Raw genomic sequence first — 54,989 nt, 5'->3', positions numbered from 1 at the left:
CGAGGTCGCGCCGATGCTGGCCGCGGCGGGCTGCAGGGTCATCGTGCCCTACCTGCGCGGCTACGGCGCCACGCGCTTCCTGAGCGATTCCACACCCCGTTCGGGCGAACAGGCGGCCCTGGGCGCCGACCTTCTCGCGCTGCTCGATGCGCTGGCGATCCCGCGTGCCGTGCTGGCGGGCTACGACTGGGGTGGGCGCGCGGCCTGCGTGGTGGCGGCGCTGTGGCCCGAGCGCTGCGCCGGGCTGGTCTCGTTCAACAGCTACAACATCCAGGACATCGCACAGGCGATGCGGCCCGAAGTCGCAGAGAACGAGCATCGGCTCTGGTACCAGTACTACTTCCACAGCGAACGCGGACACGCCGGGCTGGCGGCCGACCGGCGCGGCATCGCGCGCTTGCTGTGGCGGCTCTGGTCGCCGACCTGGACCTTCGATGACGCGACCTTCGAGCGCAGCGCCGCCGCCTTCGACCACCCCGACTTCGTCGAGGTGGTGATCCACTCGTACCGCCACCGCTTCGGGCTGGTGCCGGGCGATCCGGGCTGTGCGACCATCGAGGCCCGGCTGGCCGCGCAACCGCCGATCCGCGTGCCGTCCATCACTTTCGACGGCGCCGACGACGGCGTGCGTCCCGCGAGCGATGCATCGGCGCATGCCCACCGCTTCACCGGCCCCCGCTCGCACCGCATCGTGCCCGGCGTGGGCCACAACATGCCGCAGGAGGCGCCGCGCGTGTTCGCCGATGCGGTGCTCGAACTCATCCCCCCATCGAAGACATGACAGACAGCCCCAAGGTCCTTTCCGAACACCGCTGCTTCGGCGGCACACAACGCTTCCTCGAACACGACTCGCGCGAGATCGGGCTGCCGATGCGCTTCTCGGTCTTCCTGCCGCCGCGAGCAGCGCGCGGGCCGGTGCCGGCGGTGCTGTACCTCGCCGGCCTGACCTGCAACGAAGAGACCTTCATGGTCAAGGCCGGCGCCCAGCGGCTGGCGGCCGAACTCGGCCTGGCGCTGATCGCACCCGACACCAGTCCGCGCGGGCCCGGCGCCGAGGACCTCGAGGGTGCGACCGCGAGTTGGGATTTCGGCATCGGCGCCGGCTTCTACCTCGACGCCACCGAGGCGCCCTGGGCAGCGCACTGGCGCATGGAAAGCTGGCTGATCCGCGAGCTGCTGCCGCTGGTCGCGAGAAGCCAGCCGGTGGACGGCGAGCGCCTCGGCGTCTTCGGCCATTCGATGGGCGGCCATGGCGCGCTGACGCTCGCGCTGCGCCATCCGGGCCGCTTCAAGTCGCTCTCGGCCCTGGCGCCGATTTGCGCGCCGACGCAGTGTCCCTGGGGCGAGAAGGCGTTCAACGGCTACCTCGGCGCCGATCGCAGCCGGTGGCTGGCGCACGACGCCAGCGCCCTGATGCAATCGCAATCCGTGGCACCCTTCCCCGAAGGCATCCTGGTCGACCAGGGCCTGGCCGACAAATTCCTCGCCGAGCAGCTCCACCCGCATCTGTTCGAGGCCGCCTGCGCGAGCGCCGGCCAGCCGCTCACGCTGCGCCGCCACGAAGGCTACGACCACGGCTACTACTTCATCCAGAGCGTCGTTGCGGACCACCTGGCGCATCACGGCAGAAGCCTGCTGCAGGCTTGAAGACGCCATAACAGCCCAACAGACCTTTCGAATGAACGACAAGCTCCCCCCGATCCCCGAACGTGAACAGATCGCCCTGCTCGAGCCTTTCGAGGGCCTGGGCCTGGGGGACATCCGCGTGGTCGCCACAGCGCAGGACGCGGAGGCCGCCACGGCGGCGCTGCTGGCCAGCCGCGTGGTCGGCTTCGACACCGAGTCCAAGCCGACCTTCGCCAAGTTCGAAGTCTCGGGCGGACCGCATGTGGTCCAGTTCGCGACCCGCGACCAGGCCTGGCTGTTCCAGCTGCATCGCACCGAGTTCCACGGCGCGCTGGCCGCGCTGCTGGGCTCGGCCGAACTGATCAAGGCCGGCTTCGGCCTGTCGACCGACCTGAGCCTGATCCGGCAGCGCTTCGGCGTCGAGCCGCAGGCCGTGCTCGACCTCGACACCGAGTTCCGCCGCCGCGGCTACCGCAAGTCGGTCGGCGTGAAGACCGCCGTGGCGCTGGTGTTCGACCGCCGCTTCGTCAAGTCGCGCAAGGCCACGACCTCGAACTGGGCCAACCGGCAGCTGACCGACGCGCAGCTGCGTTATGCGGCCAACGACGCATATGCAGCGATCCGGGTCTTCGACGCGCTGGGGTTAAGCACTCCCCCAGGTTGACTCACTTCGTGTAGTCGCCCACCCCCTTCCGGGGGCGGCCCGGCAAAGCCGGTTCCGCGGTATCCCTGACGAATGCCGGGAAGCATCGGACGCATTCACCCTCACAGCAACGCTCGCACGCGCGCCACCAGCTCGGGCATCGGCGCCGTGGCGTCCACCTCCAGCACGCCGGGTTCGCCGACCGGGGATTCCAGCGTCGCGAACTGGTTGGCGACCAGGCTGGCCGGAAACATGTGCGCGCCGGCGCGCGCCGCCACGCGACGCTCGGCCTCCTCGCGCGTCAGCGCCATGAAGACGAAGCGCAGGCCCGGAACAGCGGAGCGCAATCGCTCGCGGTAGTCGCGCTTGAGGGCCGAACAGGTCAGCACCGCCCCACCCCGGTGACGCGCCATTTCAAGGCCCAGCGCGGTGAGCCAGCCTGCACGGTCGGCGTCGGTGAGCGCAATTCCGGCTCGCATCTTGGCAACGCTTTCGGGCGAATGGAAGTCATCGCCTTCGATCAGCGGCAGTTCCATGTCCCGCGCCAACGCGGCCCCGAGGCTGGACTTGCCGCAACCGGAAACCCCCATCACCACCCACCAGGGCGTCGTCGCTGGGGGGGGAACGCAATTTTTTGCCATTCACTGCATTGTGTAACCAAGTCGACCCATCCCGCTAGAACAGACTGCCCTGCCCCGCCGCGCCAGGTGGCCGGAACGCGCCGAGGTCGAGCGCGATGCGCTCGCGGTTGAAGCCGATGCGCCGGGTCGCCTTCTCGAAACGCTGGCGGATCAGGTCGGCCCACAGCCCGCTGCCCTTCATGCGGGTCGCGAAGTCGGCATCGTAGTCCTTGCCGCCGCGCATCTCGCGGATGCGCGCCATGATGCGGTCCGCGCGCTGCGGGTAGTGCAGCTCGAGCCATTGCTTGAACAGCGGCGCCACCTCCCACGGGAGCCGGATGACCGTATAGAAAGCGCAACGCGCTCCCGCCTCCCAGGCGGCCTCCAGCACCTGTTCCATGTCCTCGGTGACGAAGGGAATCTGCGGCGCCACGCTGACGCCGACCGGCACGCCCGCATCGGCCAGCGTGCGCAGGGTGCGCAGCCGCCGGTGCGGCGCGGCGGCGCGCGGCTCGAGCTTGCGCGCCAGCTCGCCGTCGAGCGTGGTGATCGTGACGTAGACCGCCGCCAACCGGTCGGCCGCCATCGGCGCGATCAGGTCGAGGTCGCGCTCGACCGCGCTCGATTTGGTGACCAGGCCGAAGGGATGGCGGGTTTCCTTCAGCAGTTCGATGACCGAACGCGTGAGCCGCAGCTCGCGCTCGATCGGCTGGTAGCAGTCGGTGGCGGTGCCGATCGCGATCTGGCTGGGACGATAGCCCCTGCGGCCGAGTTCGCTGCGGAGCACCTCGGCGATGTTGCGCTTGGCGATGAGCTTGGTCTCGAAATCGAGGCCGGGCGAGAGATTGAGGTAGCTGTGCGTGGGCCGCGCGAAGCAGTAGATGCAGCCGTGCTCGCAGCCGCGGTAGGGATTGAGCGATCGATCGAAGGGGATGTCGGGCGAATCGTTGTCGCTCAGCACCGACTTCACGTCCTCGAAGCGGACCTCGGTCGCCAGCGGCGGCAGGCCCTCGGACTCGGCCTCGCCTTCTTCCAGCGTGCCCCAGCCGTCGTCGAAGGCATCGCGAACGTCGCGCTCGAAGCGGTGCGGCAGGCGCGTGGCCGCGCCGCGGCCCTTGAGGGCATGCACGGGGATGAAGGTGTCGGCCATGGGGCGATCCGCATACTGTATGAAATCACAGTATTTCACCTTTTTACTCGAGATGCGGCAACCGGTTGTTAAGTTTCCGGCGCGGTGCAGCGCTAAGCTTGTCACTCTCATCGAGCCGCTCATGCCCCGCCGTCCCGAAAACCTCTACCCGCAGTACCACGCCCACATCTATTTCGGTCCCGGCACGGTCGCCCAGGCGCGCAAGATCGCCGAGGACGCGGGGCACGAACTGCTGGTCGTGGTCGGCCGGGTGCACGAGCGCCTGGTCGGCCCGCACCCGCACTGGAGCTGCCAGATCGCCTTCGATGCCGCCGAGTTCGACGAGGTCGTCGCGTGGCTGGACGGCCACCGCGGAGGCCTGGACGTGTTCGTGCACGGCGTCACCGGCAACGACTACCTGGACCACACCGCGCACGCCATGTGGCTCGGCAACGAGTCGCCGCTCGACCTGCGCATGTTCAGCCGCCCGGGCGGCTGAACCCCGCAGCGATCGGGCCTCAGAACTCGGCGTCGAGCTCGTCGATCTCGTCGGGCTCCTGCTTCGCCGCCTTGATCCATTCCTGCATCGCCGGCAGTTCCATGATGCGCTTGCAATAGCCGGCGCAGGCGGCGTCCAGCGTGACGTCGTAGGTGATGAAGCGCGTCACCACCGGCGCGTACATCGCGTCCGCCATGCACGGCTGCTTGCCGAACAGGTAGGGGCCGCCATGGGCCTGGAGGCATTCGCGCCAGATCGCGACCACGCGGTCGATGTCGGTCTGGGCGCGCGACCAGATCTTGAAGTTCGGGAACCGGGCCTTGATGTTCATCGGCAGCGAACTGCGCAACGAGCTGAAGCCGGAATGCATCTCGCCGCAGATCGCCCGGCAGATCGCCCGGGCCTCGGCATCGGCGGGCAGCAGCCCGGCCTTGGGCTTGATCTCGTGGAGGTACTCGCCGATCGCGAGCGTGTCCCAGACCTTGATGCGGCCGTGCTGCAGCGAGGGCACCAGCATCGAGGCCGACAGCAGCAGCATCTCGGCCTTCATGGCCGGATCGTCCGGCGGGATCACCTTCTCGCTGAAATCCAGCCCCGCAAGCCGGCACATCAACCAGCCGCGCAGCGACCACGCACCGTAGTTCTTGCTGCTGATGGTGAGGACGGGTTTGGCCATGGGGACGCTCCTGGGCTGCCGGATCGGCTCTGCGGGTGTGCAAGCCCCATGCCAGAACAGTGCACCGCGGCGGCTTGGCCCGCAACTTGCCTGCACTCCAGGCATGCTGTACCGGGCCTACCAAACACACACCGACCTGCTCTCGCCGTCCCGGCTCGCAGCCCAGTACCTCGGCAGCGGCGCGTGGCAGGCCCCTTCGGACCGCGGCGCCCGCCGCCGGATCGCGGCGGCCATGGAGGTCTATGCCCACATGCGGCTGACCCACACGCGGCCGGACTACGGCATCCAGAGCGTGGTGTGCGAGGGCGAGGAAGTCCCGGTGCACGAAGAGGTGGCGCTGGTCGCGCCCTTCGGCACGCTGCTGCACTTCCGCAAGAACACCAAGGCGGTGCAGCCCAAGGTGCTGCTGGCCGCACCACTGTCGGGCCATTTCGCGACACTGCTGCGCGAAACGGTGCGCACCCTGCTGCGCGACCACGACGTGTACCTGACCGACTGGCACAACGCGCGCGACGTGCCGCTGTGGAACGGCGGCTTCGGCCTGGACGACTACACGCTGCAGATCGTGAGTTTTCTCGAGGCGATCGGCCCCGGCGCCCACATGGTGGCGGTCTGCCAACCTTGCGTGGCGGCCCTGGCGGCCACCGCGCTGATGGCGGAAGACGGCCACCCGGCCTCGCCGCTGAGCCTGACCCTGATGGCCGGACCGGTCGACTGCCGCATCAACCCGACGGCCGTGAACAAGCTGGCGACCGACCGCCCGATCGGCTGGTTCGAACGCAACCTGATCAGCCGCGTGCCCTGGCCGCACGCCGGTGTGATGCGGCGCGTCTATCCGGGCTTCCTGCAGCTCAGCGCCTTCATGAGCATGAATCCGGACCGCCACAAGGAACAGTTCAGGAAGCTCTATCACCACCTGGTCGAAGGCGAACTCGAGCAGGCGGCCACGATCCGCGATTTCTACGACGAGTACCTGGCGGTCAACGACCTGCCGGCCGAGTTCTACCTGGAGACGGTGGCGCGCGTGTTCCAGACCTACGACCTGCCGCGCGGCGAGCTGACCGTCGGCGAGCGCAAGGTCGATCCGTCGGCGATCCGCCGCACCGCCTTGATGACCGTGGAAGGCGAACGCGACGACATCTGCGCGGTCGGCCAGACCGTGGCGGCCCAGGACCTCTGCCCGAGCATCCGCCCCTACCTCAAGACCCATCACCTGCAGGCCGGCGTCGGCCACTACGGCGTCTTCAGCGGCAGCAAGTGGAACGCCCAGATCTACCCCCGCGTGCGCGAGATGATCCACACGGCGCAAGAGCTGCACTAGGCCGGCGTCACCAGGGCGTGCCGCAGATGCGCGATCAGCGCCTGCGACACCACGTTGCGCATCGGCCCGGGCAGGTAGACCAGCACCACGCGGCGCTCGATGTGCGGCTTCACGAGCGGGAGCACCACCAGTTCATCGTCGCGAAGCGACGAGGTGTAGAGCTTCGGCATCAGGCCGAGCGCCAGCCCGCCGCGCACCAGGGCGTAGAGCGTTTCCGAATAGCTCACGCGATAGGGCTCCGAACCCTGCGCGAACTGGGCGCGGGCCGGGTCGCCGAGCGCCGGCATGCTGCCGCTCTCGAACAGCACCAGGCGCTCGCCGCCGATGGCCTCCCAGTCAGCCTCGCCAAGCGCGGCCAGCGGATGGTCGCGCCGCACCACCAGCACCAGCGGATCGCGGAACAGGTCCACGCAGTCCAGCCCGCCCGGCGGCTCGGTGATGGCCGCCACGGCCAGGTCGAGCCGGCCGCTGCGCACTTCGGCCAGCAGGGTGTTCGACGGCGCGTCGCGCCAGGCGAACTCGATGCCGGGCGGTGCATCACCGCCGATGAACCCGGCCACCGCCGTCGCGACGCGGGCGCTGGCCGAAGGGATCACGCCGATGCGCACGAAAGCGCGTCCGCGCTGCACCGTGCTCTCGATATCGCGCAACGCGACCTCGAAAGTATTGACCAGGTAGTCGGTGCGCGCCAGCACCTCGGCGCCGACCGGCGTGAGCTCGAGCCGGTGCGTCGAACGGGTCAGCAGCTCGGCACCGAGGAGCTTCTCCATCTGCTTGATGGCGTTGCTCAGGGCCGGCTGGGTGATCGCCAGCCTGCGCGCGGCGCGGCCGAACTGGCCCTCCTGCACCAGCACCGAGAAGCACTGGAGCTGGCGAAGCGTCAATGCACGCAGGGGCAAGGAACTCATCGCTTGGTTATCAATTGAATGAATGAAATTATAGGAATTCAAAATTTTCCTTATTTCATCACCCTCCCTAGACTGGCCTGCATGAGCACTGCCGTCGCAACGCCTGGCGCCCTGGAGCCCTTCCTGCGAGCGATCCCGAAGGTCGAATTGCACTGCCATCTGTTCGGCACGGTCCGGCACGGCACCTTCGCGGACCTCAACCGCCGGGCCGGTTCGCCGCTGGCCGACGACGAGATCGAGGGCTTCTACACCCGGGGCGAGAAGCCGGTCGGCGTGCTGCGGGTGCTGCGCGCGCTCGATGCCCAGCTGGTGCGCAGCGCCGACGACCTGCATCGGCTCACCTTCGAATACCTGCAGGACGCGGCGTCGCACAACGTCCGCTACAGCGAGTTCTTCTGGAACCCGACGGGCACCGTGCACGCATCGGGCATCGGCTACCGGAAAGCGCAGGATGCGATCGTCAACGCCATCCATGACGCGCAACGAGAGTTCGGCATCGTCGGCCGGCTGATCGCGGCGATCGATCGCGAAGCCAGTCCCGAGGCGGCCGTCGAGATGGTGCGATGGGTCACGCAGAGCCGGTGCGAGGAAGTGATCGGCATCGGCATCGACTACCGCGAGGTCGATCGGCCGCCCGAGCTCTTTCTCGAGGCCTACCGCGACGCCCGGCGCGCCGGCCTCAAGACCACCGCGCACGCCGGCGAGTTCGGCATGCCCTGGACCAACGTGCGCACCGCCCTCGATCTGCTGCAGGTCGACCGCATCGACCACGGCTACACCGTGGTCGACCAGCCCGGGTTCGCGCGCGAATGCGCCGAGCGCGGCGTGCTGTTCACCGTGGTGCCGACCAACTCCTACTACCTGCGCACCCTGCCGCCGGAACGCTGGGCGCTCGACCACCCGATCCGCCGCATGCCGGGGCTGGGCCTGCGGATCCACCCGAACACCGACGACCCGACCCTGCACAAGGTCACGCCCACCGGGGCGTGGCTGATGATGGTGCGCGACTTCGGTTTCGGCCTGGACGACCTGCGCGGCTTCATGCACAACGGACTCGACGGCGCCTGGATCGATGATTCCTTGCGCCGCCACTGGCGCAGCCAATGGAGCGCCGAGTTCGATGCGCTGCGGGCCCTCCTTCCACAAGAACCCACCACGCTGAACCCATGAACACCCCGATCCCGAAACCCTTGCTGCTGGCCTCGATGCTGATCGCGGCCCTGCCCGGCGCCGCCTTCGCACAGCCCTCCGCCTGGCCCGGCGCCAAGCCGATCACGCTGATCGTTCCCTATTCGGCGGGCGGCAGCGTGGACTTCAACGCACGGCTGGTCGCAACCAGGCTCGGCGAACGCCTCAAGCAGTCGGTCGTGATCGAGAACGTGACCGGCGCGGGCGGCGCCATCGGGGTCGCCAAGGCGGTGAATGCGGCGCCGGACGGCTACACCCTGGTCGCAGGCCCGGACAGCGCGATCGCGATCGGAAAGTTGATCAACCCCGCTGCCTTCAAGTTCGACCCGCTGAAGGACCTGGCGCCGGTGGGCATGCTGAACACCGCGCCCATGGTGCTGGTCGCCCGGCCGGGCCTGCCGGTGAAGGACTTCGCCGACTTCGTCAAGCTCGCGAAGGCCGCGCCCGGCAAGTACAACTACGCCACCTCGGGCGTCGGCACCGTGCTGCAGCTGGCGATGGAACTGCTGAAGGAGCGCACCGGCATCTTCGTCACCCACGTGCCCTACCGCGGCGGTGCCCAGATCGCGACCGACGTGATCGGCAACCAGGTCGACCTCGCGATGCTGGTCAGCACCAGCGCCATCCCGCATGTGAGCGGCAACCGGCTGAAGGCGCTCGGCGTGACGGGCGGCCAGCGGCTCGACGCGCTGCCGCAGGTGTCCACCTTCAACGAGATGCCGGGCCTGAAGGGCTACTCGATGGTGAGCTGGACCGGCATCTTCGCGCCGGCCGGAACGCCGGCGCCGATCGTGAGCCGCCTCAACCAGGAACTCAACGCCGTGCTCAAGGACCCCGAAGTGCGCGCCAAGCTGCAGGAGCAAGGCGCCATCCCCGGCAGCGGCTCGCCCGAGGAGCTCGCCCAGTTCGTCAAATCGGAATACGCCCGCAACCAAAAAATCGTGCAAGCCGCCAACATCAAGGAGTAGGCAGCAGGCCCCCGGCCGGCGCAGCCAGGCCCGTTGGTGAAACACCGCGGAACCGGCTCCGCCGGGCCGCTGGTGTTGCCCCCGGTAGGGGGTGGGCGCCCGGACACGAAGTGCCGGGCAACCTGGGGGGGAGCTACTCTGTTTCGGGCCAGTCGCGAATGTAGGCCTTGAGCATCTTGTTCTCGAAGTTCTGGCTGTCGACCACCGCCTTGGCGACGTCGTAGAAGCTGATCACGCCCATCAGCATGCGCTTGTCCATCACGGGCATGTAGCGCGCGTGGCGCTCGAGCATGATGCGGCGGATCTCGTCGAGGTCGGTTTCGAGGGTGCAGGTCACGGGATGGTCGTCCATCGCCTTGCGCACCAGGGTTCCGCCGACCTGGCCGCCGTTGGCGACGATGGCGACGATCACTTCGCGGAAGGTGAGCATGCCGACCAGGTCGCCGTGCTCCATGACCACCAGCGAGCCGATGTCCTTGTCGGCCATGACGTCGACCGCGCTAGCCAGGGGCTCGTCGGGCGTGACCGTGAAGAGCGTGTTGCCCTTCACTCGCAGGATGTCGCTGACTTTCATGTAATTGCTCCTCACTTGCTCGGCGGCGTGCCGATTTGAATATAGCCCACAATGGCCGCCCGTCCACCGACCCCGCGATTTCGCCGTGCAGGATGCACGCGTAACGGGGCATTGCAGAAACGATCTCGAAAGGCGCTCATGTCCGGCTACTCCGACCCCGGCTTCGACACGCTGGCATTGCATGCCGGCGCCGCACCCGACCCCGCCACCGGCGCGCGGGCGGTGCCGATCCATCTCACCACCTCCTTCGTCTTCGAATCCAGCGACCATGCCGCGGCGCTGTTCAACCTCGAGCGCGCCGGCCACGTCTACTCGCGCATCAGCAACCCGACCAACGCCGTGCTCGAGCAGCGCGTGGCGGCGCTTGAAGGCGGCATCGGCGCGATCGCCACCGCCAGCGGCCAGGCGGCACTGCACCTGTCGATCGCGACGCTGATGGGTGCCGGCTCGCACATCGTCGCCAGCACCGCGCTGTACGGCGGCTCGCAGAACCTGCTGCACTACACGATGCGCCGCTTCGGCATCGACACCACCTTCGTGAAGCCGGGCGACCTCGACGGCTGGCGCGCCGCGATCCGGCCCGAGACCAAGCTGCTGTTCGGCGAGACCGTGGGCAACCCGGGACTCGACGTGCTCGACATTCCCGCGGTCAGCGAGATCGCGCACGCGGCCAAGGTGCCGCTTCTGGTCGATTCCACGCTGACCTCGCCCTACCTGATCAAGCCCTTCGACTGGGGCGCCGACCTGGTCTATCACTCGGCTACCAAGTTCCTCTCGGGCCACGGCACCGTGATCGGCGGCGTGGTGGTCGACGGCGGCAGCTTCGACTGGGAACGCTCGGGCAAGTTTGCCGAACTGACCCAGGCCTACGACGGCTTCCACAACATGGTCTTCAGCGAGGAGAGCACGGTCGGCGCCTTCCTGCTGCGCGCACGCCGCGAGGGCCTGCGCGACTTCGGCGCCTCGATGAGCCCGCACACGGCCTGGCTGATCCTGCAGGGCATCGAGACGCTGCCGCTGCGCATGGAGCGCCACATCGACAACACGCAGAAGGTGGTGGAGTTCCTGGCTTCGCATCCCTTCGTGTCGCACGTGGGGCATCCGCTGCTCGAATCGCACCCCAGCCATGCGCTGGCCAACAAGCTGCTGCGCCATGGCGCCAAGGGCGCCGGTGCGGTGTTCAGCTTCGACCTCAAGGGCAACCGCGAGCAGGGCAAGAAGTTCATCGAGGCGCTCAAGCTGTTCAGCCACCTGGCCAACGTGGGCGATTGCCGCAGCCTGGTGATCCATCCCGCGAGCACCACGCATTTCCGCATGAGCGACGAGGCGCTGGCGGGTGCCGGGATCTCGCAGGGCACCATCAGGCTGTCGATCGGGCTCGAAGACCCGGCCGACCTGATCGACGACCTCAAGCGCGCGCTGAAGAGCGCGGAAAAGGCAGGTGCGTGACATGAACCCCCACGCTCATCATTTCATGTATTCACTGCCCCCCGAGGGGGCGCACGCCGCCCTTGGGGCGGCCCGGCGGGAGGCGTGATGGAGTTTCTCGTCAACGGCCACGCCACCTACTGCTACACCGGCGGCAAGCTGCTCGACCCCGCCAAGCCGACCGTGGTCTTCATCCACGGCGTGCTCAACGACCACAGCGTCTGGATCCTGCAGAGCCGCTGGTTCGCCAACCACGGCTGGAACGTGCTTGCGGTCGACCTACCGGGCCACTGCCGCAGCGAGGGCCCGCCGCCCGCCACGGTCGAGGACGCCGCGGCCTTCGTGGTCGAGCTGCTCGATGCGGCCGGCGTCGCCAAGGCGGCGCTGGTCGGCCACAGCTTCGGCTCGCTGATCGCACTCGAGACCGCCGCCCGCGCGCCGGAACGCGTCTCGCACCTGGCGCTGGTCGGCACCGCCTATCCGATGACCGTGTCGCCGGCGCTGCTGGACGGCGCGCTCAACGATCCGCAGCGCGCGATCGCGATGGTCAACACCTTCTCGCATTCGATGCTGGCGCCGCCGCTCGGTCCGGGCGCCTGGCTCTACGGCAGTTCGCGGGCCCTGATGCGCCGCGTGCTGGCGAGCAACCCGGACGCCAATGTGTTCCACATCGGCTTCAAGGCCTGCAACGACTACGCCAACGGCGAACAGGCGCTGGCGAAGCTGAAGTGCCCGGTGCTGTTCCTGCTCGGCGAGGCCGACCAGATGACGCCGCCGCGTGCGGCCCGCACGCTCGCCCAAAAGGCGCCGGGCGCCAAGGTCGTCACCGTCAAGGCCGGTCACGCGCTGATGGGCGAGGCGCCCGACGAGGTGCTGTTCGCGCTGCGCGATTTCCTGGTCTGAGCGGCGTCAGCGCAGCGCGTTGATGTCGGTCATCTCGACCAGCGGGCTCGGCGCGCCGCGCTTGGCGGCGAGCAGCATGGCGCGCCCGACCTGCTCGCTGGTCGTGACCCGATTCGGCGCCCAGAGGCGAACCAAGCCGAACAACGGGTTCGCGATCACATAGGCCCATCGGTACAGCGCGGTCTTGGAACGCACGCCGTGCATCGGCTGGATCATGCCCGGGCGGAACATGTAGGCGGCCTTGAACGGCAGCCGCATCAGCGCGTTCTCGGTCGCGCCCTTGACGCGGGCCCACATGCGAGGCCCGCGCTCCGTGCTGTCGGTGCCGGCGCCTGTCACGTAGACGAAGGTCATCTGCGGATTGAGCCGGGCAAGGGTGCGCGCCGCCCCGAGCGTCAGGTCGTAAGTCACTCGCTTATAGTCGTCTTCGCTCATCCCGACCGAGGAAACGCCGAGGCAGAAGAAGCAGGCATCGAAGCCGGACAGCTCGGCTTCCACCGACGAAAGCTGGCCCGGATCGGGCACCACCAGGTCGCGCAGCTTGGGGTGCGTCTCGCCGCTCGGGCGTCGGCCGACGCACACGACGTCGGTCACGTCGCGGTCCAGCAGGCATTCGCGCAGCACGCCCTGCCCGACCATGCCGGTTGCGCCGAAGAGAAGGACTTTCATCGGCGGCCCGGGCTCAGGCGGTCAGGCGACCGAAAAGGTCCGCGGCTCGCGCTGGAGCGCGCCGAGCAGGGTCGCCACCTCGGGCGCCGATGCCTGGGCCGGCTGCAGCGCATCGAGCAGGCGCGCCAGGGTTTCGGCGTGGGGCAGCAAGGGCCCGATGAAGCGGGTTCCGGCATCGCTGGCGATCAGAAGCGTCGGAAAGGTCTCGACGTCGAAATCGTCCGCGATGTCCGCGTGGTCCTCGATGTCGACCCAGGCGAAGCGGAACTGCGGATGGGCGCGCGCCACTTGTTCGAACAGCGGACGGTACTCGCGGCAGGCACCGCACCATTCGGCGCACAGGCAGACGACCCAGAGACGGTCGTCGACAGCGGAGACGGAAAAGTCGGTCACGGCAGGGTCGGGAAATGGAGGGGTGGCGGAGAATCCGGCGCCATTATCGATTCGCCAGCAGATCCTGCAGCCGCAGGCTGTCCAATGGGCCTTGGTGCCACAGGCTGCGCAGCGGCGGCGCCTGCGGCATCAGCAGCTCCCGCAGCAGCGGCTCGAGCGAGTCGGCGGGGTCGGCCAGCAGCACGAAGCGCGGGTCGTCGTTGTCGCGCTCCTCGGCCAGCGGCGCAATCCAGTCGAGCGCCACCAGGGTCTCGAGCACCGGCGCGAGCTGCAGCGCATCGACCCTCATGCGGGCCACCAGTTCGGCCGCGCCCAGGCCGCTGGCGGGCGTGGACTTGGCGGCGTGGAGGTACTGCAGCACCTCGGCCGCGAGCTGCAGCGGCCAGCCGGCGGCGCCTCCGCGCCGCGCCACCCCGGTCAGCAGGCTGGGCAGGTAGGCCGCGATCACGGCGCCGAACAACACGATGACCCAGGCCACGTAGATCCACACCAGCAGGATCGGCACGGTCGCGAAGGCCCCGTACAGCACCGAATAGGTCGGCACCAGGCTCAGGTAGTAGGCCAGCACGCGCTTCGCGGCCTCGATCGCGACTGCGACGAAAACGCCCCCGGCCCAGGCGTGCGACCACCTGACGTGGGTGTTCGGCACAAAGCGGTAGAGCGCCGCCATGCCGCCGGCCAGCAGCACGAATTCGAAGGTGTCGAACAGCAGCTTGACGATCGCGCCGCCCACCACCTCGCGCGAGGCCGAGAAAAAGGCCGCCGTGGTGCTCAGGCTCAGCGCCAGCACCGGTGGCCCGAGCGTGATCACAGCCCAGTAGATCAGCACCCGCTGGGCCAGCGGCCTCGGCTTGCGCACCCGCCAGATGTTGTTGAGCGTCTTGTCCATCGTGAGGATCAGCGCCACCGCGGTCACCAGCAGCACCACCAGCCCGGCCACGCCCAGGCCGCTGGCCTTGCTCGCGAACTGGTTCAGGTAGCCCAGCACCTGGCGCGCGATGTTGTCCGGGATCAGGCTGTCGATCAGCCAGCGCTGGACCCGGCCCTGCATCGTGCTGAACATCGGGAACACCGTGAACAGCGCCGCCGCCACGGTGAAGAAGGGCACCAACGCGATGGTGGTGGTGAAGGTCAGGCTGCTGGCCGTCAGGCCCAGGCGGTCTTCGCGAAAACGCTCGCCCAGCACGGCGGCGGTGTTGCCCCAGGGAAAGCGCGAAAGATCCCTCCAGAGTTGCCGGCGATTCATGGCCGGTATCATGCCACCGGGTCCTCCGCCGCTCCGGCGCAACCCGTTCGAACTGACCTGCCGTGACCGCGTCCCACCTCCCTCCCGCCTCCGTTTCCGCCACCCGCTGGCTCGCCGTCGGCAGCCTCGTCGGGCTGATCGTGCTCGGACTCGCCTGGGAGCTATGGCTGGCACCGCTGCGCCCGGGGGGATCCTGGCTGGCGCTCAAGGTGCTGCCGCTGGTGGTGCCGCTGGCTGGCCTGCTCAAGAACCGCATGTATACCTATCGCTGGGTCAGCCTGATGGTCTGGCTCTATTTCACCGAAGGCGTGGTGCGCGCCTGGAGCGACACCAACGGTGTCGGCCAGGTGCTGGCGCTGATCCAGGTCCTGTTGTGCCTGGCGCTTTTCACGGCCTGCGCCTGGCATGTGCGGCTGCGGCTGCGCAACGCCGCCCAGGCACGCAAACTCGAAGGGGCGACGCCATGAGCGTTTTGCTGGACAGGCTTCGCTCGATCGTCGGCGCGGCGAATGTGCTGACCGAAGGCGACCTCAGCGCCTGGGAGCAGGACTGGCGCAAGCGCTCGCGCGGCAAGGCGCTGGCGGTGGTGCGCCCGGGCAACACCCTGCAGGTGGCCGAGGTGGTCAAGGCCTGCGCCGCGGCCGGCACCACGCTGGTCCCACAGGGCGGCAACACCGGCCTCGCGGTCGGCTCGATTCCGGACGAGAGCGGCACCCAGGTGCTGTTGAGCCTGCAGCGTCTGAACCAGATCCGCAACATCGACGCCGCCAACCTCACGATGACGGTCGAAGCCGGCTGCGTGCTGCAGACCTTGCAGGAAGCGGCGCGCAACGCCGGCTTCCTGTTCCCCCTGAGCCTGGCGGCCGAAGGCAGCTGCACGATCGGCGGCAACCTGGCGACCAACGCCGGCGGCACCCAGGTCGTGCGCTACGGCAACACGCGCGACCTCTGCCTCGGGCTCGAGGTCGTGACGCCGCAAGGTGCGGTCTGGGAAGGCACCAGCGGCCTGCGCAAGGACAACACCGGCTACGACCTGCGCGACCTGATGATCGGCAGCGAGGGCACGCTGGGCATCATCACTGCCGCGACCATGAAGCTGTATCCGCTGCCGGCCGCCCAGCTCACGGCCTGGGCGGCAGTGCCTTCGCTCGACCATGCGGTCAGGCTGCTCGGCCTGGCGCACCAGCGGCTCGGCCCCGGCCTGACCGGTTTCGAAGTGATGGGCCGTTTCGCGCTGAGCCTGGTCGCCAAGCACTTCCCCGCCCTGCGCGTGCCGTTCATCGACGATGCGGCCGTGCCCTATTGCGTGCTGCTCGAGAACTCCGACAGCGAGTCCGAGGACCATGCCCGCGCGCGCTTCGAGGCGCTGCTCGAAACGGCATTCGAGGACGGCTGCGTGACCGACGCGGTGGTCGCCGAAAACCTCACACAGGCACACCAGCTCTGGCACATCCGCGAGAGCATCCCGCTGGCGCAGGCCGAGGAAGGCCTGAACATCAAGCACGACATCTCGATCGCGGTGTCGCGCATCCCGGCCTTCGTGGCCGAGACCGACGCGCTGCTGGCGCGCGAGATCCCGGGCGTGCGGCTGGTGAACTTCGGCCATCTCGGCGACGGCAACCTGCACTACAACGTGCAGGCGCCGGAGGGCGGCGACAACAAGGCCTTCCTGCGCGACCACGAGGACCGCATCAACACCCTGGTCTACGACGCGGTCGAGGCCTTCGAAGGCTCGTTCTCGGCCGAGCATGGCGTCGGCTCGCTCAAGGTCGACAAGCTCGAGAAGCACAAGTCGCCGGTGGCGCTCGAGATGATGCGCGCCATCAAGCGCGGGCTCGATCCGCAGAACATCCTGAATCCGGGCCGGGTGATCCGGCTGGAGACCCCTCAACAATGAACCGCCCCATCCGCTCCCAATACGAAGACTTCATGCGCCGCGTCGACAGCACCGGCGTGCAAAAGGGCGACCGCACCGGCACCGGCACCAAGAGCGTGTTCGGCTACCAGATGCGCTTCGACCTGAACGAAGGCTTCCCGCTGGTCACCACCAAGAAGGTGCACCTGAAGTCCATCATCCAGGAACTGCTGTGGTTCCTGACCGGTTCCAGCAACAACAACTGGCTCAAGGAGCGCGGCGTCACGATCTGGGACGAATGGGCGCGCGAGGATGGCGACCTCGGCCCGGTCTATGGCGTGCAATGGCGCAGCTGGCCGACACCTGACGGCGGCCACGTCGACCAGATCCAGCAGGTGATCGACACGCTGCGCAGCAACCCCGATTCGCGCCGCATCATCGTCAGCGCCTGGAACGTGGCCGAACTGTCGAAGATGGCGCTGATGCCCTGCCATGCCTTCTTCCAGTTCTACGTCGCGCCGCCGCAGGCGCCGGGCGAGCGTGGCAAGCTGAGCTGCCAGCTCTACCAGCGCAGCGCCGACATCTTCCTCGGCGTGCCCTTCAACATCGCGAGCTATGCGCTGCTCACGCACATGGTGGCGCAGCAATGCGACCTGGACGTCGGCGACTTCATCTGGACCGGCGGCGACTGCCACATCTACAGCAACCACGCCGAGCAGGTGGCGCTGCAGCTGAGCCGCCAGCCGCTGCCCTACCCGACGCTCCAGATCAAGCGCAGGCCGGCCTCGATCTTCGACTACCAGTACGAGGACTTCGAAGTGGTCGGCTACGAGCACCATCCCGCCATCAAGGCGCCCGTGGCGGTCTGAACGCGATGCGCATCAACCTGATCCTCGCGCGCGCCGCCAACGGCGTGATCGGACTCGACGGTGTCATGCCCTGGCACCTGCCCGAAGACATGGCGCATTTCAAGCGCCAGACCGCGGGCGCGCCCGTGATCATGGGCCGCAAGACCTGGGACTCGATCCCGCCGCGCTTCCGGCCGCTCGCCGGCCGCCGCAACATCGTGGTCACGCGCAATGCCGAGTGGCAGGCCGAAGGCGCAGAGCGGGCGGGCAGCCTCGAGGAGGCGATCGCCCTGTGCGAGCGCGGGCAGGCCACCGAGGCCTGGGTGATGGGCGGCGCGCAGATCTATGCCGAGGCCGAGCCGCTGGCCCAGCGCGTGGTGCTGACCGAGATCGACCGCGACTACGAGGGCGACGCCTGGGCGCCTGAATTCGGCGCCGGCTGGCAGCAGACGGCGCGCGAATCGCATGTCGCGGCCAACGGGTTGCCGTTCAGCTTCGTGACGCTCGAGCGAGGCTGAATCGCCTCTGTGGACGGGCAGACGGCCCAGACGGCCGATTCTGCTCGACGTTCGACGGCTTCTGCCGCTGCACTTACGGTACATCGTAGGGTAGGACAGACCCACCGCTCGACGACCCTGCCGCCGGTCCCGCGCATCACGCCTCGCACCGAGGCGGTCTGACAGCGTCGGCGCGGCGCACGCGCTCGCCACGGGCGGCCTCGTCGTGCACACCTCCCGCCCCCTTGCGCCCGGTCCTGGCCGACCTGCGCCCCATGCTCCAAAACCCTGATTGATTTAATTATTGATGTTATTACGATAACCGCCTCGATCCACGCTTCCTCCTCCATGTCCTCCGCCCCCACCATCGCCGACATCGCCCGCTCCGCCGGTGTGGGTACGGCCACGGTCGACCGGGTGCTCAACCGCCGTCCGGGCGTCAATGCCGAGACCGTCCAGCGGGTGATGCAGGTGGTCGAGGAACTGGGGGCCCCGCAGCAGCCGGGCCGGCCTCGCCGAGGCGCGAACGCGCGCTTCGCCTTTGTGCTTCCCGCCGATGCCTCGCCCTTCCTCGACCTGGTCGAGCGGCAGATCGCGCAGGCCGCCGGCGATTTCCGGCACGCCCACATCACCGAGATCACGCACCGCCTGGACGCCACCGACCCGGCGCGCTTCGCCGAGGAGCTCGCGCAGGTGAGCGACTGCGAAGGCATCGCCTTGCTGGCGCCCGACCTGCCGCCGATCAAGCGCGCCATCAACGAACTGGTGCGCACGGGAGTCCACGTCGTGACCCTGTTCTCCGACGTCGCGGGCTCCATGCGCGAGATCTGCATCGGCGCCGACAACCGCGCCGCCGGCCGCACCGCCGGCCTGCTGCTGGGACGGATGGCCAACGACAGCCGGCGCGACATCCTGCTGCTGTCGTCGCAGGCGACGCGGCTGTCGGCCGAGATCGAGCGCCGCATCGGCTTCGCCCACGTCATCGAGGAGCGCTTCCCCCGATTGCGCATGGTGCGCACGCCGGACCTGCCGGCCGATGACGACGGCGCCTGCCGCGCACTGCTCGATGCACTGAAGAACGGCATCGACCCGGCGCGCGTGGCCGGCATCTACAACGTGGGCTCGGGCAGCGCCGGCGTGGCGCGCGCACTGGCCGAGTCCGGGCTGGCACCCCACGCCGGCGTGGCGGCGCACGACTTCACCGACGAGAACGCCTCGCTGCTGAGCGCCAATGCCCTCTCCTACGTCCTGCACCAGGACATCCATTACTGCGTGTTGACGGCGGCGCGTGTCCTGCGCGCGCTGTGCGAGAACGTCCGCGGCGCACTCAACGTGGTGCAGCCGCGCATCGAGATCCTGACGGCCGAGAACCTTCACTGAGCGGACGCCGGGTATGTGCCCCTGATCCCAAACCTTTTGGAGACAGCTCATGAAATCGATGTCGAAGATGCTCCCGGGGGTGATCGCCCTCGCCGCAGCCACCGTGCTCAGCCTGACCAGCGCCGACGTGCGCGCGCAGGACAAGACCATCACCCTGTGCTGGGCTGCCTGGGACCCGGCCAACGCGCTGGTCGAACTCTCGAAGGACTTCACCACCAAGACCGGCATCAAGATGAAGTTCGAGTTCGTGCCGTGGACCAGCTTTGCCGACCGCATGCTCAACGAGCTCAACTCCAAGGGCAAGCTGTGCGACCTGATCATCGGCGACAGCCAGTGGATCGGCGGCGCGGCCGAGCAGGGCCAGTACGTCAAGCTCAACGAGTTCTTCAGCAAGGAAGGCATCAAGATGACGGACTTCGCGCCCGCCACCGTGGTGGGCTACGCCGAGTGGCCGAAGAACACGCCCAACTATTGGGCCCTGCCGGCGATGGCCGACGCGGTCGGCTGGACCTACCGCAAGGACTGGTTCGCGAAGCCCGAATTGCAGGCCGAATTCAAGAGCAAGTACAACCGCGACCTGGCGCCGCCGAAGACCTGGGCCCAATTCAAGGAGGTGGCCGAGTTCTTCCAGGGCCGCATGATCGACGGCAAGAAGGTCTACGGCGCCTACCTGTTCACCGAGCGCGGCTCCGAAGGCATCACGATGGGCGTGACCAACGTGCTCTATCCGATGGGCTTCAAGTACGAGGACCCGAAGAAGCCGTATGCCATGGACGGCTTCGTGAACTCGCCCGACGCGGTGCGCGGCCTCGAGTTCTACAAGGCGCTCTACAAGGGCAGCACGCCGCCCGGCCTGACCAATGCCTACATGACCGAAGGGCTCGATGCCTTCAAGTCGGGCCAGGTCGCGATGATGATGAACTGGTTCGCCTTCTTCCCGGGCCTCTACAAGGACCCGAACGTCGGCGGCGACAAGATCGGCTTCTTCGTCAATCCGTCGGACAAGGCCAAGGGCGTGCAACTCGGCGGCCAGGGCATCTCGGTGGTCTCCTATTCGCCGAACCGCAACGAGGCGCTGCAATACATCAAGTGGTTCGCCAACCCCGAGGTGCAGAAGAAGTGGCAGGCCATCGGCGGCTCGTCGGCCGCCAAGGCGGTGCTGAACGACCCGGCCTACCCGAAGAGCTCGCCCTTCGCGCAGCCCTTCCTCGACTCGATGGACATGGTGGTCGACTTCTGGGCCGAGCCTTCGTATGCTCAACTGCTGTTGTCGATGCAAAAGCGCGTGCATGATTACGTGGTCGCAGACAAGGGCACCGCGAAGGAGGCACTCGATGCGCTGGTGGTCGACTGGAAGAAGGTCTTCAAGGACGACGGCAAGTCGAAGTAGGCGCCCTCCTTCGGCACCCACCCCACGTTCGCCGATGCAAAACCCGGCCGTCATCGTCGTCCGCGCCGCACAGGCCACGCCACCCGGCGTGGCGGTGCGGATGCGCGGCCTCTCCGACCGCGCGATCGCCTGGCTGTTCGTCGGCCCGACGATGCTGCTGCTGCTGGCGATCAACATCTTCCCGCTGATCTGGACGATCAAGCTGTCGTTCACCAACTACCGCGCCAACCGGCCGAACGCGGCGGTGGTCGACGTCGGCATCGACAACTACGTGTCGGTGCTGACCGACCCCGACATCTGGCTGGCGATGCAGGCCACCGCCCACTTCCTGTTCTGGACCATCTTCCTGCAGGTGCTGATCGGCTTCTCGCTGGCCTACCTGATCGACCGCAAGTTCCGCGGCCACGGCTTCTGGACCACGATGATCCTGATCCCGATGATGCTGTCGCCCGCGGTGGTCGGCAACTTCTGGGCCTTCCTCTACCAGCCGCAGACCGGCCTGTTCAACTACGCCGTGTCGTACCTCTCGGGCGTTCCGGCGTCGTCGTTCGAGATGATCGGCTCGGTCAAGCTCGCGCCCTGGGCGATCATCATCGTCGACACCTGGATGTGGACGCCCTACGTGATGCTGATCTGCCTCGCGGGGCTGCGGTCGATCCCCGACTACATCTACGAGGCGGCCGAAGTCGACCGGGCCTCGAAGTGGCGCCAGTTCTGGTCGATCACGCTGCCGATGGTGCTGCCCTTCATCATGCTGGCGGTGCTGTTCCGGGGCATCGAGAACTTCAAGATGTTCGACATGGTCAACCTGCTGACTTCGGGCGGTCCCGGCTCGGCCACCGAGCTGGCGTCGATCACCCTCAAGCGCGAGGCCTTCGAGAAATGGCGCACCGGCTATTCGTCGGCGTTCGCGATCATCCTTTTCGTGGCGGTGTTCGGCCTGGCGAACATCTACGTCAAGGCGCTCAACCACGTGAAGAACCGCTGAAGGCATCACCATGAGCACCGGCATCAGCACCGCGCACTCCGTCGTCGAACCGAGTTCACGCACCCGGGCCTTCGCGGGCGGCATCGTGGTCCTGTACGCCCTGGTCACGATGATTCCGCTGGCCTGGATCATCCTGACCGGCTTCAAGACGCCGCCCGATTCGATCAGCTATCCGCCGAAGGTGCTGTTCACGCCCTCGCCGCAGGGCTACTGCAACCTCTTCACCACGCGCTCGCGCCAGACGCCCGAATACATCGCCGCGCTGCCGCCGCCGAGCGACATCTGCGACAAGGTGGCGCGCGGCGACAACATGGTGGTGGCCGGCCGGTCGAACTACATCCCGCGCTTCGTCAACTCGCTGATCATCGCCTTCGGCTCCACCGTGCTGTCGGTCGGCATCGGCGTGATGGCGGCCTACGCCTTCTCGCGCTTCGACGTGCCGCTGAAGGACGACCTGCTGTTCTTCATCCTGTCGACGCGGATGATGCCGCCGATCGCGGTGGCGATCCCGATCTACCTGATGTATCGCGAGCTCGGGCTGTCGGACACGCGCCTGGGCATGATCCTTCTCTACAGCGCGGTCAACGTGTCGCTCGCGGTGTGGCTGCTCAAGGGCTTCATCGACGAGATCCCGCGCGAGTACGAAGAGGCGGCGATGGTCGACGGCTACACGCGGCTGCAGGCCTTTCGCAAAGTGGTGCTGCCGCAGGCCACCACCGGCATCGTCGCCACCTCGATCTTCTGCCTGATCTTCGCCTGGAACGAATACGCCTTCGCGGTGCTGCTGACCTCGGGCACGGCGCAGACCGCACCGCCCTTCATTCCGATCATCATCGGCGAAGGCGGGCAGGACTGGCCCGCGGTCGCGGCCGGCACCACGCTGTTCCTGATTCCGATCCTGGTGTTCACGATCCTGCTGCGCCGGCACCTGCTGCGCGGCATCACCTTCGGCGCCGTGCGCAAGTAGGAGTGCCAGCCATGCCGACCGCCCCGCCCCCGACCGCACCGCGCCGCTGGCCGCGCTGGCTGCGCCGCGGACCGATGGAGATCGTCGCCTGCATCGTGATCACCGCGGGCCTGGTGATGATGCTGCAGCCGCTCGCGATGAGCCTGTTCACCTGGTCGTTCCTGACCACCCTGGTCGGCACCGCGCTGTTCATGGTGGTCTCCAAGTTCCCCGTCTGAGCCATGGCCGAGATCCGCGTCCACCAGCTGCACAAGGCCTTCGCCGACTTCACCGCGGTGAAGAGCTCGAGCTTCACCGTGCGCGACGGCGAGTTCTTCTGCCTGCTCGGTCCTTCGGGCTGCGGCAAGACCACCACGCTGCGGATGATCGCCGGACTCGAGCTGCCGACCTCGGGCCAGATCTTCCTCGGCGACGAGGACGTCAGCTTCAAGCGCGCGTCGGCACGCGACATCGCCTTCGTGTTCCAGATGTTCGCGCTCTATCCGCACATGAACGTGCGGCGCAACATCGGCTTCCCGCTGGTCTCGCAGGGCATGGCGCGCGCCGAGATCGGCCGCCAGGTCGAGCAGGCGGCGCGCACGTTGCGCATCACGCACCTGCTCGACAAGCCGGTCTCTCAGCTGTCGAGCGGCGACCGGCAGCGCGTCGCGCTCGGCCGCGCCATCGTGCGCCAGCCGCTGGCCTTCCTGATGGACGAGCCGCTCGGCGCACTCGACGCCGAGTTCCGCGAAGTGATGTGCCAGGAGCTGCGCGCGCTGCACGACCGGCTGCGCGCCACCACCGTCTACGTGACGCACGACCAGATGGAGGCGATGGCGATGGCCGACGTGATCGCGATCATGAACGACGGCGTGATCGAGCAGCTCGGCGCGCCGCTCGAGGTCTACGAGCGACCGGCCAGCGTCTTCGTGGCCGACTTCATCGGCGCGCCGTCGATGAACTTCCTGCCCTTCGAGGCGGGCCTCGCGAACGGCGAGAAGGCGATCCGGATCGGTGCCGCGCCGGTCGACGTGCCGGCCTTGCGCGAAGACCTCGCGCCACGGGCCCTGCTGTGCGGCGTGCGGCCCGAGCACGTGCGCTTCGACGCGGCATCCGCGTTGCGCGCCGAAGTGCTCGCCACGGAATACCTGGGCACCAGCACGGTCGTGACGCTGGCCACCGCACAGGGCGCGACGGTGCGCGCCAAGGTCGACGTCGCGCTGCCGGTGGCGCGCGGCGACCACGTCGGGCTGGCCTTCGATGCCTCGGCGATCTCGCTGTTCGATGCGGCATCGGGCCGTGCGCTGCGCACCGCCCGCGACGAGGCCCCGCAGCGAGCCCGGCAGGGAGCGCGCCATGGCTGAGCTTCGACTCGCGAATGTAGGCAAGCGCTTCGGCGCGGTGCAGGCGGTCGACGGCCTGAGCCTGGACATGCCGAGCGGCGAATTCTTCGTGCTGCTGGGCCCGAGCGGCGCCGGCAAGACCACCACGCTGCGCCTGGTGGCCGGCCTCGAACGGCCGGACGCCGGCCGCGTATCGATCGGCGGGCGCGACGTGACGGCCCTCGCGCCGGCGCTGCGCGACGTGGCCTTCGTGTTCCAGCAGTATTCGCTCTATCCGCACCTGAGCGTGTACGACAACCTGGCCTTCCCGCTTCGCTCGCCGCTGCGGCCGGTGCCGGAGACCGAGGTGCGGCGAAAGGTCGAGGACGTGGCGCGCATGCTGCGCATCCACGACAAGCTCAAGAACCCGGCGACCCGGCTCTCGGGCGGCCAGATGCAGCGCGTGGCGATCGGCCGCGCGCTGGTGCGCAGCCCCTCGCTCTACCTGATGGACGAACCGCTGTCCTCGCTCGATGCCAAGCTGCGCAACGACCTGCGGCTCGAACTCAAGCGCATCCAGCAGGACCTCGGCGCCACCCTGCTGTACGTGACGCACGACCAGATCGAGGCCATGACGATGGCCACCCGCATCGGCGTGCTCGACGCCGGCGCGCTGGTGCAGGTCGGCACGCCGCAGCAGATCTACGAGAACCCGAGCAGCGCCCACGTGGCCTCGCGGCTCGGCTCGCCGCGCATCAACCTCTTTGCGCGCGCGCTGGTTCCGGCGCTCGCCGCGCCGCCGGAAGCGATGACGGTCGGCGTGCGGGCCGAGCACCTGCGGCTGCATCGCCAGCCGGCCGATACGGCACACCGCACCGCCAGGGTCCGGCGCATCGAGCGTCTGAGCGACCTGCACCTGGTGCACGTCGGGCTCGACGACAGCGAGCAGGAGCTGATCGTCTCGGCTCCGGCGAACGAGAGCTTCGAGCCGAACGACGCGGTGCAGGTCGAACTGACGCGCCCGCTCTGGTTCGATGCCGAAGGCCGGCGCATCGGCGCCTGAACACACCACACATCACGGGAGCACACATGGCCGACATCGAACTGATCCGGAACGCAACGCAGACGCTGATCGACCACGTCGATGAGCTGACCGCGCTCGACCAGGCGATCGGCGACGGCGACCACGGCCTCAACATGCGGCGCGGCGCGCTGGCCATCCAGGCCAAGTTCGACGAACTGGGCGGCCAGTCGCTCAACGAGGCGCTGCGCACGATGGGCATGACCTGCATGTCGACCATCGGCGGTTCCTCGGGTCCGGTGTTCGGCACGCTGATGGTCACGCTCGGCAAGGAACTGCCCGATCCGCCCACGGCGAGCAGCCTGGCCAGCGCGCTGGACGCGGGCATCAAGGCACTGACCCGGCTGGGCAAGGCCGAGGTCGGCCAGAAGACCTTGCTCGACGTGCTCGACCCGGTGCGCAGGGTGCTCGCCGAAGGCGGCGGCGACCTGGCCGGCCGGGTCCGCGCATGCGCCTTCACGAGCGCCGACGCCACCGCCGCGATGGATGCCATCAAGGGCCGCGCGTCCTTCCTCGGCGAACGCGCGCTGGGCCACGTCGACCCGGGCTCGCGCTCGGTGGCACTGATCATCGGCGCGATCTGCGACAGCCTGCAATCGCCCGCCCGACCGACTTCCCTTTCCGCCTGAAAGCGCACCATGAAGAAGCTCATCAACGAGGTCGATTCCCTGCTGTCCGAATCCCTGGACGGCTTCGCGGCCGCGCACGCCGATATCGTGACCCTCGGCGAGGGCGGCCAGTTCGTGCGCCGGCGCACGCCCAAGCCCGGCAAGGTCGCGCTGATCTCGGGCGGCGGCTCGGGGCACGAGCCGCTGCACACCGGCTTCGTCGGCCACGGCATGCTCGATGCAGCCTGTCCGGGCCAGGTGTTCACTTCGCCCACGCCCGACCAGATGCTGGCCGCGGCGCAGGCCGTGGACACCGGCGCCGGCGTGCTGTTCATCGTCAAGAACTATTCCGGCGACATGATGAATTTCCAGATGGCCGCCGAGATGGTCGACTGCGACAACGAGACGGTCATCGTCAACGACGACGTCGCCGTCGAGAACTCGACCTACACGACCGGCCGCCGCGGCGTCGCCGGCACCCTGATCGTCGAGAAGATCGTCGGCGCCGCGGCCGAACGCGGCGACGGTCTGGCGGCGCTCAAGGCGCTCGGGGATTCGGTCAACAAGGCGACGGCCTCGATGGGTGTCGCGCTCAGCTCGTGCACCGTGCCGGCGGCCGGCAAGCCAACCTTCCAGATCGGTCCGGAAGAGATGGAGATGGGCGTCGGCATCCACGGCGAGCCCGGCCGGCGCCGGGTCAAGCTGGCGTCGGCCGACGACATCGCGGCCGAGCTGAGCGGCGCGATCCTCAAGGATCTGTCGCTCAAGCCCGGCCAGGAGGTGCTGCTGCTCGTCAACGGCTTCGGCGGCACGCCGCTGATGGAGCTTTACCTGATGGTGCATGCGGTGCGCAGGGTGCTCGACGGCCACCGGCTGAAGGTCGCGCGCCATCTGACGGGCTCCTACGTCACTTCGCTCGAAATGGCGGGCTGCTCGGTCACGGTGAGCGCGATGGATGCCGCGACCCTGGCGCTGTGGGACGCGCCGGTGCATACGGCGGCGCTGCGCTGGGGGATGTAATCGGGGCTTCCGGCGGCTAAAGTCCTAGGAAATCATCCTGGACTTTCCCCTTCATGAAAATCGCCACCTGGAACGTCAACTCCCTCACCGCCCGCCTCCAGCACGTGCTGGACTGGCTGATCGCCAACCCGGTCGACGTCCTGTGCCTACAGGAACTCAAGCTGACCGACGACAAGTTCCCTCTGGAGGTTCTCAAGTCGGCCGGCTACGATGCAGCGGTGTTCGGACAGAAAACCTACAACGGGGTCGCGATCCTGAGCCTGGCGCCGGTACGCGACGTGCTGAAGAACATCGGCGGCTTCGCCGACGAGCATTCGCGCGTGATCAGCGGCACGGTCGACACCCCGTCCGGCGAACTGCGCATCGTCAACGGCTACTTCGTCAACGGACAGGCGCCCGACAGCGACAAGTTCGCCTACAAGATGAAGTGGCTCGAAGGCCTGCACGACTGGCTCGAACAGGAACTGGCCGCCCATCCGAACCTCGTGCTGCTCGGCGATTTCAACGTCGCGCCCGAAGACCGCGACAGCTACGACCCGGTCGGGCTCGCCGAGACCATCCACCATACGACCCAGGAACGGGAGCACTTCAAGGCGCTGCTCGCGCTCGGCCTGACCGACAGCTTCCGCCTGTTCGAGCAGCCGGCTAAAAGCTACTCGTGGTGGGACTACCGGATGCTCGGCTACCAGAAGAACCGAGGCCTGCGCATCGACCACATCCTGGTGAGCGAGCCGCTGGTGCCGCGCGTCAAGGGCTGCGTGATCGACCGCGTGCCGCGCAAGTGGGAGAAGCCCAGTGACCATGCGCCCGTGATCCTGGAGCTCGAACCATGAAAACCACCGCACTGCTGCTTGGCCTGGCCGCGGCGCTCGCGCTCGGCGGCTGCGGAGTACTGAAGCCGGACGCCAGGCGGGACGCCGCGTCCGGGGCTGGGCCTAGCAGCGGCGCAGGGCCGTCGGTCGGGGCGTCTGCCGAGCGCCAGATCACGGTCCAGACGCCGGCGGTCCGTGCCTACCGCAAGGTGGGTGCCGCCGCCATCTACAAGAAGTATCCGCAACGCATCTACAAGGGCAAGATTCCGCCGCTGGTGTACGCCGTGGTCGTCACCGAGACCGACGTCGATGCCGACGGCCGCGTCACCGCCGTGCACTTCAGCCGGACGCCCAGCCATGCGCCGGAGGTCAGCGGCATGATCGCCGAGCTGATCCAGGGCGCGTCGCCGCTGCCGAGCCCGGGCAAGCTCGGCGCCCACACCTATGTCGACACCTGGCTGTGGGACAAGAGCGGCCAGTTCCAGCTCGACACGCTGACCCTCGGTCAGCGAAATCGCTAGGATAAGAAATCGCCCCCGAAGCGCCTGCGGCGCTGCCCCCTCGAGGGGGCGATACCGGCGGCCCGGCAAAGCCGGTTCCGCGGTATCCCTGGTATCGGACTGCGCCGGTTTGATGCGCGTCACACGAAGCGAGGAGCGCGGAGACCACGCCCAGGCTGGCGCCGGGCCGCCCCAAGGCGGCCTGCGGCCCCCTCGGGGGGCAGCGACACACGAAGTGAGGAGCGTGGGGGCCAATCACTCCAGCCCGAGTTCCTGGATCTTGCGCGTGATGGTATTGCGGCCGATGCCGAGCTTCTGAGCCGCCTCGATGCGGCGGCCGCGCGTGCTGGCCAGCGCCGTCAGGATCAGGCGCGACTCGAAGCGACGCGACAGCGCGTCCCAGACGTCGGTGCGACCCGCGGCCAACATGCTTTGCGCCTCGAGTTCCAGGCCACCCTCCCACGCCAATGCAGAAGCTGCGGCGGCAGAAGGCGTCGCAACGGCCGGTGATCCGGCCATCGGCGCGGCGGCCTCGCCCTCGGTCGTCACCGCGACCGGCGCGGCGGCAGCCGCCTGCGGCTGCGCGAGCGCCGTCGCCATCACCTCGGGCGGCAGGTCCTTGGCCTCGATCAGCTGCGCCGGCGCCATCACGGTCAGCCAGTGACAGATGTTCTCGAGCTGGCGCACGTTGCCGGGAAAGCCGAAGGTCGCCAGCTGCGCCAGCGCCGCATCGGAAATACGCTTGGGCTCGACGCCCAGCTGCTTGGCGCTTTGCTGCAGGAAGTGCCGCGTGAGCGCCGGCACGTCCTCGCCGCGTTCGCGCAGGGCGGGCAATCGCAGACGGATCACGTTGAGCCGATGGAACAGGTCTTCGCGGAAGCCGCCGAGCTTCACGCGCTGCTCCAGATCCTGGTGGGTCGCCGCAATCACGCGCACGTTGGCCTTGACCGAGTTGTGGCCGCCGACGCGGTAGAAATGGCCGTCGCTGAGCACGCGCAGCAGACGCGTCTGAAGGTCGAAGGGCATGTCGCCGATTTCATCGAGAAACAGCGTTCCGCCCTCCGCCTGCTCGAAGCGACCGCGCCGCATCGTCTGCGCGCCGGTGAAGGCGCCGCGCTCATGGCCGAACAGCTCGCTCTCGAGCAGGTCCTTCGGAATCGCCGCGGTGTTGATCGCGACAAAGGGGCCGGTCGCGCGCGGCGAATGCTTGTGCAGGGCGCGCGCCACCAGTTCCTTGCCGGAGCCCGATTCGCCGGTGATCAGCACCGTGACATTGCTTTGCGACAACCGTCCGATGGCGCGGAACACATCCTGCATCGCCGGCGCCTGTCCCAGCATCTCGGGCGCCGCAGCCATGCGCTCCTCGGCCACTTCCTCGCGCTGGCTCTCGTCGACCGCGCGCCGGATCAGTTCGACCGCGCGCGGCAGGTCGAAGGGCTTCGGCAGGTATTCGAAGGCGCCGCCCTGGAAGGCCGAGACGGCGCTGTCGAGGTCGGAGAAGGCCGTCATGATGATGACCGGCAGGCCCGGATGCTTGGCCTTGATCTTGTCGAGCAGGTCGAGGCCCGAGCCGCCGGGCATGCGGATGTCGCTCACCAGGACCTGGGGGCCTTGCGTCTCGTCGTCGGCCGCCGCTTCGAGGGCGGCGAGCACTTCGCGCGTGTTGGTGAAGCTACGGGTCGGCAGGTCTTCGCGCAACAGCGCCTTTTCCAGCACGAAGCGGATTGATTGATCATCATCCACTATCCAGATCGGCTTCATGCAGCTCCTTGTTGCTTGGCTGCTAGGGCAGCGGTATCAGTATCTTGAAATCGGTCCGTCCCGGGACGCTGTCGCACTCGATCACGCCATGATGCTGCTGGACGAAAGTCTGCGCCAGCGTCAATCCCAAGCCAGTCCCGCCTTCCCTGCCCGACACCAGCGGATAGAAAATGCGGTCCTTGATCGCGTCCGGCACGCCCGGTCCGTTGTCGATGACATGCAATTCCAGTGCCAGTCGATACCACTGCTTGTTGAAGATGACCTGGCGCGCGATCCGGGTCTTGAAAGTGATCTGCGCATCGCCCGCGGCGCGCCGCTCAGTGAGCGCCTGGGCGGCGTTGTGGACGATGTTGAGCGTGGCCTGGATCAGCTGCTCGCGGTCACCGCGGAACTCCGGGATCGACACATCGAAGTCCCGCTCGATGTGCAGGTCGCGCGGAAACTCCGCCAGGATCACCGAACGCACCCGCTCGCAGACCTCGTGGATGTTGACGTCGCCCACCACGTGAGGGCGCCGGTGCGGCGCCAGAAGCCGGTCGACCAGCGTCTGCAGCCGGTCGGCCTCGTGGATGATGACCTGCGTGTACTCGATCAGGTCGCGCGACTCGACCTCCATCTGCAGCAGCTGCGCCGCGCCGCGGATACCGCCGAGCGGGTTCTTGATCTCGTGCGCGAGGTTGCGGATCAGTTCCTTGTTGGCCTGCGCCTGGTCGAGCAGCCGTTCCTCGCGGTCCTGCCGCACCTGTTGCTCGAGCGGCGTCATCTCGATGATGAGCTCACCGGCCTTGTCGCTCTGCGCCAGCGTCACCAGCACCGGCATCAGGTCGTGGTTGACGCGCCGCAACAGGGCCTCGTAGCGCAGCGTGGCGAAATCGTTGCTGCGGGCGCCGTCGATCGCGGTTCGCAGCACCTGGGGCTCATGGAAGCAGGCGCCGAACTGCGAGCCCTCGAGCGTGCGGCGCGAGGTGCCCAGCGCATCCTCGAGGCCCGAATTGGCGAACAGCACCGAGCCGTCCACCCGCACCACCGCGATGAGCGTCGACAGCAGGTCGAAGGCCTGGAAGCGCTTGCCCGGCCCTGCCGATTTGCCAAAAGCCATGATTTTTTGAGTGAGTCTTTTCGTGGAACACCGCGGAACCGGCTTCGCCGGGCCGCTGGTGTTGCCCCCGGAGAGGGGGTGGGCGGCTACACGCAGTGAGCCAACCTGGGGGTGAACTTCATCTCGGAAGGCGGCCGATCTCGCGCTGCAGGCCGGCGATGTCGCTCTCGTTGCGCGCGAGCTCGGCCTTCATTTCCGACACCCGGTCGAGATACTTCTGGTAGTTCTTGCTCTCGCTGCCCTGCTTCTCGGGCTCGCCGTTGTTGTATTCCTTGAGCAGCTGGGCCTGCCGCTCCTGCGCCTTGCGCAATTCGGCCTCGAGCACCGAGCGGGCCTCGCCGTCGCGCGCGCGCTGATCGACGCCGTCGACCCGCGGACTGCCCGCCGGCGCCCGCACCGCCGCGCCGGGAGCCGCCGGCGCCGCCGAGGCGAACGGCCGCGTGCCCTGCACGATGGTCAGGTTGCCGCCTTCCATCACCTTGCAGCCGCGCTGCTGGGCGATGGCCGCGTTGTTGGTGTATTCGTTGCCGCAGCGCCAGACGCGCTCTTGCTGCGCCTGGGCCTGCAAGGGCACGCCGGCCGCCGCCAGGGCGGTCAGCAGGAAAACAGAGAGGGTCTTCATGGTCTTGAGTTAGTGCGCCGCAAAACGGCATTTTCATGCAATTCGAAACCGATCCGGCCCAGATGTTCCCGCCCAATGAAAAAGGACGGCCGAAGCCGTCCTTTTTTGATTCCATTCCGAAGGTCTCACAGGGAAGACAGAGCAAAAACCGCTGCGCAGTTTCTGGGTCTCTCCCGCAAGGTCTTACAAGGAGTAGTACATGTCGAACTCGACCGGATGGGTCGCCATCCGGAAGCGCGTGACTTCCTGCATCTTGAGGTCGATGTAGGCATCGATGTACGAATCGGTGAACACGCCGCCCTTGGTCAGGAAAGCACGGTCCTTGTCGAGGTACTCGAGCGCCTGGTCGAGGCTGTGGCAGACGGTCGGGATCAGCGCGTCTTCTTCCGGCGGCAGATGGTAGAGATCCTTGCTGGCGGCTTCGCCCGGATGGATCTTGTTTTCCACGCCGTCGAGGCCGGCCATCAGCAGCGCCGCGAAGCCGAGGTACGGGTTCATCAGCGGATCGGGGAAGCGCGCTTCGACGCGGCGGCCCTTCGGGTTCGCCACGAACGGAATGCGGATCGAGGCCGAGCGGTTCTTGGCCGAGTAGGCCAGCTTCACCGGGGCTTCGAAGCCGGGCACCAGGCGCTTGTAGCTGTTGGTGCCGGGGTTCGTGATGGCGTTCAGCGCGCGGGCGTGCTTGATGATGCCGCCGATGTAGTGCAGCGCGAAGTCGCTCAGGCCGGCATAGCCGTCGCCGGCGAACAGGTTCTTGCCGTCCTTCCAGACCGACTGGTGCACGTGCATGCCGGAGCCGTTGTCGCCGACGATCGGCTTGGGCATGAAGGTGGCGGTCTTGCCGTAGGCGTGGGCCACGTTGTGGATCACGTACTTCTGCAACTGGACCCAGTCGGCGCGCTGGATCAGCGTGCTGAACTTGGTGCCGATTTCCATCTGGCCGGCATTGGCCACTTCATGGTGATGCACTTCGACCGGGATGCCGAGCGACTCGAGCACCAGGCACATCTCGGAACGCATGTCCTGGAAGCTGTCGACCGGCGGTACCGGGAAGTAGCCGCCCTTGACCGCCGGACGGTGGCCGGTGTTGCCGTGTTCGAATTCCTTGCCGGTATTCCAGGCCGCTTCCTCGGACTCGATCTTGACCGAGCAGCCCGACATGTCGTTCTGCCAGCGCACGCCGTCGAACACGAAGAATTCGGGTTCCGGTCCGAAGAAGGCGGTGTCGCCCAGGCCCGAGGCCTTCATGTAGGCTTCGGCGCGCTTGGCCAGCGAGCGCGGGTCGCGTTCGTAGGGCTTGCCATCCGTAGGATCGACCACGTCGCAGGTCAGGATCAGCGTCGTTTCCTCGAAGAAAGGATCGATGTTGGCCGTGTTGGGATCGGGCATGAGTTGCATGTCCGACGCTTCGATGCCCTTCCAACCGGCGATCGAGGAGCCATCGAAGGCATGGCCCGACGTGAACTTGTCTTCATCGAAATGCGAGACGGGCACGGTCACGTGCTGCTCCTTGCCGCGCGTGTCGGTGAAGCGGAAATCGACGAACTTGACCTCGTTTTCCTTCACGAGTTTGAGTACGTCGGCGACGGTCTTGGCCATCAGGTTCTCCTTGGTATGGACAGGGTTGGTAGTACGGGAATCGGGAATGCAGTTTCTATGCCATTGTCACTGCCGCGAGCGGGGCCTTGGCGCCCTTGCAGGCACCCAAAACAAGGCAATTTGTAACCACTTTGGTGCGCTTCGTGTCAACGCACCATTTCGGGGCCAAGTCGCGCCTCAAAGTCGTGCAGGCCCGCGAGCAACTGCGCGTAGGCGGCTTCGATTCGGCTCGCGTCGCCCTTGACGCCGAGTTCGATATGGCGCCCGTGCTGCGGATGGTCGACGCTCGGCAGGCTGAACACCTTGATGCCCGCGTGGTCCCTCTCGACGGCTTCCATGAGCGGGGTCAGCGTGGCCTCCATCGCGCCATAGACGATCACCGATCTCTCGGCGGCGCGCCCGCGCGCGAACAGCTCGGCATAGCGGCCGTCCAGCACCGACTCGATCATCGGCCAGGCCATCACCGGGAAGCCGGGCACGAAGTGCACGTCGCCGACGCTGAAGCCCGGGATCTTGTTGTAGGTGTTGGGAATGATGCGGGCGCCCAACGGGAACACGCCCATGTTGAGCCGATGGATGTTGTCCGGACGGTCGGGCTCATAGACCGTGCCCTGCTCGCGCGCCGTGTCCTGCATGCGCTCGCGGATCAGCAACTCGGCCTCGGGGTGCAGCGCCAGCGGCACGCCCAGCGCCGCCGCCGCGCACTGGCGCGTGTGGTCGTCGGGCGTGGCGCCGATGCCGCCGGTGGAGAACACGATGTCACCCGATGCGAAGGCGCGACCCAGCGCCGCGGTGATGCGAACAGGCACGTCGCCCACGTACTCCGCCCAGCCGAGCTCGAGCCCGCGCGCGGCGAGCAGCTCGATGACCTTGGGCATGTGCTTGTCGACGCGCTTGCCCGACAGGATTTCGTCACCGACGACGATCAGACCGAAAGAACGACTCATGGCGCACTCCATTGGCTCGCGGCCGCGCTGGCATCCGCCAGCTCGGCCGTGGAAGCTGACACGGCGGCCGCCGCCCGCTGCGCACGCAGGTGGGCCAGGGCATCCAGGCAGTAGTGCGCGAACCACAACGCCGAGAAGGCGAACACCAGCGTATAGATCCAGATCGCGAGCGGCGCCAGCACGAAGAAGGCGGCGGCGAACAGCAGGCCCGAGGCCCAGACGATGCTCGGCGCCGCGCCGAGATAGCCGCACAGCACACCGATGCCGAGCAGGGGCAACCGGTGCGTGCGCAGCAGCGTGTCGCGCTCCTCCGGGCTCGCATGCTCGGCCAGGGCATCGAAGCTCATCACGCGGTAGGTCAGCCAGCCCCAGATCAGCGGCGGAAGAATGAGCACCAGCGGCGGGATCAGCCAAAGCGGCATCGACACCACCAGCGCCAGCAGCGCCAACACCGTCAGCCCGATCGAGCGGGCCATGCTGCCGAAGAAGGAAGCCCCCTTCTTCTGTTCCAGGGTCGCGAAGCGCCGCTCGGCCACCAGGCGTGTCAGCGGCGGCGCCATGACGCCCGCCACGACCAGCAGCGACACCACCACGATCAGCGGCGTGGCGGCGAAGACGACGACCAGCGGCGCCAGCATGGCCGTGACGTCGCCCGAGAAAAAGTGCCCGATCCAGGCCCAGAAACCGGCCAGCAGGGGCCAGGCGTCGAGCGCCGCGCGGGTCCAGGCGACTGCGGCATCCCAATAGAAATAGCCGAACACCGCCGCCAGCGCGACCATGAGGCCGAGCGGCAGCAGCGACAGCACGATCACCCGCGGGTGCAGACAATAGGCGGCCGATCGCCAGAAGGAATCGAGGAGAAGACGCATCGGGTGCCGAGGATAACCTCAGCCCTTGCCGGCCAGGCGGCGCAGTCCGAGCCATTGCTGGGCCCAGAAGCCGCGACCGTAGTCCCGCACCCGGCCGCGCTCGTCGGGCTCGACCTGGTCGCGGATGCCGGTGGCGTCGTAGCGGTCTTCGAAGTTCGCCGTTCGCAGGAGCATGTCCCACCACGGAAGCAGCACGCCGAAGTTGTGGCCGCCCAGCGTCCTGGGCCCCCCGGACTCGTGGCCGATCCCGATGCTGTGGTGCACGCGGTGAAAGCGCGGGCTGATCCACAGGCGTTCGCCGAGAGCGCCGAAGCTCAGACGCAGGTTGGCGTGCTGCAAGCTCTCGCTGAGTTGCGTGAAGGCGACGATCGCGATGAACTGTCCCGGCGCCACGCCGATCAGTTGCGCGACGACGACGATGATCGCGTCGTGGATCAGGTCGTCCAGCAGATGGTTGCGGTTGTCGCTCCACATCGTCATCTGGCGCTGCGAGTGGTGCAGCGAATGCAGCGCCCACCACCAGCGGAAGCGGTGCTGGCCGCGGTGGATCAGGTACTCGACCCCGTCCAGCACCACCAGGTAGATCAGGAACGCGATCCACGGCACGTCGGTCACGCCGGGCCAGAGTTCGTCCAGGTGGGTCGTGCCCCAGCCGGCCCCGCGCACCATGCCCAGCAGGTCGTCGAACAGCGGCTCCACGGCGAAGAACATCGCCAGCCGGAACAGGCCGAGCCGGTGGATCAGCGTGTAGATGACGTCGGTGCGGATCGCGCGCCGGTCGATCACCGGCTCGACCGGCCGCCAGCGCTGCAGCGGCCCGATCACGGCAACCAGCACGGCGATCTGGATCAGGCCGACCAGCAGCCAGCCGGTGGCGTCGAAGGCGTCCTCGACCCGGCCGCCGAGCCCGATGGCGTAGACCAGCGGCTGCACCGCCGTCTCGAACAGCCACTGCTGCAGGGTCGCGAATTGATCGGTGAGCCAGTCCATCGGCGTGCGATTCCGGTCGAGGATCGAAGGTTCAGGAATGGGCCGCGATCCAGCCGCGATAGGCCGGATGCTGCCGCAGCGTCTCGAAGCAATAGCCCTTGATCTTGAGCCCGGCGATCAGCGGCTCCAGGTCGGCCGGCGCCCACGGGTCCTTGCGCGACCAGATGCCCAGGTGCGCGAGCAGGATGTCGCCAGGCTGGATCTTGTCGAGCGCTTGCGCCAGCAGCCGCTCGTTGCTGAACGTCTCGCTCGGCAACTCGTCGCCCAGGAAGCCCGCTGGCGCCCAGGCCACGTGCTCGTAGCCGCAGGCCTTGGCCGTGGCGAGCAGCCGCGGCGAGGTCTTGCCGCCCGGCGCGCGGAACAGCGGCAGCGGCTTCTTGCCCGTGATGAGCTGCAGCCGCTCGGCGGACTTGGCGATGTTGGCGCAGTACTGCACCGCATCCCAGGTGAACTCGCGGCCGGCGAAGGCGCCGGCCGTGGGGCGGATTCGGAAGCGCGGCTCGACGCCCTTGACGTCGCCCCGCCAATAGGCGTGGTCGTAGGTGTGGGAGGCGAATTCGTGGCCCTCGGCCGCCCTCGCCTTCCACCACGGCGCCCAATGATTGTCCAGGCTGTCGCCGTCGGTCTGCGTGCGCTCGGCGGCGGCGAAGAAGGTCACGCGCACGTCCTGGCGCTTGAGCACTTCGGCCACCAGCGGGGCGATGCCCATGTGGCCGGTGTCGAAGGTCAGATAGACCGGCTTGGCGCAGCCCTGGGCCCACGCCGCGCCGGACGCGGCGCCGGCCGCGACCAGCAGCCAGGCCGAGGCGACCCTACGATTTCGCATGGTCGAGCGTCCAGACGCCGTGCGGCGAACGCCCGACGTTGACCTGCCGCACCACCTTGCGGCTCGCCAGGTCGACCACGCTGAGCTTCTTGGCCCAGCGGGAGGTCACGTAGAGCGTCTTGCCGTCGGCCGAGACATCCATGCAGTCGGGTCCGCCCGGCACCGGGTAGGTGTCGGTGACCTGCAGCGTCTGAAGGTCGATCCGGCTGATCGTGTTGGCCACGCGGTTGCTGACGAAGACGCTGCGGCCGTCGCCGGCCGAACGGAAGGCATGCGCGCCCTTGCCGGTCGAAATCTTGCCGACCAGCTTGGGCTGGGCGCCGGCGACATCGAACACCTGCACGCCGTCGCTCCCGGTCAGGCCGACCAGCAGCGTCTTGCCGTCGTGGAGGCCGAAGATGTCGGCCGGCATCGGGCCGGTGGCCGTGCGCCAGCGGATGGTCTGCGTGGCCAGGTCGACCGCGATCAGCTCGTCGCTGTCCTGCATCGAGACGTAGGCCGTGGTGCTCTTGCCGTCGATCCAGATGTGGCTGGGCGTCTTGCCGGTCGGAATGCGCTTGACTAGCTTGGGCTCCTTGCCGTCCCAGCGGTAGAGGTCGACGTGGTTCAGGCGATTGCCCGCGGTGACGAACCACTTCATGTCCGGAGAGAAGCGCAGGTGGTAGGGATCGATGATGCCGTAGACCACGCGCTGGACCTCGGCCGTGCGCGGGTTCAGGAAGGTCAACGAGTCGCCAGCGGAGTTGGCGACGATCACCGACTGCTCGTCGGGCGTCAGGTACAAGTGGTGCGGCTCCTTGCCGGTCGGAATACGCACCTTTTCGGTCCAGCCCGTCGGCTCGATCACGCTCACGGTGGCGTCGAGGGAGTTGAGCACGAAGATCGGAGGCGGTTCGGCCGCCTGCGACGAAAGCGACGCGCCAACAAACAAAAAGGCCGCGAAACGGCCTGTGAGGGAGGAGATGGAGCGCAAGGGGGAGATTCCGAAGGAGGATTTCAGATCTTAACGGTCGACACCGACGGTTGGCTGACCGGCACGCGAAGTTCGCAGCGCTTCCACCTCTTCGGCCCGCAGCCAGCGCCACTGGCCCGGCAGCAGGTCCTCGGACAGCGCCAGCTGGCCGATGCGCGAGCGGTGCAGCCCCTCGACCCGGTTTCCCACGGCCGCCAGCATGCGCTTGACCTGGTGGTACTTGCCTTCGGTGAGCGTCAGGCTCAGGTGCAGCGGCCCGGCGAGTTCGCAGGCCGCGGCCCGCACCGGCTTCGGGTCGTCGTCCAGCACCACGCCGGCCAGCAGGCGCTCGACCTGGTTCGGGTCGACCGGGTGCTTGGTCGTCACCTCGTAGACCTTCGGCACGTGGTGCTTCGGCGACCCCATCCGGTGAATGAACTGGCCGTCGTCGGTCAGGAGCAGCAGGCCCGTGGTGTCCTGGTCGAGCCGTCCGATCGCCTGCACGCCCTGGACCGCCCCCTTGTTCGGCCGCAGGCGCAAAGGCGACGGCAGCAGCGTGTAGATGCTCGGGTAGGTCGAAGGCTTCTGGGAGCACTCGGTGCCGGCCGGCTTGTGCAGCATCAGGTAGGCCTTCTCGTGGTACTCCCAGGCCGCGCCCTGGACCGTGAAGTGCAGGCCCTCGGTGGCGAAGTCCTCGCCGGGGTCGGTGACCGCGGTGCCGCCAACCGACACGAAGCCCTGCTGCACGAGGCCGGCGCAGACCCGGCGCGTGCCGAAGCCCTGGGTATAGAGAATTTCTTCGAGACGCATCAGTAGCCCAGCGCCAGGCCGGTGTTGCGGCGCGGGTCGTTGGCGCCGTAGAAACGATTGGCGCCCACCGGCTTGCCGCCCAGCGAGGGCGCGCCGACGATGATCGCCGCCAGGTGGTTGGCGGGCTGCGCCTCGCCGAGGTTGTGGCCCATGCCGACCAGAATCTTGCGGGTGTCGGGCGAGAGCGCGAAAGGCTCGACGTTGGTCACGTCCGGCAACCACTGCTGGTGAAAGCGCGGCGCGTCCACGGCTTCCTGCACATCCATGCCGTAGTCGACCACGTTGAGGATGCTGTGCAGCACCGTGGTGATGATCCGGCTGCCGCCCGGCGTGCCGACCACGAACACCGGCCGGCCGTCCTTGATGAGGATGGTCGGGCTCATCGAGCTCAGCGGCCGCTTGGCCGGCGCAATGGCGTTGGCTTCGCCCTGGATCAGGCCGTACATGTTGGGCTCGCCGATCTTCGCCGTGAAGTCGTCCATCTCGTTGTTGAGCAGCACGCCGGTGCCTGCCGCCGTGACCTTGGCGCCGAACCAGTCGTTCAGGGTGTAGGTCACCGCCACCGCGTTGCCCCATTGGTCGAGGATCGAATAGTGCGTCGTGTTGCTGCCCTCATGCGGCGCGACGCCCGGCTTGATGTCCTTGGAGACGCTGGCCCTGACCGGATCGATGACACCGCGGACCTTCTCGGCATAGCGCTTGTCGATCAGGCGATCGACGGGGTTCTGCACGAAATCCGGGTCGCCCAGGTAACTGTTGCGGTCGACGTAGGCATGGCGCATCGCTTCGATCTGGTAGTGCACCGCCTGCGCCGATCGGAAGCCCAGTTCCTTGAGCGGATAGCCTTCGAGGATGTTGAGCATCTCGCAGATCGCCACGCCGCCCGAACTCGGCGGCGGCGCCGAGATCACGCGATAGCCGCGGTAGCCGCATTCGATCGGCACCAGTTCACGCGTCTTGTACTGGTCGAGGTCGGCCTGCGTGATCAGCCCCTTGCCCGCCCGGCTGGAGGCCACGATCGCGCTTCCCACCGGCCCCTTGTAGAAGCCGTCGGGGCCGTTGCGGCTGATCGCCTTGAGCGTCTTTGCGAGATCTGTCTGGACCAGCTTCTGGCCGACCGCGAAGGGCTCGCCCTTGCGCAGGAAGATCGCAGCCGAGGCCGGGTCCTTGGCGAAATCCGTCGTGGCAGTCGCCAGCATGTCGATGTCGCCCTGCTGGAGCACGAAACCGCGCTCGGCCAACGCGATCGACGGCGCGATCAGCACGCCCCGCTTCATGGTGCCGTAGCGCTCGCGCGCCCATTCGAGGCCGGAGACCGTGCCCGGGACGCCGACCGCCAGATGCCCGCGGGTGCTCAGACCCGCGACGACCTTGCCGTCCTTGTCGAGATACATGTCGGCCGTCGAGGCCAGCGGCGCCTTCTCGCGGAAATCGAGAAAGGTCCGGCGGCCGTCAGCGAGTTGCACGGTCATGAACCCGCCGCCGCCGAGATTCCCGGCCGCCGGATAGACCACCGCGAGTGCATAGCCCACGGCCACCGCCGCGTCGATCGCGTTGCCGCCGCGCTTGAGCACCTTGACGCCGACCTGGGTCGCCAGGTGCTGCGCGCTCACGACCATGCCGTTCTCGGCGGCGACCGGCGCCTGCGAGGCGGCCGGCGCAGCCGCGCCAGACAGTGCGAACACCGCGGCGACAACCAGGCGAAGCGCCGAGGTCCACTGAATCTGTTGCATCGAACTTGTCCCCATGGGCCGCCCGGGCCTCTGTGCGCGGGACCGCGTGGAGGGTTTGGAACGCAAACGCGGCGCCGATGCAAATTGCATCGGCGCCGCCTTCTTGTATGGTGGAGCTGGGGGGATTTGAACCCCCGTCCGCAAGCCTTCTTCGCGCAGATCTACATGTTTAGCGGTCTGATTTAAGTCTCGCCACCGGTGTCGCGCAGTCGCACGCTACACCGGCCGCCAGCACCCTATTTTCTCGTCCCGACCCAAGGTACCCGGATCAGGACCAGCCCATGTAGATTATCTTTGCAGCCGGGAGGCGTCAGATTGCTCTAGCGCCCCCTTGCCCAGCCCATCGGCCTGCTGTTGCAAAGCTCACCGGCAATTAAGCGGCGAGTGCGAAACGTTCGTCGTTTGCAGTTAGTTTGTTTGAATCTGTTTTACGAGCGCATTCAGCTCGACATGCCCCGCTGCGATTCCGAACCCACGTCGAAACCAGTGCAGCCCCAAGCAAGCTATTTTAGGCCTGTTTGAGCAACTGCAAGAGGGCCATGGGGGTTTCGATCGCAGCATCGGCCTCCCAGCGGGCCACTTCGGCCTGTTCGCCCATGTAGCCGTAGGTGGCGGCCACCGTCCGCATGCCGGCGGCGCGGCCGGCCACGATGTCGCGCTCGTCGTCGCCGACGTAGACACAATGCACCGGCGCCACGCCCAGCCGGCGTGCGGCCTCGAACAGGGGCTCGGGGTGCGGCTTGGCATACGGCGTGGTGTCGCCACTGACGATCGCCCGGGCGCTCTCGAACAGCGGCATCGCACGCGTCAGCGGCGCGGTGAACCGAACCGATTTGTTGGTGACGACGCCCCAGGGAAGCCCGCGTGCGCGCAGCGCCTCCACCAGTTCGGCCACGCCGTCGAAGACTTGCGTGTTGCGCAGCATCCGCGACTCGTAGTTGACGAAGAATTCCTCGCGCAGCGCCGCAAACTCGGGGGCCTCGGGCGTGAGCCCGAAGGCCACCCCCAGCATGCCGCGGGCGCCGGCACCGGCCATCGGCCGGTAGCGCTCGAGCGGCAGCGAAGGCAGGCCACGCTCGGTGCGCATCTGGTCCGCCGCAGCGCCGAGATCGGGGGCGCTGTCGATCAGGGTTCCGTCCAGGTCGAACAGGACGGCGTCGATACGGCCCTCCATCACAGGCCCGCCGCCGGCTTCTGGGTGGCGAACATGTAGTTCACGCTGGTGTCGCCGCTGAGCCAGTAGCGGCGGGTCAGCGGGTTGTGCTCCAGGCCGCGGGTATGGCGCAGGTCGAGCCCGGCGGCGCGGCAGTGGCCAGCCAGTTCGCTCGGGCGGATCAGCTTCTGGTATTCGTGCGTGCCGCGCGGCAGCATGCCGAGCACATACTCGGCGCCGACGATCGCCAGCATGAAGGCCTTGAGATTGCGGTTGATGGTCGAGAAGAAGACCCAGCCGCCGGGCTTCGCGAGATCGGCGCAGGCCTTGACGACCGAGGCCGGTTCGGGCACGTGTTCGAGCATTTCCATGCAGGTGACGACATCGAAGCTGGCCGGCTGTTCGGCCGCCAGCGCCTCGGCGCTGACCGCACGGTACTTGACGCCGCGCGTGCCGGCCTCGAGCGCATGCAGTTGCGCCACCTTCAGCGCCTTGTCGGCGAGGTCGATCCCCAGCACCTCGGCGCCCTTGCGCGCCATCGAATCGGCCAGGATGCCACCGCCGCAGCCGATGTCGAGCACCCTGCGGCCGGCGATCGGCGAAATGCCGTCGATCCAGTCGAGGCGCAGTGGATTAATTTCGTGCAGCGGGCGGAATTCACTTTCGAGATCCCACCAACGGTGCGCAAGTTCGGAGAATTTGGCGAGCTCTGCCGGATCGGCATTCACGGGTTCGGTCATGCAGCGATTATGAATCGCCGCGAATTGCTTCGGAATCCAGCGGGTCGAAACCAAATGCCGACATCGGACCGGCCATAAAAAAACCCCGCCGGGGCGGGGTTTTTTTCAGTGATTCTTGCAAATCACTTGTTGGGGCGGGTACCGACCACTTCGATTTCCACGCGGCGGTTCTTGGCGCGGCCTTCGGCGGTGCGGTTGTCAGCGATCGGCTGGCTCTTGCCCTTGCCTTCGGTGTACACGCGGTTCTTTTCGATGCCCTTCGAGACCAGATAGGCCTTGACGGCTTCAGCGCGGCGGACCGACAGCTTCTGGTTGTACTGCACGGTACCGATCCAGTCGGTGTGACCCACGGCGATGATCACTTCGAGGTTCACGTCCTTGATCTTCGAGACCAGGTCGTCCAGCTTGGCGCGGCCTTCAGGCTTCAGGACGTACTTGTCGAAGTCGAAGAAGGCGTCAGCAGCGAAGGTAACCTTCGAAGCAGCGACTGCCGGGGGAACCGGAGCCGGTGCAGGGGCGGGAGCAGCCACAGGAGCGACAGGCACCAGAGCACCGTCGCAACCAGCTGCAGCCGTTGCGGGCGTCCAGTTGGCATCGCGCCAGCACAGTTCGTTGGTGCCGTTCTTCCAGACCAATTCGCCAGTGCCGTTTTGCCAGTTATCGATCGCCGGGCCGCCATTCGCGGCGGTGACACGGGTCTGCGCGCCGGCGGCAGTGGCGAGCGCAGCGACTGCAAACATCATCGCCACTTTATTCAGTTTCTTCATGGTTCTCCTCTTGGGGAAAAAGCCGCAGCCGCGCTGCGAATCAAGGACGCTTTAAGTGACCACCACCCAAAACGTTGAGGCGATTGTGCCATAGGGTCTTTGGCAAACACCCCGGCAGACGCCCCGGAAGCGTGGGACTGGGGCCGAATACAGGCCATGTGTTGCGGCGGTGCGACACCCTTCGCAGCGTAAAATTCCGCCTCCCTTGCCGTCTGCGTGCCGCCCATGACCTCGTTCGCCAAAGAAACACTCCCCATCAGCCTCGAAGAGGAAATGCGCCGCAGCTATCTCGATTACGCCATGAGCGTGATCGTCGGGCGGGCCCTTCCCGACGCCCGGGACGGCCTCAAACCGGTGCATCGGCGCGTGCTGTTCGCCATGCACGAGCTCAACAACGACTGGAACCGGCCCTACAAGAAGTCGGCCCGTATCGTCGGCGACGTCATCGGCAAGTACCACCCGCACGGCGATCAGTCGGTCTACGACACGATCGTGCGGATGGCGCAGAACTTCTCAATGCGCCACATGCTGGTCGACGGCCAGGGCAATTTCGGCTCGGTCGACGGTGACATGGCGGCCGCCATGCGCTATACCGAAATCAGGCTGGCCAAGATCGCTCATGAAATGCTGGGCGATATCGACAAGGAAACCGTCGATTTCGGTCCCAATTACGACGGCTCGGAAAAAGAACCGCTGGTATTGCCGAGCAAGTTGCCGAATCTGCTGGTCAATGGCGCCGGCGGTATCGCGGTCGGCATGGCGACCAATATTCCGCCGCACAATCTGAACGAGGTGGTCGACGCCTGCCTGCACCTGCTGCGCCATCCCGAGGCCAGCATCGACGACCTGATGGAGATCGTGCCGGCGCCCGACTTTCCCACGGCCGGGATCATCTACGGCATCAACGGCATCAAGGACGGCTACCGCACCGGCCGCGGCAAGGTCGTGATGCGCGCCAGGTGCCATTTCGAGGACATCGACCGTGGCCAGCGCCAGGCGATCATCGTCGACGAGCTGCCCTACCAGGTCAACAAGAAGACGCTGCAGGAGCGCATGGCCGAACTGGTGCACGAGAAGAAGATCGAAGGCATCAGCCACATCCAGGACGAGTCGGACAAGTCGGGCATGCGGCTGGTGATCGAGCTCAAGCGCGGCGAGGTGCCCGAGGTCGTGCTGAACAACCTCTACAAGCAGACCCAGCTGCAGGACACCTTCGGCATCAACATGGTGGCCCTGGTGGACGGCCAGCCCAAGCTGTGCAACCTGAAGGACCTGATCGAGGTCTTCCTGCAGCACCGCCGCGAGGTGGTGACCCGCCGCACGGTGTTCACGCTGCGCAAGGCGCGCGAGCGCGGCCACGTGCTCGAGGGCCTGGCGGTGGCGCTGGCCAACATCGACGAGTTCATCGCGATCATCCGCAACGCACCGACGCCGCCAGTGGCCAAGGCCGAACTCATGACCCGCGCCTGGGACAGCAAGCTGGTGCGCGAGATGCTGACCCGTACCCGCACCGACGGCGGCGTCATCAACGCCGACGACTACCGGCCGGACGGGCTCGAGCGCGAATACGGCATGCATGCCGACGGGCTCTACAAGCTGTCGGACACGCAGGCCCAGGAAATCCTGCAGATGCGCCTGCAGCGCCTGACCGGCCTGGAGCAGGACAAGATCGTCGCCGAGTACAAGGAAGTGATGGCGGAGATCGACGACCTGCTGGACATCCTCGCCAAGCCGGCGCGGGTCTCGGTGATCATCGGTGACGAACTCGCCACCATCAAGCAGGAGTTCGGCCAGAGCAAGCTCGGCGCGCGCCGCAGCCTGGTCGAGCACAGCGCCTTCGACCTGTCGACCGAAGACCTGATCACGCCCACCGACATGGTCGTGACCCTGTCCCACAGCGGCTACATCAAGAGCCAGCCGCTGGGCGAGTACCGGGCGCAGAAGCGCGGCGGCCGCGGCAAGCAGGCCACGGCGACCAAAGAGGACGACTGGATCGACCAGTTGTTCATCGCGAACACGCACGACTACATCCTGTGCTTCTCGAACCGCGGCCGGCTCTACTGGCTCAAGGTCTGGGAAGTGCCGGCGGGATCGCGCGGCTCGCGCGGCCGGCCGATCGTCAACATGTTCCCGCTGCAGGAAGGCGAGAAGATCAACGTGGTGCTGGCGCTCACGGGGGAGAAGCGCACCTTCCCGGCCAACCAGTACGTCTTCATGGCGACCTCGATGGGCACGGTCAAGAAGACCGCGCTCGACGAGTTCAGCAACCCGCGCAAGGCCGGCATCATCGCGGTCGACCTCGACCCTGGCGACTACCTGATCGGCGCCGCGCTGACCGACGGCGCGCACGACGTGATGCTGTTCTCCGACGGCGGCAAGGCGGTGCGCTTCGACGAGAACGATGTCCGTCCGATGGGCCGCAATGCCCGCGGCGTGCGCGGCATGACGCTGGAGGACAGCCAGGGCGTGATCGCCATGCTGGTGGCCGAGGACGAAGCCCAGAGCGTGCTCACGGCGACCGAAAACGGTTACGGAAAACGTACAAGCATTACCGAGTACACGCGACACGGCCGGGGAACCAAGGGCATGATCGCGATTCAACAAAGTGAACGTAACGGCAAGGTGGTGGCTGCGACTCTCGTGCATGCCGACGACGAGATCATGCTCATCACCGACAAGGGTGTCCTCGTGCGCACCCGAGTCTCCGAAATCCGCGAAATGGGGCGTGCGACGCAAGGCGTCACCCTGATCGGACTCGACGAAGGCGCCAAGCTCAGCGGGCTGCAGCGCATCGTCGAGAATGACGCGAATATCGAGAATGAACCCGGCGCCGACGACCCTACCACCCCATCTTCAACGGAGAATCCCCAGTGAAAAAAATCAAACTCGCGCTTCTGACGGTTGCACTCGCCGGCAGCTCGCTCGCCATGGCCCAGGACAAGGCGACGCTGATCAAGCAGTTCATCGACATGCAGCGCCCCGGCATCGAATCGCTTGCGCGCGGGCTGGTCGAGCAGTCGAGCGCTCCGATCGCGCAAGCCGGTTCGCAGTACCTGCAGACCCAGGTGCCGGCCGACAAGCGCGAAGCCGCCGCCAAGGCAGCTGACGCCGAGCTCAAGAAGTACTTCGACGACGCCTACCCGATCGTGCGCGACAAGGCCGTGCAGCTCGCCCCGGGCGCGCTGACCCCGATCATGGAGCAGAACTTCAGCGAAGAAGAACTGCGCCAGCTCATGGCCTGGATCAGCTCGCCGCTGAGCAAGAAGTACCAGGAAATCAACCCCAAGCTGCAGACCGCGCTGACGGAGAAGCTGGTGGGCGAAACCCGCGCCACCATCGAACCGAAGATGGTCGCACTCGACGCCAGTGTCGCCAAGGCGCTGGGCGCACCGACCAACGCGGGTGGAGCAGCCAAGGCAGCGCCGGCCAAGGCGCCCGCCAAGAAGTGACGCAGCGCGCGGGTCCGCGCCCGTACAACTTCTCCGCCGGTCCGGCCGCAATGCCGGAAGCGGTGCTGCAGCGCGCCGCCTCCGAGATGCTGGACTGGCACGGCAGCGGCATGGGCGTGATGGAGATGAGCCATCGCGGCAAGGAGTTCGGCGCGATCTGCACGCAGGCCGAGGCCGACATCCGCAGCCTGCTCGCGGTGCCGTCGCAGTTCCACATCCTGTTCATGCAGGGCGGCGGGCTCGGCGAGAACGCGATCGTGCCGATGAACCTGTCGCGCGGGACCCGCGCCGACTTCGTCCTCACGGGCAGCTGGAGCATCAAGTCGCAGAAGGAAGCCCAGCGCTACTGCGAAGCCAGGGTGGTCGCGAGCAACGCGGCAGACGGGCACACCCGGCTGCCGGACCCGGCCGGCTGGCAGCTGTCGGCGGATGCCTCGTACGTGCACGTCTGCACCAACGAGACCATCAACGGCATCGAATTCCAGCAGTTGCCGGACCTGGCCGCGCTCGGCAGCAAGGCGCCGCTGGTGATCGATTTCTCCTCGCACGTGGCGTCGCGGCCGGTCGACTGGTCGCGCGTGGGCCTGGCCTTCGGCGGCGCCCAGAAGAACCTCGGCCCGGCCGGCCTCACGATCGTGATCGTGCGCGACGACCTGCTTGGGTCTGCCCTCGAGATCTGCCCGAGCGCCTTCAACTACAAGACGGTGGCGGACAACCACTCGATGTACAACACGCCCCCGACCTGGGGCATCTACATCGCCGGGCTGACCTTCCAGTGGCTCGCGCAGCAGACCGAAGGCGAACTCACGGGCATCGCGGCCATGGAAGCTCGCAACATCGCCAAGGCGCGGCTGCTGTACGACTTCATCGACGGCTCGGACTTCTACGCCAACAAGGTCGACCCTGGTTGCCGCTCGCGCATGAACGTGCCTTTCTTCCTTGCCGACGAGAGCCGCAACGAAGCCTTTCTCGCGGGCGCGCGAGAGGCCGGACTGCTGCAGCTCAAGGGCCACAAATCGGTCGGCGGCATGCGCGCGAGCATCTACAACGCGATGCCGCTGGCCGGCGTGCAGGCCCTGGTGGGCTACATGCGAGAATTCGAACGGTCGCGTGCGTAGAGGCACGCGCAACTGACCGAATGACCGCACCTGAACCCACGCCCTCCGTCCCTGACACCTCCTCCGGCCTGGCCGATCTGCGCGTGCAGATCGACTCGCTCGATCAGCAGCTTCTCGACCTCCTGAACCGGCGCGCCCGCGTCGCCGAACAGGTTGGCGAGGTCAAGAAGCGCGAAGGCACGCCCTTCTTCCGCCCCGATCGGGTCGCGCAGGTGATCGAGAAGATGCAGAACAGCAACGCCGGCCCGCTGAAGGCGCTGCACGTCGCGGCCATCTGGCGCGAGATCATGTCGGCCTGCCTGGCCCTCGAATCGCCGCAGCGCGTCGCCGTGCTGGGCCCCGAGGGCACCTTCTGCGAACAGGCCGCGGTCGAGTACTTCGGCGGCGCCGCCGACCTGGTGTATTGCGCCAGCTTCGACGAGGTCTTCCATGCCACGGCGGCCGGCAGCGCGCAGTACGGCGTGGTCGGCGTCGAGAACTCCACCGAAGGCGTGGTCACCCGATCGCTCGACCTGTTCCTGCATTCGCCCACCCACGTGGTCGGCGAGGTCAGCCTGCTGGTGCGCCATCACCTGCTGCGCTCGAGCAATTCGCTCGAAGGCGTCGAGGCCGTGCTGGCCCATCCGCAGGCGCTGGCGCAGTGCCAGACCTGGCTCGCGAAGCACCTGCCGAACGCGGAGCGGCGTGCCGTCTCCAGCAACGCCGAAGGCGCCCGGCTGGCGGCCGGCAATCCGGCCTGGGCCGCGCTCGCCAGCGAGCGCGCGGCGACCCGCTTCGGGCTGCACATCGTCGCCCACGCGATCCAGGACGACTCCTACAACCGCACCCGTTTCGCCATCATCTGCCTGCCCCAGACGCTCGCGATGCCGCCGGCCTCGGGCCGCGATTGCACCAGCCTGGTGGTGTCGGTGCCGAACCAGCCCGGCGCGGTCCACGACCTGCTGATGCCGCTGAAGACCAACAACGTCTCGATGACCCGCTTCGAATCGCGCCCCGCGCGCACCGGCCAGTGGGAGTACTACTTCTACATCGACCTCGACGGGCATCCTTCGCAGCCCAACGTCGCCGCCGCGCTCGTCGAACTGCGCAAGCTGTGCGCGTTCTACAAGGTTCTCGGCGCCTACCCCATCACTGCCTGAGGCCACCGGACGATGTTCGAACAGTTGGGTCTGATCGGCTGCGGATTGATGGGCGGCTCGTTCGCGCTGGCGCTCAAGCGCGCCAAGCTGGTCAAGCGGGTGGTGGGCTACAGCAAGTCGCCCTCCACCACCGAACGCGCCCGGCAGCTCGGCGTGATCGACGTCGCGGCGCCCTCGGCGCTGCTCGCGATGTCGGGCGCGGACCTGGTGCTGATCGCGGTCCCCGTGGGTGCTTCCGAACAGACCTTCAAGGCCATCCGCCACGGCATCACGGAGCAGATGCTGGTGATGGACGTCGGCTCGACCAAGGGCGATGTCATCGAGGCCGCGCGACGCGGGCTGCAAGACCAGATCGGCGCCTTCGTCCCCGCGCATCCGATCGCCGGCAAGGAAGTGGCGGGCGTGGAGCATGCGGATGCCGGCCTCTACACCGGACGCCAGGTGGTGCTGACGCCGATCAAGGCCACCCTGCGCTCCAACGTCCAGCGCGCCACGCAGGTCTGGACCAGCATCGGCGCCAAGGTGGTGACGATGACGCCTGAGGCGCACGACAGCGCCTTCGCCGCCGTCAGCCACCTGCCCCACCTGCTGGCCTTCGCGTTCACCAATGCGATCGCCGCCAACCCGCAAGGCGGGCGCTTTCTGGAACTGGCCGGCCCGGGTTTCCGCGACTTCACGCGCATCGCGGCTGCCGACCCGACCATGTGGCGCGACGTGCTGCTGGCCAATCGCGACCAGGTGCTGCTGCAATCGCGCGCCTTTCGCGATGCATTGGCCGAGCTCGAAGCACTGATGAGCGCGGGCAACGCACAGGCGCTCGAAGATGCGATCGCAGCCGCCAGCCGGGTGCGGGCCCAATGGCAGCCAGGCGCCGCCGCTTCGCCCGACTGAGACGACACCCCTCCCCAGGCCTGCCCACCTCGGCTGACATGTTCTCAACACCTTTCCTCGACATTCCGCCGCTGGCGGCGGCGGCCGGCACGGTTCGCCTGCCGGGCTCCAAGAGCATCTCCAACCGCGTGCTGCTGCTGGCCGCGCTGGCCAGCGGCACGACCACCGTGCACGACCTGCTCGACTCGGATGACACGCGGGTCATGCTCGACGCGCTGGCGGCACTGGGTTGCGGCATCGAGCGGGCCGGCGACAAGCTGCGCATCGAAGGCCTCGGCGGAAAGCTGCGCACGCCCTCGGCCTCCCTGTTCCTCGGCAATGCGGGCACCGCGATGCGACCGCTGACCGCCGCACTCTCGCTGCTCGGCGGCGAGTTCGAGCTGCGCGGCGTGCCGCGGATGCACGAGCGGCCGATCGGCGACCTGGTCGACGCGCTGACGCAGCTCGGCTGCCGCATCGACTACCTCGGCAACCCGGGCTTCCCGCCGCTGCGGATTCACCCGGTCGCGCTCGATGCGCTCCAGCTCGACGGCCCGATCCGCGTGCGCGGCGACGTCTCGAGCCAGTTCCTGACCGCCCTGCTGTTGGCGCTGCCACTGGCGTCCAATGCACCGGCCCCCACGCTCCCCGCTGCGCGTGGTTCGCTGCCCCCCGAGGGGGCTGTCCCGCCTGGGGGCGGCCAGGCGGCGGGACGCGACATCGTGATCGACGTGGTCGGCGAACTGATCTCCAAGCCCTACATCGAGATCACGCTGAACCTGCTCGCGCGCTTCGGCATTGCGGTGCAGCGCCAAGGCTGGCAGCGCTTCACGATTCCGGCCGGCAGCCGCTACAGCTCGCCCGGCGACATCCACGTCGAAGCCGATGCCTCGTCGGCCAGCTACTTCATTGCGCTGGGCGCCATCGCCAACGGCGCGGGCATCCGGATCGAAGGCGTCGGCGCCGACTCGATCCAGGGCGACATCCGCTTCATCGATGCCGCGCGGCAGATGGGCGCGCACATCGACAGCGGGCCGAACTGGCTCGCGATCTCGCGCGCGGCCTGGCCCCTGAAGGCGATCGACCTCGACGCCAACCACATTCCCGATGCCGCCATGACCCTGGCCGTGATGGCGCTCTACGCCGACGGCCCGAGCACGCTGCGCAACATCGCGAGTTGGCGCGTGAAGGAAACCGACCGCATCGACGCCATGGCCAACGAATTGCGCAAGCTCGGCGCCACGGTCGAGGACGGGCCGGACTTCATCCGCGTCCATCCGCTGGCGGCGGCAGACTGGCGGGCGGCCAGCATCAAGACCTACGACGACCACCGCGTGGCGATGTGCTTTTCGCTGGCGGCCTTCAATCCGGCCGGCGTCGGCGTGCGGATCCTGGAGCCGCACTGCGTTGCCAAGACCTTCCCGGACTATTTCGAGACCTTGTTCTCGGTGGCCGAGGCCGCCGAGGTGCCGGTGATCTGCATCGACGGCCCGACCGCGTCCGGCAAGGGCACGCTGACGGTCGAGGTCGCACTGCGGCTCGGCTACCACTACCTCGACTCGGGCACGCTGTACCGCGTGACGGGGCTCGCGATGCGGCGCGAGGGCCTCGACGCGCTGCCCGAGCACGAGACGCACATCGCCGAGCTGGCACGCGCGCTGCCCCTGGTCTTCAGCGAGGGCAAGGTGCTGCTGGCCGGCGAGGACGTGAGCGACGCGGTCCGCACCGAAGCCGCCGGCATGGACGCCTCCCGCGTGTCGGCGCTGCCGGCCGTGCGCGCCGCCCTGCTGGCACTGCAACGCAGCTTCCGGCGCCTTCCCGGCCTGGTGGCCGATGGTCGCGACATGGGCACGGTGATATTCCCCGACGCCGATCTCAAGATCTATCTCACGGCGAGCGCCGGCCAGCGCGCCGAGCGGCGCCATAAGCAGTTGATTTCAAAGGGTATTTCAACTACAATAGCCAGCCTTCGCGCCGACCTGGAAGCGCGCGACCGGCGGGATTCGTCCCGCAAGGTGGCGCCACTCAAGCCGGCGCCTGATGCCCGCCTCCTGGACAACTCCTTGCTTTCGGTCGAGCAATCGATCGAACAGGTGCTGCACTGGTGGCAGGAAGTACAGCCTTTCAAGTCTTCTTGATCGGCATTTCGATCCAGCAGGTCCCCGCCGCGCGACAGCGCACCGGCCTGCTGGTTGTTCAACCCTAACCGGGCCCCAAAGCCCACACAACCGCCGTCTCCAGACCCAAGCCAGTCGCAATCGTGCTGCTGCAAACCCTGCGTGACGGAAGGAAAAACACATGTCTGAATCTTTTGCCGACCTATTCGAAGAATCCCTGAAGCGTTCGGAGATGCGCACCGGTGAGGTCATCACCGCCGAAGTCGTGCGCGTCGAACACAACCACGTCGTGGTCAACGCAGGCCTCAAGTCCGAAGCCTACGTGCCGATCGAAGAGTTCAAGAACGACAAGGGCGAGCTCGAAGTCCAGGCCGGCGATTTCGTTTCGGTTGCCATCGGCAGCGTCGAAAACGGCTACGGCGACACCATCCTCTCGCGCGACACCGCCAAGCGTCTGGCTTCGTGGCTCGCGCTCGAGAAGGCCCTCGAATCCGGCGACTTCGTCACCGGCACCACGAGCGGCAAGGTCAAGGGCGGCCTCACGGTGCTGGTCAACGGCATCCGCGCCTTCCTGCCGGGTTCGCTGATCGACACGCGTCCGATCAAGGACCTGACCCCGTACGAGAACAAGACCCTCGAATTCAAGGTCATCAAGCTCGACCGCAAGCGCAACAACGTGGTGCTCTCGCGCCGCGCCGTGGTCGAAGCCAGCATGGGCGAAGAACGCGCCAAGCTGATGGAAACCCTGAAGGAAGGCGCAGTCGTGCGCGGCGTCGTCAAGAACATCACCGAATACGGTGCGTTCGTCGACCTCGGCGGCATCGACGGTCTGCTGCACATCACCGACATGGCATGGCGCCGCGTCCGCCATCCGAGCGAAGTGGTGCAGGCCGGCCAGGAAATCACCGCCAAGATCCTCAAGTTCGACACCGAGAAGAACCGTGTCTCGCTGGGTCTGAAGCAAATGGGCGACGACCCGTGGATGGGCGTTTCGCGCCGCTACCCGCAATCGACCCGCCTGTTCGGCAAGGTCACGAACATCGCCGACTACGGCGCGTTCGTCGAGCTCGAACCCGGCATCGAAGGCCTGGTGCACGTCTCCGAAATGGACTGGACCAACAAGAACATCGCTCCGAACAAGATCGTCTCGCTGGGCGACGAAGTCGAAGTCATGGTTCTGGAAATCGACGAAGACAAGCGCCGCATCAGCCTCGGCATGAAGCAGTGCAAGGCCAACCCGTGGCAGGAATTCGCGCAAAACACCAAGCGCGGCGACCGCGTCAAGGGCCCGATCAAGTCGATCACCGACTTCGGCGTGTTCGTGGGTCTGGCTGCCGGCATCGACGGCCTGGTTCACCTGTCCGACCTCTCGTGGAACGAGCCCGGCGAAACCGCCGTGCGCAACTACAAGAAGGGCCAGGAAGTCGAAGCGATCGTGCTGGCCGTGGATGTCGACCGCGAACGCATCTCGCTGGGCATCAAGCAGCTCGACAGCGATCCGTTCACCACCTTCACGACCGTGAACGACAAGGGCCAGATCGTGACCGGCAAGGTCAAGACCGTGGACGCCCGCGGCGCTGAAATCGACCTCGGCGAAGACATCATCGGCTACCTGCGCGCCAGCGAAATCTCCCGCGACCGCGTGGAAGATGCACGCAACGTGCTCAAGGAAGGCGACGAAGTCACGGCCGTGGTGGTCAATGTGGATCGCAAGACCCGCAACATCCAGCTGTCGATCAAGCAGAAGGACATGGTCGACGAGCAAGGCGCCATGGCCAGCCTGAGCCAGCAGTCGGCACGCGAGAACGCGGGCACGACCAGCCTGGGCGCCCTGCTGCGCGCCAAGCTGGACAACAGCGACAAGTAAGCTGCGTCCGGGGACAGAGCTGGCGCCCGGCGCCGCTCTGTCCTTTTTTTTCGTCCTACATTTCTCTTTGCCATGACCCGCTCCGATCTTGTCGAGGAACTCGCAGCCCGCTTCGCGCAGCTGACGCACCGCGATGCCGAATACGCCGTCAAGACCATCCTGGACGCGATGGGCGATGCGCTGGTGCGCGGGCATCGCATCGAGATCCGCGGCTTCGGCAGCTTCACGGTCAACCGGCGCCCGCCACGCATCGGGCGCAATCCGCGTTCGGGCGAGAGCGTGCAGATCCCCGAGAAGCGCGTGCCGCACTTCAAGCCGGGCAAGGCCCTGCGCGAAGCGGTCGATGCGCGCACGGCGTTGCTCGACGCAGAGAAGCAGAAACACGGCTGACGATCCAGCCGACATAGAATTCCCCGGCCAACGGGGACCCGCATGAAATATCTCCTGTGGCTGCTCAAGGCAGCCATTTTTTTTACCCTCTTCGCCTTCGCGCTGAACAACCAGCACGACGCCACCGTCTACTTCTTCTTCGGCACCTCGTGGCGCGCGCCGCTGGTGCTGGTGGTGCTGGCCGCCTTCGCGGGCGGCCTCGTGGTGGGTGCGCTCGGCATGCTGCCGGGCTGGTGGAAGCACCGCAGCGCGGCGGCGCAACTGCCCGCGGCCCCGGTCCCTCCCGTGACCGCCTCCGCCGCCCCGGCGCCGCCCGCGGCCACCACCGACCTGCCCGCCGTGCGTCAACATGGACTTTGACTTCAGCTGGTTGCTGCTCGGCCTGCCGATCGCCTTCGTGCTCGGCTGGCTGGCTTCGCGCTTCGACCTGAGGCAGCTCAGGATCGAGAACCGCCAGGCCCCCAAGGCCTACTTTCGCGGCCTCAACTTCCTGCTCAACGAGCAGCAGGACCAGGCCATCGACGCCTTCATCGAGGCGGTGCAGAACGACCCCGATACGCAGGAGCTGCACTTTGCGCTCGGCAACCTTTTTCGGCGCCGCGGCGAATACCAGCGCGCGGTGCGCGTGCACGAGCATCTGCTGGGCCGGGGCGACCTGAGCCGCGCCGACCGCGACCGCGCACAGCACGCGCTGTCGCAGGACTTCCTGCGCGCCGGATTGCTCGACCGCGCCGAAGCCGCGCTGCAGAAGCTCGAAGGGACACGCTACGAGAACGAGGCCCGGCTGTCGCTGCTGGCGATCTACGAACGCTCGCGCGAATGGGCGCAGGCCAAAGACGTCGCCCAGAAGCTCGACGAATCCGAGCAAGCCAGCTACAGCACGCGGCGTGCCCACCACCTGTGCGAACAGGCGGCCGAGCGCGTGGCCGGCGGCGACCCGGACGCCGCGGCGCGGCTGCTGCAGCAGGCCGTGGTGCTGGCGCCGGAGGCGCCGCGCCCGGCGATCGACACCGCTACGCTGCAACTGCGCAAGGGCGACGCGGCGGCGGCTTTCGACACGCTGGCGGCACTGAGTGAGACCGCCCCGCTGGCGCTCCCGCTGTATGCGGCGGCCATGCAACAGGCCGCGGTCG

The 54,989-nt window shown here is 67.4% G+C and carries 56 protein-coding genes and 1 other RNA gene (2 of these 57 cut by a window edge); 34 read left to right on the top strand and 23 right to left on the bottom strand.

The window, feature by feature from the left end; all coding sequences use genetic code 11:
- The 3 genes in view from AC1D2O_RS17215 to AC1D2O_RS17205 are tightly spaced (at most 31 nt apart) and all read left to right on the top strand, a layout consistent with a single transcriptional unit that may run on beyond the window.
- On the top strand, positions 1–781 hold the 3' portion of the coding sequence (locus tag AC1D2O_RS17215) for an alpha/beta fold hydrolase (RefSeq protein ID WP_478090434.1). 131 nt of this gene lie to the left of the window's left edge; only the last 781 of its 912 coding nucleotides appear in the window; its start codon lies beyond the left edge, outside the window; its stop codon occupies positions 779–781.
- Positions 778–1,647: an S-formylglutathione hydrolase gene (gene fghA / locus AC1D2O_RS17210; protein WP_478090433.1), complete on the top strand. Its 870-nt coding sequence runs from the start codon at positions 778–780 to the stop codon at positions 1,645–1,647. The genes AC1D2O_RS17215 and fghA overlap by 4 nt, the downstream gene beginning before the upstream one ends.
- 31 nt (positions 1,648–1,678) lie before the next feature.
- Positions 1,679–2,290, top strand: coding sequence for a 3'-5' exonuclease (locus AC1D2O_RS17205; protein ID WP_478090432.1), 612 nt, complete (start codon positions 1,679–1,681; stop codon positions 2,288–2,290).
- A 101-nt stretch (positions 2,291–2,391) separates the two neighbouring features.
- Here AC1D2O_RS17205 and AC1D2O_RS17200 read toward each other — a convergent pair whose 3' ends face one another.
- Positions 2,392–2,859 carry a gluconokinase gene (locus tag AC1D2O_RS17200; RefSeq protein WP_478090431.1) on the bottom strand — a complete coding sequence of 156 codons (468 nt, stop codon included), beginning with the start codon at positions 2,857–2,859 and terminating at the stop codon, positions 2,392–2,394.
- Positions 2,860–2,944: 85 nt separating this feature from the next.
- Entirely contained in the window at positions 2,945–4,039 is a 1,095-nt protein-coding gene (locus tag AC1D2O_RS17195; RefSeq protein ID WP_478090430.1) for a PA0069 family radical SAM protein, read from the bottom strand.
- 121 nt (positions 4,040–4,160) lie between these two features.
- On the opposite strand from AC1D2O_RS17195, the gene AC1D2O_RS17190 reads away from it, so the two are divergent.
- Complete coding sequence (locus tag AC1D2O_RS17190; protein ID WP_478090429.1) at positions 4,161–4,517, top strand: DOPA 4,5-dioxygenase family protein; 357 nt, start codon at positions 4,161–4,163, stop codon at positions 4,515–4,517.
- Positions 4,518–4,536: 19 nt separating this feature from the next.
- On the opposite strand, the gene AC1D2O_RS17185 is transcribed toward AC1D2O_RS17190, so the two are convergent.
- The gene (locus AC1D2O_RS17185) at positions 4,537–5,193 is read right to left on the bottom strand and encodes a glutathione S-transferase (RefSeq protein WP_478157572.1); all 657 of its coding nucleotides are present in this window, start codon (positions 5,191–5,193) and stop codon (positions 4,537–4,539) included.
- A 103-nt stretch (positions 5,194–5,296) separates the two neighbouring features.
- On the opposite strand from AC1D2O_RS17185, the gene AC1D2O_RS17180 reads away from it, so the two are divergent.
- A complete protein-coding gene (locus AC1D2O_RS17180) occupies positions 5,297–6,514 on the top strand; it encodes a polyhydroxyalkanoate depolymerase (protein ID WP_478090427.1) in 1,218 nt (405 codons plus the stop codon).
- On the opposite strand, the gene AC1D2O_RS17175 is transcribed toward AC1D2O_RS17180, so the two are convergent.
- The gene (locus AC1D2O_RS17175) at positions 6,511–7,422 is read right to left on the bottom strand and encodes a LysR family transcriptional regulator (RefSeq protein ID WP_478090426.1); all 912 of its coding nucleotides are present in this window, start codon (positions 7,420–7,422) and stop codon (positions 6,511–6,513) included. The two genes, AC1D2O_RS17180 and AC1D2O_RS17175, sit on opposite strands and share 4 nt — an antisense overlap.
- 81 nt (positions 7,423–7,503) lie before the next feature.
- On the opposite strand from AC1D2O_RS17175, the gene AC1D2O_RS17170 reads away from it, so the two are divergent.
- Positions 7,504–8,592: an adenosine deaminase family protein gene (locus AC1D2O_RS17170; RefSeq protein ID WP_478157571.1), complete on the top strand. Its 1,089-nt coding sequence runs from the start codon at positions 7,504–7,506 to the stop codon at positions 8,590–8,592.
- Positions 8,589–9,578 (top strand): Bug family tripartite tricarboxylate transporter substrate binding protein, encoded by a 990-nt coding sequence (locus tag AC1D2O_RS17165; protein WP_478095064.1) that lies wholly within the window; start codon positions 8,589–8,591, stop codon positions 9,576–9,578. The genes AC1D2O_RS17170 and AC1D2O_RS17165 overlap by 4 nt, the downstream gene beginning before the upstream one ends.
- A gap of 133 nt (positions 9,579–9,711) precedes the next feature.
- Here the strand turns inward: AC1D2O_RS17165 and AC1D2O_RS17160 are convergent, their stop codons facing one another.
- Positions 9,712–10,152, bottom strand: coding sequence for a CBS domain-containing protein (locus AC1D2O_RS17160; RefSeq protein WP_442281601.1), 441 nt, complete (start codon positions 10,150–10,152; stop codon positions 9,712–9,714).
- Positions 10,153–10,290: 138 nt separating this feature from the next.
- On the opposite strand from AC1D2O_RS17160, the gene AC1D2O_RS17155 reads away from it, so the two are divergent.
- Positions 10,291–11,601, top strand: coding sequence for an O-acetylhomoserine aminocarboxypropyltransferase (locus tag AC1D2O_RS17155; protein ID WP_478090613.1), 1,311 nt, complete (start codon positions 10,291–10,293; stop codon positions 11,599–11,601).
- 87 nt (positions 11,602–11,688) lie between these two features.
- Positions 11,689–12,483, top strand: coding sequence for an alpha/beta fold hydrolase (locus AC1D2O_RS17150; RefSeq protein WP_478090614.1), 795 nt, complete (start codon positions 11,689–11,691; stop codon positions 12,481–12,483).
- Positions 12,484–12,489: 6 nt separating this feature from the next.
- Here the strand turns inward: AC1D2O_RS17150 and AC1D2O_RS17145 are convergent, their stop codons facing one another.
- Genes AC1D2O_RS17145 through AC1D2O_RS17135 form a run of 3 tightly spaced genes read right to left on the bottom strand, consistent with a single transcriptional unit; the run spans position 12,490 to position 14,803 of the window.
- Positions 12,490–13,152 carry an NAD-dependent epimerase/dehydratase family protein gene (locus tag AC1D2O_RS17145; protein WP_478090615.1) on the bottom strand — a complete coding sequence of 221 codons (663 nt, stop codon included), beginning with the start codon at positions 13,150–13,152 and terminating at the stop codon, positions 12,490–12,492.
- A gap of 21 nt (positions 13,153–13,173) precedes the next feature.
- Positions 13,174–13,545, bottom strand: coding sequence for a thioredoxin family protein (locus AC1D2O_RS17140; protein WP_478157568.1), 372 nt, complete (start codon positions 13,543–13,545; stop codon positions 13,174–13,176).
- Positions 13,546–13,588: 43 nt separating this feature from the next.
- Complete coding sequence (locus AC1D2O_RS17135; RefSeq protein ID WP_478090617.1) at positions 13,589–14,803, bottom strand: YihY family inner membrane protein; 1,215 nt, start codon at positions 14,801–14,803, stop codon at positions 13,589–13,591.
- A gap of 50 nt (positions 14,804–14,853) precedes the next feature.
- On the opposite strand from AC1D2O_RS17135, the gene AC1D2O_RS17130 reads away from it, so the two are divergent.
- The 15 genes from AC1D2O_RS17130 (at position 14,854) to AC1D2O_RS17060 (ending at position 28,059) form a co-directional block, all read left to right on the top strand.
- Positions 14,854–15,258: a DUF2069 domain-containing protein gene (locus AC1D2O_RS17130; protein ID WP_478090618.1), complete on the top strand. Its 405-nt coding sequence runs from the start codon at positions 14,854–14,856 to the stop codon at positions 15,256–15,258.
- Positions 15,255–16,688 carry an FAD-binding oxidoreductase gene (locus tag AC1D2O_RS17125; protein WP_478090619.1) on the top strand — a complete coding sequence of 478 codons (1,434 nt, stop codon included), beginning with the start codon at positions 15,255–15,257 and terminating at the stop codon, positions 16,686–16,688. The genes AC1D2O_RS17130 and AC1D2O_RS17125 overlap by 4 nt, the downstream gene beginning before the upstream one ends.
- On the top strand, positions 16,685–17,515 hold the full coding sequence (locus AC1D2O_RS17120) for a thymidylate synthase (protein WP_478090620.1): 831 nt from the start codon (positions 16,685–16,687) through the stop codon (positions 17,513–17,515). The genes AC1D2O_RS17125 and AC1D2O_RS17120 overlap by 4 nt, the downstream gene beginning before the upstream one ends.
- Positions 17,516–17,520: 5 nt before the next feature.
- Positions 17,521–18,012 (top strand): dihydrofolate reductase, encoded by a 492-nt coding sequence (locus tag AC1D2O_RS17115; RefSeq protein ID WP_478090621.1) that lies wholly within the window; start codon positions 17,521–17,523, stop codon positions 18,010–18,012.
- Between the two features lie 327 nt (positions 18,013–18,339).
- Entirely contained in the window at positions 18,340–19,371 is a 1,032-nt protein-coding gene (locus tag AC1D2O_RS17110; protein ID WP_478090622.1) for a LacI family DNA-binding transcriptional regulator, read from the top strand.
- 58 nt (positions 19,372–19,429) lie between these two features.
- A complete protein-coding gene (locus AC1D2O_RS17105) occupies positions 19,430–20,761 on the top strand; it encodes an ABC transporter substrate-binding protein (RefSeq protein WP_478157594.1) in 1,332 nt (443 codons plus the stop codon).
- A 34-nt stretch (positions 20,762–20,795) separates the two neighbouring features.
- Positions 20,796–21,749 (top strand): carbohydrate ABC transporter permease, encoded by a 954-nt coding sequence (locus AC1D2O_RS17100; protein WP_478157566.1) that lies wholly within the window; start codon positions 20,796–20,798, stop codon positions 21,747–21,749.
- A gap of 10 nt (positions 21,750–21,759) precedes the next feature.
- On the top strand, positions 21,760–22,716 hold the full coding sequence (locus AC1D2O_RS17095; RefSeq protein WP_478090947.1) for a carbohydrate ABC transporter permease: 957 nt from the start codon (positions 21,760–21,762) through the stop codon (positions 22,714–22,716).
- Positions 22,717–22,727: 11 nt separating this feature from the next.
- Positions 22,728–22,934 carry a hypothetical protein gene (locus AC1D2O_RS17090; protein ID WP_478090945.1) on the top strand — a complete coding sequence of 69 codons (207 nt, stop codon included), beginning with the start codon at positions 22,728–22,730 and terminating at the stop codon, positions 22,932–22,934.
- A gap of 3 nt (positions 22,935–22,937) precedes the next feature.
- Entirely contained in the window at positions 22,938–24,059 is a 1,122-nt protein-coding gene (locus tag AC1D2O_RS17085; RefSeq protein ID WP_478090943.1) for an ABC transporter ATP-binding protein, read from the top strand.
- Positions 24,052–25,080, top strand: coding sequence for an ABC transporter ATP-binding protein (locus AC1D2O_RS17080; protein ID WP_478090941.1), 1,029 nt, complete (start codon positions 24,052–24,054; stop codon positions 25,078–25,080). Before AC1D2O_RS17085 ends, AC1D2O_RS17080 begins: the two co-directional genes overlap by 8 nt.
- Positions 25,081–25,106: 26 nt before the next feature.
- Positions 25,107–25,727: a dihydroxyacetone kinase subunit DhaL gene (gene dhaL, locus AC1D2O_RS17075; protein WP_478090939.1), complete on the top strand. Its 621-nt coding sequence runs from the start codon at positions 25,107–25,109 to the stop codon at positions 25,725–25,727.
- A gap of 9 nt (positions 25,728–25,736) precedes the next feature.
- Positions 25,737–26,726, top strand: a complete 990-nt coding sequence (gene dhaK / locus AC1D2O_RS17070) for a dihydroxyacetone kinase subunit DhaK (RefSeq protein WP_478090938.1) — start codon at positions 25,737–25,739, stop codon at positions 26,724–26,726.
- 53 nt (positions 26,727–26,779) lie between these two features.
- Positions 26,780–27,559 carry an exodeoxyribonuclease III gene (xth, locus tag AC1D2O_RS17065; protein ID WP_478090937.1) on the top strand — a complete coding sequence of 260 codons (780 nt, stop codon included), beginning with the start codon at positions 26,780–26,782 and terminating at the stop codon, positions 27,557–27,559.
- On the top strand, positions 27,556–28,059 hold the full coding sequence (locus AC1D2O_RS17060; RefSeq protein WP_478157564.1) for a hypothetical protein: 504 nt from the start codon (positions 27,556–27,558) through the stop codon (positions 28,057–28,059). The genes xth and AC1D2O_RS17060 overlap by 4 nt, the downstream gene beginning before the upstream one ends.
- Positions 28,060–28,293: 234 nt before the next feature.
- Here AC1D2O_RS17060 and ntrC read toward each other — a convergent pair whose 3' ends face one another.
- The 15 genes from ntrC to ompA form a co-directional block, all read right to left on the bottom strand.
- The gene (gene ntrC / locus AC1D2O_RS17055; RefSeq protein WP_478157562.1) at positions 28,294–29,799 is read right to left on the bottom strand and encodes a nitrogen regulation protein NR(I); all 1,506 of its coding nucleotides are present in this window, start codon (positions 29,797–29,799) and stop codon (positions 28,294–28,296) included.
- Between the two features lie 22 nt (positions 29,800–29,821).
- The gene (gene glnL / locus AC1D2O_RS17050; protein WP_478157560.1) at positions 29,822–30,898 is read right to left on the bottom strand and encodes a nitrogen regulation protein NR(II); all 1,077 of its coding nucleotides are present in this window, start codon (positions 30,896–30,898) and stop codon (positions 29,822–29,824) included.
- A 118-nt stretch (positions 30,899–31,016) separates the two neighbouring features.
- Positions 31,017–31,520: a hypothetical protein gene (locus AC1D2O_RS17045; protein ID WP_478157559.1), complete on the bottom strand. Its 504-nt coding sequence runs from the start codon at positions 31,518–31,520 to the stop codon at positions 31,017–31,019.
- Positions 31,521–31,703: 183 nt separating this feature from the next.
- Positions 31,704–33,119 (bottom strand): type I glutamate--ammonia ligase, encoded by a 1,416-nt coding sequence (gene glnA / locus AC1D2O_RS17040; protein ID WP_442281615.1) that lies wholly within the window; start codon positions 33,117–33,119, stop codon positions 31,704–31,706.
- Between the two features lie 146 nt (positions 33,120–33,265).
- Positions 33,266–34,066, bottom strand: coding sequence for a competence/damage-inducible protein A (locus AC1D2O_RS17035; RefSeq protein WP_478090421.1), 801 nt, complete (start codon positions 34,064–34,066; stop codon positions 33,266–33,268).
- Entirely contained in the window at positions 34,063–34,935 is an 873-nt protein-coding gene (locus AC1D2O_RS17030) for an EI24 domain-containing protein (protein ID WP_478090420.1), read from the bottom strand. Before AC1D2O_RS17030 ends, AC1D2O_RS17035 begins: the two co-directional genes overlap by 4 nt.
- Before the next feature lie 18 nt (positions 34,936–34,953).
- Positions 34,954–35,925 carry a sterol desaturase family protein gene (locus AC1D2O_RS17025; protein ID WP_478090419.1) on the bottom strand — a complete coding sequence of 324 codons (972 nt, stop codon included), beginning with the start codon at positions 35,923–35,925 and terminating at the stop codon, positions 34,954–34,956.
- Positions 35,926–35,956: 31 nt separating this feature from the next.
- Positions 35,957–36,751, bottom strand: coding sequence for a polysaccharide deacetylase family protein (locus AC1D2O_RS17020; RefSeq protein WP_478090418.1), 795 nt, complete (start codon positions 36,749–36,751; stop codon positions 35,957–35,959).
- Positions 36,738–37,682, bottom strand: coding sequence for a YncE family protein (locus tag AC1D2O_RS17015; protein ID WP_478090424.1), 945 nt, complete (start codon positions 37,680–37,682; stop codon positions 36,738–36,740). The genes AC1D2O_RS17020 and AC1D2O_RS17015 overlap by 14 nt, the downstream gene beginning before the upstream one ends.
- A gap of 72 nt (positions 37,683–37,754) precedes the next feature.
- Positions 37,755–38,513 (bottom strand): pseudouridine synthase, encoded by a 759-nt coding sequence (locus AC1D2O_RS17010; protein WP_478090417.1) that lies wholly within the window; start codon positions 38,511–38,513, stop codon positions 37,755–37,757.
- Entirely contained in the window at positions 38,513–40,246 is a 1,734-nt protein-coding gene (gene ggt / locus AC1D2O_RS17005) for a gamma-glutamyltransferase (RefSeq protein WP_478157557.1), read from the bottom strand. Before ggt ends, AC1D2O_RS17010 begins: the two co-directional genes overlap by 1 nt.
- Before the next feature lie 108 nt (positions 40,247–40,354).
- Positions 40,355–40,742, bottom strand: a transfer-messenger RNA (tmRNA) gene (ssrA, locus tag AC1D2O_RS17000).
- Between the two features lie 12 nt (positions 40,743–40,754).
- The gene (gph, locus tag AC1D2O_RS16995; protein ID WP_478090415.1) at positions 40,755–41,420 is read right to left on the bottom strand and encodes a phosphoglycolate phosphatase; all 666 of its coding nucleotides are present in this window, start codon (positions 41,418–41,420) and stop codon (positions 40,755–40,757) included.
- Complete coding sequence (gene ubiG, locus AC1D2O_RS16990) at positions 41,420–42,139, bottom strand: bifunctional 2-polyprenyl-6-hydroxyphenol methylase/3-demethylubiquinol 3-O-methyltransferase UbiG (protein ID WP_478090414.1); 720 nt, start codon at positions 42,137–42,139, stop codon at positions 41,420–41,422. Before ubiG ends, gph begins: the two co-directional genes overlap by 1 nt.
- Positions 42,140–42,261: 122 nt before the next feature.
- Positions 42,262–42,906: an outer membrane protein OmpA gene (gene ompA / locus AC1D2O_RS16985; protein ID WP_478157555.1), complete on the bottom strand. Its 645-nt coding sequence runs from the start codon at positions 42,904–42,906 to the stop codon at positions 42,262–42,264.
- Between the two features lie 225 nt (positions 42,907–43,131).
- Between ompA and gyrA the strand changes: the two genes are divergently transcribed.
- The 10 genes from gyrA to lapB form a co-directional block, all read left to right on the top strand.
- Positions 43,132–45,780: a DNA gyrase subunit A gene (gyrA, locus tag AC1D2O_RS16980; RefSeq protein WP_478157553.1), complete on the top strand. Its 2,649-nt coding sequence runs from the start codon at positions 43,132–43,134 to the stop codon at positions 45,778–45,780.
- On the top strand, positions 45,777–46,355 hold the full coding sequence (locus tag AC1D2O_RS16975) for a DUF2059 domain-containing protein (protein WP_478088148.1): 579 nt from the start codon (positions 45,777–45,779) through the stop codon (positions 46,353–46,355). The genes gyrA and AC1D2O_RS16975 overlap by 4 nt, the downstream gene beginning before the upstream one ends.
- A 50-nt stretch (positions 46,356–46,405) precedes the next feature.
- On the top strand, positions 46,406–47,473 hold the full coding sequence (gene serC, locus AC1D2O_RS16970; RefSeq protein WP_478088181.1) for a 3-phosphoserine/phosphohydroxythreonine transaminase: 1,068 nt from the start codon (positions 46,406–46,408) through the stop codon (positions 47,471–47,473).
- Between the two features lie 20 nt (positions 47,474–47,493).
- Positions 47,494–48,612 (top strand): prephenate dehydratase, encoded by a 1,119-nt coding sequence (pheA, locus tag AC1D2O_RS16965; RefSeq protein WP_478088150.1) that lies wholly within the window; start codon positions 47,494–47,496, stop codon positions 48,610–48,612.
- Between the two features lie 12 nt (positions 48,613–48,624).
- Positions 48,625–49,503 (top strand): prephenate dehydrogenase, encoded by an 879-nt coding sequence (locus AC1D2O_RS16960; protein WP_478088152.1) that lies wholly within the window; start codon positions 48,625–48,627, stop codon positions 49,501–49,503.
- 38 nt (positions 49,504–49,541) lie between these two features.
- Positions 49,542–51,620 (top strand): bifunctional 3-phosphoshikimate 1-carboxyvinyltransferase/cytidylate kinase, encoded by a 2,079-nt coding sequence (locus AC1D2O_RS16955; RefSeq protein ID WP_478157551.1) that lies wholly within the window; start codon positions 49,542–49,544, stop codon positions 51,618–51,620.
- A gap of 160 nt (positions 51,621–51,780) precedes the next feature.
- The gene (gene rpsA / locus AC1D2O_RS16950) at positions 51,781–53,466 is read left to right on the top strand and encodes a 30S ribosomal protein S1 (RefSeq protein ID WP_478157550.1); all 1,686 of its coding nucleotides are present in this window, start codon (positions 51,781–51,783) and stop codon (positions 53,464–53,466) included.
- Positions 53,467–53,538: 72 nt separating this feature from the next.
- The gene (locus tag AC1D2O_RS16945) at positions 53,539–53,856 is read left to right on the top strand and encodes an integration host factor subunit beta (RefSeq protein WP_478088158.1); all 318 of its coding nucleotides are present in this window, start codon (positions 53,539–53,541) and stop codon (positions 53,854–53,856) included.
- A 42-nt stretch (positions 53,857–53,898) separates the two neighbouring features.
- Positions 53,899–54,216, top strand: coding sequence for a LapA family protein (locus AC1D2O_RS16940; RefSeq protein ID WP_478088160.1), 318 nt, complete (start codon positions 53,899–53,901; stop codon positions 54,214–54,216).
- On the top strand, positions 54,206–54,989 hold the 5' portion of the coding sequence (lapB, locus tag AC1D2O_RS16935; RefSeq protein WP_478088162.1) for a lipopolysaccharide assembly protein LapB. The gene runs 404 nt beyond the window's last position; only the first 784 of its 1,188 coding nucleotides appear in the window; its start codon is at positions 54,206–54,208; its stop codon lies off the right edge, out of view. Before AC1D2O_RS16940 ends, lapB begins: the two co-directional genes overlap by 11 nt.

This window comes from Variovorax sp. P1_G12 (assembly GCF_056405555.1).
The sequence above is the reverse complement of the archived record's forward strand: the minus strand, read 5'-3'. Positions and strand labels throughout refer to the sequence as shown.

Excerpts from the sequence above, each read along its gene's own strand:
- AC1D2O_RS17035 (WP_478090421.1), bottom strand. The coding sequence starts at position 34,066 with ATGAGTCGTTCTTTCGGTCTGATCGTCGTCGGTGACGAAATCCTGTCG.
- gyrA (WP_478157553.1), top strand. The coding sequence starts at position 43,132 with ATGACCTCGTTCGCCAAAGAAACACTCCCCATCAGCCTCGAAGAGGAA.
- glnL (WP_478157560.1), bottom strand. The coding sequence starts at position 30,898 with ATGGCTTTTGGCAAATCGGCAGGGCCGGGCAAGCGCTTCCAGGCCTTC.
- AC1D2O_RS17145 (WP_478090615.1), bottom strand. The coding sequence starts at position 13,152 with ATGAAAGTCCTTCTCTTCGGCGCAACCGGCATGGTCGGGCAGGGCGTG.
- fghA (WP_478090433.1), top strand. The coding sequence starts at position 778 with ATGACAGACAGCCCCAAGGTCCTTTCCGAACACCGCTGCTTCGGCGGC.
- AC1D2O_RS17010 (WP_478090417.1), bottom strand. The coding sequence starts at position 38,513 with ATGCGTCTCGAAGAAATTCTCTATACCCAGGGCTTCGGCACGCGCCGG.
- AC1D2O_RS17020 (WP_478090418.1), bottom strand. The coding sequence starts at position 36,751 with ATGCGAAATCGTAGGGTCGCCTCGGCCTGGCTGCTGGTCGCGGCCGGC.
- AC1D2O_RS17110 (WP_478090622.1), top strand. The coding sequence starts at position 18,340 with ATGTCCTCCGCCCCCACCATCGCCGACATCGCCCGCTCCGCCGGTGTG.
- glnA (WP_442281615.1), bottom strand. The coding sequence starts at position 33,119 with ATGGCCAAGACCGTCGCCGACGTACTCAAACTCGTGAAGGAAAACGAG.
- xth (WP_478090937.1), top strand. The coding sequence starts at position 26,780 with ATGAAAATCGCCACCTGGAACGTCAACTCCCTCACCGCCCGCCTCCAG.
- AC1D2O_RS17105 (WP_478157594.1), top strand. The coding sequence starts at position 19,430 with ATGTCGAAGATGCTCCCGGGGGTGATCGCCCTCGCCGCAGCCACCGTG.
- AC1D2O_RS17165 (WP_478095064.1), top strand. The coding sequence starts at position 8,589 with ATGAACACCCCGATCCCGAAACCCTTGCTGCTGGCCTCGATGCTGATC.
- AC1D2O_RS17125 (WP_478090619.1), top strand. The coding sequence starts at position 15,255 with ATGAGCGTTTTGCTGGACAGGCTTCGCTCGATCGTCGGCGCGGCGAAT.
- AC1D2O_RS17100 (WP_478157566.1), top strand. The coding sequence starts at position 20,796 with ATGCAAAACCCGGCCGTCATCGTCGTCCGCGCCGCACAGGCCACGCCA.
- AC1D2O_RS17200 (WP_478090431.1), bottom strand. The coding sequence starts at position 2,859 with ATGGGGGTTTCCGGTTGCGGCAAGTCCAGCCTCGGGGCCGCGTTGGCG.
- AC1D2O_RS17085 (WP_478090943.1), top strand. The coding sequence starts at position 22,938 with ATGGCCGAGATCCGCGTCCACCAGCTGCACAAGGCCTTCGCCGACTTC.
- AC1D2O_RS17030 (WP_478090420.1), bottom strand. The coding sequence starts at position 34,935 with ATGCGTCTTCTCCTCGATTCCTTCTGGCGATCGGCCGCCTATTGTCTG.
- AC1D2O_RS17170 (WP_478157571.1), top strand. The coding sequence starts at position 7,504 with ATGAGCACTGCCGTCGCAACGCCTGGCGCCCTGGAGCCCTTCCTGCGA.
- AC1D2O_RS17150 (WP_478090614.1), top strand. The coding sequence starts at position 11,689 with ATGGAGTTTCTCGTCAACGGCCACGCCACCTACTGCTACACCGGCGGC.
- AC1D2O_RS17180 (WP_478090427.1), top strand. The coding sequence starts at position 5,297 with ATGCTGTACCGGGCCTACCAAACACACACCGACCTGCTCTCGCCGTCC.
- AC1D2O_RS17120 (WP_478090620.1), top strand. The coding sequence starts at position 16,685 with ATGAACCGCCCCATCCGCTCCCAATACGAAGACTTCATGCGCCGCGTC.
- rpsA (WP_478157550.1), top strand. The coding sequence starts at position 51,781 with ATGTCTGAATCTTTTGCCGACCTATTCGAAGAATCCCTGAAGCGTTCG.
- AC1D2O_RS17205 (WP_478090432.1), top strand. The coding sequence starts at position 1,679 with ATGAACGACAAGCTCCCCCCGATCCCCGAACGTGAACAGATCGCCCTG.
- ntrC (WP_478157562.1), bottom strand. The coding sequence starts at position 29,799 with ATGAAGCCGATCTGGATAGTGGATGATGATCAATCAATCCGCTTCGTG.
- AC1D2O_RS16940 (WP_478088160.1), top strand. The coding sequence starts at position 53,899 with ATGAAATATCTCCTGTGGCTGCTCAAGGCAGCCATTTTTTTTACCCTC.
- serC (WP_478088181.1), top strand. The coding sequence starts at position 46,406 with ATGCCGGAAGCGGTGCTGCAGCGCGCCGCCTCCGAGATGCTGGACTGG.
- AC1D2O_RS17190 (WP_478090429.1), top strand. The coding sequence starts at position 4,161 with ATGCCCCGCCGTCCCGAAAACCTCTACCCGCAGTACCACGCCCACATC.
- dhaK (WP_478090938.1), top strand. The coding sequence starts at position 25,737 with ATGAAGAAGCTCATCAACGAGGTCGATTCCCTGCTGTCCGAATCCCTG.
- AC1D2O_RS17195 (WP_478090430.1), bottom strand. The coding sequence starts at position 4,039 with ATGGCCGACACCTTCATCCCCGTGCATGCCCTCAAGGGCCGCGGCGCG.
- AC1D2O_RS17155 (WP_478090613.1), top strand. The coding sequence starts at position 10,291 with ATGTCCGGCTACTCCGACCCCGGCTTCGACACGCTGGCATTGCATGCC.
- AC1D2O_RS17095 (WP_478090947.1), top strand. The coding sequence starts at position 21,760 with ATGAGCACCGGCATCAGCACCGCGCACTCCGTCGTCGAACCGAGTTCA.
- ompA (WP_478157555.1), bottom strand. The coding sequence starts at position 42,906 with ATGAAGAAACTGAATAAAGTGGCGATGATGTTTGCAGTCGCTGCGCTC.
- AC1D2O_RS17060 (WP_478157564.1), top strand. The coding sequence starts at position 27,556 with ATGAAAACCACCGCACTGCTGCTTGGCCTGGCCGCGGCGCTCGCGCTC.
- AC1D2O_RS17090 (WP_478090945.1), top strand. The coding sequence starts at position 22,728 with ATGCCGACCGCCCCGCCCCCGACCGCACCGCGCCGCTGGCCGCGCTGG.
- ubiG (WP_478090414.1), bottom strand. The coding sequence starts at position 42,139 with ATGACCGAACCCGTGAATGCCGATCCGGCAGAGCTCGCCAAATTCTCC.
- AC1D2O_RS17115 (WP_478090621.1), top strand. The coding sequence starts at position 17,521 with ATGCGCATCAACCTGATCCTCGCGCGCGCCGCCAACGGCGTGATCGGA.
- AC1D2O_RS17080 (WP_478090941.1), top strand. The coding sequence starts at position 24,052 with ATGGCTGAGCTTCGACTCGCGAATGTAGGCAAGCGCTTCGGCGCGGTG.
- AC1D2O_RS17045 (WP_478157559.1), bottom strand. The coding sequence starts at position 31,520 with ATGAAGACCCTCTCTGTTTTCCTGCTGACCGCCCTGGCGGCGGCCGGC.
- AC1D2O_RS17135 (WP_478090617.1), bottom strand. The coding sequence starts at position 14,803 with ATGATACCGGCCATGAATCGCCGGCAACTCTGGAGGGATCTTTCGCGC.
- ggt (WP_478157557.1), bottom strand. The coding sequence starts at position 40,246 with ATGCAACAGATTCAGTGGACCTCGGCGCTTCGCCTGGTTGTCGCCGCG.
- AC1D2O_RS17175 (WP_478090426.1), bottom strand. The coding sequence starts at position 7,422 with ATGAGTTCCTTGCCCCTGCGTGCATTGACGCTTCGCCAGCTCCAGTGC.
- gph (WP_478090415.1), bottom strand. The coding sequence starts at position 41,420 with ATGGAGGGCCGTATCGACGCCGTCCTGTTCGACCTGGACGGAACCCTG.
- AC1D2O_RS16960 (WP_478088152.1), top strand. The coding sequence starts at position 48,625 with ATGTTCGAACAGTTGGGTCTGATCGGCTGCGGATTGATGGGCGGCTCG.
- AC1D2O_RS17185 (WP_478157572.1), bottom strand. The coding sequence starts at position 5,193 with ATGGCCAAACCCGTCCTCACCATCAGCAGCAAGAACTACGGTGCGTGG.
- AC1D2O_RS17025 (WP_478090419.1), bottom strand. The coding sequence starts at position 35,925 with ATGGACTGGCTCACCGATCAATTCGCGACCCTGCAGCAGTGGCTGTTC.
- AC1D2O_RS16955 (WP_478157551.1), top strand. The coding sequence starts at position 49,542 with ATGTTCTCAACACCTTTCCTCGACATTCCGCCGCTGGCGGCGGCGGCC.
- AC1D2O_RS16945 (WP_478088158.1), top strand. The coding sequence starts at position 53,539 with ATGACCCGCTCCGATCTTGTCGAGGAACTCGCAGCCCGCTTCGCGCAG.
- AC1D2O_RS17160 (WP_442281601.1), bottom strand. The coding sequence starts at position 10,152 with ATGAAAGTCAGCGACATCCTGCGAGTGAAGGGCAACACGCTCTTCACG.
- dhaL (WP_478090939.1), top strand. The coding sequence starts at position 25,107 with ATGGCCGACATCGAACTGATCCGGAACGCAACGCAGACGCTGATCGAC.
- pheA (WP_478088150.1), top strand. The coding sequence starts at position 47,494 with ATGACCGCACCTGAACCCACGCCCTCCGTCCCTGACACCTCCTCCGGC.